The 55,982-nt window shown below is 63.4% G+C and carries 50 protein-coding genes and 1 pseudogene (1 of these 51 running past the window's edge); 8 read left to right on the forward strand and 43 right to left on the reverse strand.

Features of this window, described 5'->3' with window-relative positions:
- From ACLIRY_RS22645 to ACLIRY_RS22665, 5 genes are all read right to left on the reverse strand, one after another.
- Positions 1-568 (reverse strand): hypothetical protein (locus ACLIRY_RS22645; RefSeq protein WP_413207699.1); only part of this gene is annotated, 568 nt, incomplete at its 3' end.
- Between the two features lie 59 nt (positions 569-627).
- On the reverse strand, positions 628-1,107 hold the full coding sequence (locus ACLIRY_RS22650) for a hypothetical protein (protein WP_413207700.1): 480 nt from the start codon (positions 1,105-1,107) through the stop codon (positions 628-630).
- A 32-nt stretch (positions 1,108-1,139) separates the two neighbouring features.
- Positions 1,140-1,559 (reverse strand): thermonuclease family protein, encoded by a 420-nt coding sequence (locus ACLIRY_RS22655; RefSeq protein WP_413207701.1) that lies wholly within the window; start codon positions 1,557-1,559, stop codon positions 1,140-1,142.
- A complete protein-coding gene (locus ACLIRY_RS22660; RefSeq protein WP_413207702.1) occupies positions 1,556-1,795 on the reverse strand; it encodes a helix-turn-helix domain-containing protein in 240 nt (79 codons plus the stop codon). The genes ACLIRY_RS22655 and ACLIRY_RS22660 overlap by 4 nt, the downstream gene beginning before the upstream one ends.
- Positions 1,792-2,739, reverse strand: coding sequence for a helix-turn-helix domain-containing protein (locus tag ACLIRY_RS22665; protein ID WP_413207703.1), 948 nt, complete (start codon positions 2,737-2,739; stop codon positions 1,792-1,794). Before ACLIRY_RS22665 ends, ACLIRY_RS22660 begins: the two co-directional genes overlap by 4 nt.
- A 533-nt stretch (positions 2,740-3,272) precedes the next feature.
- On the opposite strand from ACLIRY_RS22665, the gene ACLIRY_RS22670 reads away from it, so the two are divergent.
- The gene (locus ACLIRY_RS22670; protein ID WP_413207704.1) at positions 3,273-4,472 is read left to right on the forward strand and encodes a tyrosine-type recombinase/integrase; all 1,200 of its coding nucleotides are present in this window, start codon (positions 3,273-3,275) and stop codon (positions 4,470-4,472) included.
- A 242-nt stretch (positions 4,473-4,714) separates the two neighbouring features.
- Here ACLIRY_RS22670 and ACLIRY_RS22675 read toward each other — a convergent pair whose 3' ends face one another.
- The 5 genes from ACLIRY_RS22675 to ACLIRY_RS22695 form a co-directional block, all read right to left on the reverse strand.
- On the reverse strand, positions 4,715-5,563 hold the full coding sequence (locus ACLIRY_RS22675) for a hypothetical protein (RefSeq protein WP_413207705.1): 849 nt from the start codon (positions 5,561-5,563) through the stop codon (positions 4,715-4,717).
- Between the two features lie 513 nt (positions 5,564-6,076).
- A complete protein-coding gene (locus ACLIRY_RS22680) occupies positions 6,077-6,268 on the reverse strand; it encodes a hypothetical protein (RefSeq protein ID WP_413207706.1) in 192 nt (63 codons plus the stop codon).
- Positions 6,269-6,300: 32 nt separating this feature from the next.
- On the reverse strand, positions 6,301-7,389 hold the full coding sequence (locus tag ACLIRY_RS22685; protein ID WP_413207707.1) for a ThiF family adenylyltransferase: 1,089 nt from the start codon (positions 7,387-7,389) through the stop codon (positions 6,301-6,303).
- 13 nt (positions 7,390-7,402) lie between these two features.
- Complete coding sequence (locus ACLIRY_RS22690; protein WP_413207708.1) at positions 7,403-8,233, reverse strand: Mov34/MPN/PAD-1 family protein; 831 nt, start codon at positions 8,231-8,233, stop codon at positions 7,403-7,405.
- Between the two features lie 88 nt (positions 8,234-8,321).
- The gene (locus ACLIRY_RS22695; RefSeq protein ID WP_413207709.1) at positions 8,322-8,615 is read right to left on the reverse strand and encodes a hypothetical protein; all 294 of its coding nucleotides are present in this window, start codon (positions 8,613-8,615) and stop codon (positions 8,322-8,324) included.
- 504 nt (positions 8,616-9,119) lie between these two features.
- Here ACLIRY_RS22695 and ACLIRY_RS22700 point away from each other — a divergent pair.
- A complete protein-coding gene (locus ACLIRY_RS22700; RefSeq protein WP_413207710.1) occupies positions 9,120-15,338 on the forward strand; it encodes a CHAT domain-containing protein in 6,219 nt (2,072 codons plus the stop codon).
- On the opposite strand, the gene ACLIRY_RS22705 is transcribed toward ACLIRY_RS22700, so the two are convergent.
- From ACLIRY_RS22705 to ACLIRY_RS22765, 13 genes are all read right to left on the reverse strand, one after another.
- A complete protein-coding gene (locus ACLIRY_RS22705; RefSeq protein WP_413207711.1) occupies positions 15,250-15,663 on the reverse strand; it encodes a DUF736 domain-containing protein in 414 nt (137 codons plus the stop codon). The two genes, ACLIRY_RS22700 and ACLIRY_RS22705, sit on opposite strands and share 89 nt — an antisense overlap.
- Positions 15,660-15,986, reverse strand: a complete 327-nt coding sequence (locus tag ACLIRY_RS22710) for a DUF2274 domain-containing protein (RefSeq protein ID WP_413207712.1) — start codon at positions 15,984-15,986, stop codon at positions 15,660-15,662. Before ACLIRY_RS22710 ends, ACLIRY_RS22705 begins: the two co-directional genes overlap by 4 nt.
- Positions 15,987-15,997: 11 nt before the next feature.
- The gene (locus ACLIRY_RS22715) at positions 15,998-17,167 is read right to left on the reverse strand and encodes a TrbI/VirB10 family protein (protein ID WP_413207713.1); all 1,170 of its coding nucleotides are present in this window, start codon (positions 17,165-17,167) and stop codon (positions 15,998-16,000) included.
- The gene (gene trbG, locus ACLIRY_RS22720; RefSeq protein WP_413207714.1) at positions 17,164-18,138 is read right to left on the reverse strand and encodes a P-type conjugative transfer protein TrbG; all 975 of its coding nucleotides are present in this window, start codon (positions 18,136-18,138) and stop codon (positions 17,164-17,166) included. Before trbG ends, ACLIRY_RS22715 begins: the two co-directional genes overlap by 4 nt.
- On the reverse strand, positions 18,135-18,866 hold the full coding sequence (trbF, locus tag ACLIRY_RS22725; protein ID WP_413207715.1) for a conjugal transfer protein TrbF: 732 nt from the start codon (positions 18,864-18,866) through the stop codon (positions 18,135-18,137). The genes trbG and trbF overlap by 4 nt, the downstream gene beginning before the upstream one ends.
- A 3-nt stretch (positions 18,867-18,869) precedes the next feature.
- Complete coding sequence (gene trbL / locus ACLIRY_RS22730) at positions 18,870-20,210, reverse strand: P-type conjugative transfer protein TrbL (RefSeq protein ID WP_413207716.1); 1,341 nt, start codon at positions 20,208-20,210, stop codon at positions 18,870-18,872.
- A gap of 13 nt (positions 20,211-20,223) precedes the next feature.
- Positions 20,224-20,937, reverse strand: a complete 714-nt coding sequence (trbJ, locus tag ACLIRY_RS22735) for a P-type conjugative transfer protein TrbJ (RefSeq protein WP_413207717.1) — start codon at positions 20,935-20,937, stop codon at positions 20,224-20,226.
- Positions 20,934-23,372 (reverse strand): conjugal transfer protein TrbE, encoded by a 2,439-nt coding sequence (gene trbE / locus ACLIRY_RS22740; protein WP_413207718.1) that lies wholly within the window; start codon positions 23,370-23,372, stop codon positions 20,934-20,936. The genes trbJ and trbE overlap by 4 nt, the downstream gene beginning before the upstream one ends.
- The gene (locus ACLIRY_RS22745; RefSeq protein ID WP_413207719.1) at positions 23,366-23,632 is read right to left on the reverse strand and encodes a VirB3 family type IV secretion system protein; all 267 of its coding nucleotides are present in this window, start codon (positions 23,630-23,632) and stop codon (positions 23,366-23,368) included. Before ACLIRY_RS22745 ends, trbE begins: the two co-directional genes overlap by 7 nt.
- Positions 23,632-23,940: a TrbC/VirB2 family protein gene (locus ACLIRY_RS22750; protein WP_413207720.1), complete on the reverse strand. Its 309-nt coding sequence runs from the start codon at positions 23,938-23,940 to the stop codon at positions 23,632-23,634. The genes ACLIRY_RS22745 and ACLIRY_RS22750 overlap by 1 nt, the downstream gene beginning before the upstream one ends.
- 15 nt (positions 23,941-23,955) lie before the next feature.
- The gene (trbB, locus tag ACLIRY_RS22755; RefSeq protein WP_413207721.1) at positions 23,956-24,918 is read right to left on the reverse strand and encodes a P-type conjugative transfer ATPase TrbB; all 963 of its coding nucleotides are present in this window, start codon (positions 24,916-24,918) and stop codon (positions 23,956-23,958) included.
- The gene (locus ACLIRY_RS22760; RefSeq protein ID WP_413207722.1) at positions 24,915-25,313 is read right to left on the reverse strand and encodes a CopG family transcriptional regulator; all 399 of its coding nucleotides are present in this window, start codon (positions 25,311-25,313) and stop codon (positions 24,915-24,917) included. Before ACLIRY_RS22760 ends, trbB begins: the two co-directional genes overlap by 4 nt.
- A 105-nt stretch (positions 25,314-25,418) precedes the next feature.
- Positions 25,419-27,446: a conjugal transfer protein TraG gene (locus ACLIRY_RS22765; protein WP_413207723.1), complete on the reverse strand. Its 2,028-nt coding sequence runs from the start codon at positions 27,444-27,446 to the stop codon at positions 25,419-25,421.
- 181 nt (positions 27,447-27,627) lie between these two features.
- Between ACLIRY_RS22765 and ACLIRY_RS22770 the strand changes: the two genes are divergently transcribed.
- Positions 27,628-28,884 (forward strand): MFS transporter, encoded by a 1,257-nt coding sequence (locus ACLIRY_RS22770; RefSeq protein ID WP_413207724.1) that lies wholly within the window; start codon positions 27,628-27,630, stop codon positions 28,882-28,884.
- Here ACLIRY_RS22770 and ACLIRY_RS22775 read toward each other — a convergent pair.
- From ACLIRY_RS22775 to ACLIRY_RS22785, 3 genes are all read right to left on the reverse strand, one after another.
- The gene (locus tag ACLIRY_RS22775; protein ID WP_413207725.1) at positions 28,881-30,275 is read right to left on the reverse strand and encodes an ATP-binding protein; all 1,395 of its coding nucleotides are present in this window, start codon (positions 30,273-30,275) and stop codon (positions 28,881-28,883) included. The genes ACLIRY_RS22770 and ACLIRY_RS22775 overlap by 4 nt on opposite strands.
- The gene (locus ACLIRY_RS22780) at positions 30,272-30,943 is read right to left on the reverse strand and encodes a response regulator transcription factor (RefSeq protein ID WP_413207726.1); all 672 of its coding nucleotides are present in this window, start codon (positions 30,941-30,943) and stop codon (positions 30,272-30,274) included. Before ACLIRY_RS22780 ends, ACLIRY_RS22775 begins: the two co-directional genes overlap by 4 nt.
- Positions 30,944-31,140: 197 nt before the next feature.
- Positions 31,141-31,512 carry a PepSY domain-containing protein gene (locus tag ACLIRY_RS22785; protein WP_413207727.1) on the reverse strand — a complete coding sequence of 124 codons (372 nt, stop codon included), beginning with the start codon at positions 31,510-31,512 and terminating at the stop codon, positions 31,141-31,143.
- Between the two features lie 261 nt (positions 31,513-31,773).
- On the opposite strand from ACLIRY_RS22785, the gene ACLIRY_RS22790 reads away from it, so the two are divergent.
- Both ACLIRY_RS22790 and ACLIRY_RS22795 read left to right on the forward strand, forming a co-directional pair.
- Complete coding sequence (locus ACLIRY_RS22790; RefSeq protein WP_413207728.1) at positions 31,774-32,409, forward strand: hypothetical protein; 636 nt, start codon at positions 31,774-31,776, stop codon at positions 32,407-32,409.
- A gap of 8 nt (positions 32,410-32,417) precedes the next feature.
- A complete protein-coding gene (locus tag ACLIRY_RS22795; RefSeq protein ID WP_413207729.1) occupies positions 32,418-33,212 on the forward strand; it encodes a hypothetical protein in 795 nt (264 codons plus the stop codon).
- A gap of 117 nt (positions 33,213-33,329) precedes the next feature.
- Here the strand turns inward: ACLIRY_RS22795 and rlxS are convergent, their stop codons facing one another.
- The 7 genes and pseudogenes from rlxS to ACLIRY_RS22830 form a co-directional block, all read right to left on the reverse strand.
- Complete coding sequence (gene rlxS / locus ACLIRY_RS22800) at positions 33,330-35,309, reverse strand: relaxase/mobilization nuclease RlxS (protein ID WP_413207730.1); 1,980 nt, start codon at positions 35,307-35,309, stop codon at positions 33,330-33,332.
- Positions 35,310-35,585: 276 nt separating this feature from the next.
- Entirely contained in the window at positions 35,586-36,188 is a 603-nt protein-coding gene (locus tag ACLIRY_RS22805; RefSeq protein WP_413207731.1) for a lytic transglycosylase domain-containing protein, read from the reverse strand.
- On the reverse strand, positions 36,176-36,673 hold the full coding sequence (locus tag ACLIRY_RS22810) for a S26 family signal peptidase (RefSeq protein WP_413207732.1): 498 nt from the start codon (positions 36,671-36,673) through the stop codon (positions 36,176-36,178). Before ACLIRY_RS22810 ends, ACLIRY_RS22805 begins: the two co-directional genes overlap by 13 nt.
- Positions 36,670-36,909: a helix-turn-helix transcriptional regulator gene (locus tag ACLIRY_RS22815; protein ID WP_413207733.1), complete on the reverse strand. Its 240-nt coding sequence runs from the start codon at positions 36,907-36,909 to the stop codon at positions 36,670-36,672. Before ACLIRY_RS22815 ends, ACLIRY_RS22810 begins: the two co-directional genes overlap by 4 nt.
- Positions 36,910-37,077: 168 nt before the next feature.
- Complete coding sequence (locus ACLIRY_RS22820; RefSeq protein ID WP_413207734.1) at positions 37,078-37,383, reverse strand: hypothetical protein; 306 nt, start codon at positions 37,381-37,383, stop codon at positions 37,078-37,080.
- A gap of 215 nt (positions 37,384-37,598) precedes the next feature.
- Entirely contained in the window at positions 37,599-37,937 is a 339-nt protein-coding gene (locus ACLIRY_RS22825) for a DUF736 domain-containing protein (protein ID WP_413207735.1), read from the reverse strand.
- Between the two features lie 1,164 nt (positions 37,938-39,101).
- A pseudogene (locus tag ACLIRY_RS22830) lies at positions 39,102-39,256 on the reverse strand (IS481 family transposase); the annotation flags it as partial.
- A gap of 213 nt (positions 39,257-39,469) precedes the next feature.
- On the opposite strand from ACLIRY_RS22830, the gene ACLIRY_RS22835 reads away from it, so the two are divergent.
- The 3 genes from ACLIRY_RS22835 to ACLIRY_RS22845 are packed head-to-tail and all read left to right on the forward strand — an operon-like array spanning position 39,470 to position 42,447.
- On the forward strand, positions 39,470-40,432 hold the full coding sequence (locus tag ACLIRY_RS22835; RefSeq protein ID WP_413207736.1) for an ABC-three component system protein: 963 nt from the start codon (positions 39,470-39,472) through the stop codon (positions 40,430-40,432).
- A complete protein-coding gene (locus tag ACLIRY_RS22840) occupies positions 40,419-40,667 on the forward strand; it encodes an ABC-three component system middle component 8 (protein ID WP_413207737.1) in 249 nt (82 codons plus the stop codon). The genes ACLIRY_RS22835 and ACLIRY_RS22840 overlap by 14 nt, the downstream gene beginning before the upstream one ends.
- Positions 40,654-42,447, forward strand: a complete 1,794-nt coding sequence (locus ACLIRY_RS22845) for a DUF2326 domain-containing protein (RefSeq protein ID WP_413207738.1) — start codon at positions 40,654-40,656, stop codon at positions 42,445-42,447. Before ACLIRY_RS22840 ends, ACLIRY_RS22845 begins: the two co-directional genes overlap by 14 nt.
- A gap of 219 nt (positions 42,448-42,666) precedes the next feature.
- On the opposite strand, the gene ACLIRY_RS22850 is transcribed toward ACLIRY_RS22845, so the two are convergent.
- The 10 genes from ACLIRY_RS22850 to ACLIRY_RS22895 form a co-directional block, all read right to left on the reverse strand.
- Complete coding sequence (locus tag ACLIRY_RS22850; RefSeq protein WP_413207739.1) at positions 42,667-43,332, reverse strand: UPF0149 family protein; 666 nt, start codon at positions 43,330-43,332, stop codon at positions 42,667-42,669.
- Entirely contained in the window at positions 43,329-44,882 is a 1,554-nt protein-coding gene (gene tnpC, locus ACLIRY_RS22855; RefSeq protein WP_413207754.1) for an IS66 family transposase, read from the reverse strand. Before tnpC ends, ACLIRY_RS22850 begins: the two co-directional genes overlap by 4 nt.
- A gap of 73 nt (positions 44,883-44,955) precedes the next feature.
- Positions 44,956-45,303, reverse strand: coding sequence for an IS66 family insertion sequence element accessory protein TnpB (tnpB, locus tag ACLIRY_RS22860; RefSeq protein WP_413207740.1), 348 nt, complete (start codon positions 45,301-45,303; stop codon positions 44,956-44,958).
- Positions 45,300-45,683, reverse strand: coding sequence for an IS66-like element accessory protein TnpA (gene tnpA / locus ACLIRY_RS22865; RefSeq protein ID WP_413207741.1), 384 nt, complete (start codon positions 45,681-45,683; stop codon positions 45,300-45,302). Before tnpA ends, tnpB begins: the two co-directional genes overlap by 4 nt.
- 625 nt (positions 45,684-46,308) lie before the next feature.
- Positions 46,309-47,232: a DUF2493 domain-containing protein gene (locus ACLIRY_RS22870; RefSeq protein ID WP_413207742.1), complete on the reverse strand. Its 924-nt coding sequence runs from the start codon at positions 47,230-47,232 to the stop codon at positions 46,309-46,311.
- A 148-nt stretch (positions 47,233-47,380) separates the two neighbouring features.
- Positions 47,381-48,466, reverse strand: a complete 1,086-nt coding sequence (locus ACLIRY_RS22875; RefSeq protein WP_413207743.1) for a toprim domain-containing protein — start codon at positions 48,464-48,466, stop codon at positions 47,381-47,383.
- A gap of 3 nt (positions 48,467-48,469) precedes the next feature.
- Positions 48,470-52,738, reverse strand: a complete 4,269-nt coding sequence (locus ACLIRY_RS22880) for a strawberry notch-like NTP hydrolase domain-containing protein (RefSeq protein WP_413207744.1) — start codon at positions 52,736-52,738, stop codon at positions 48,470-48,472.
- A gap of 111 nt (positions 52,739-52,849) precedes the next feature.
- Entirely contained in the window at positions 52,850-53,473 is a 624-nt protein-coding gene (locus tag ACLIRY_RS22885; protein WP_413207745.1) for an antitoxin of toxin-antitoxin stability system, read from the reverse strand.
- 70 nt (positions 53,474-53,543) lie between these two features.
- On the reverse strand, positions 53,544-55,529 hold the full coding sequence (locus tag ACLIRY_RS22890) for a ParB/RepB/Spo0J family partition protein (RefSeq protein ID WP_413207746.1): 1,986 nt from the start codon (positions 55,527-55,529) through the stop codon (positions 53,544-53,546).
- 78 nt (positions 55,530-55,607) lie between these two features.
- On the reverse strand, positions 55,608-55,982 hold the 3' portion of the coding sequence (locus ACLIRY_RS22895; RefSeq protein ID WP_413207747.1) for a thermonuclease family protein. It continues 132 nt past the right edge of the window; the window shows 375 of its 507 coding nt (coding positions 133-507); its start codon lies off the right edge, out of view — the gene reads right to left on this strand; it ends in the stop codon at positions 55,608-55,610.

Genomic DNA, 55,982 nt, shown 5'->3' on the forward strand with positions numbered 1-55,982 from the left:
AATGCAGCATGTGCAAAGTGAGCCAATCACCATCCACCGCATCAATCACCGCAAACAACGTCGCATCTTCCGTGATCGCTCCAGAAGAGTCCTGGACTTGGAGCTTTCCCCGACTTTCCTTTTCATCAGGATCACCTTCGATAAACACCAGATCTCCAACCAACATAACCCGAACGACTTGGTCAAGGACAGGTGCATCCAACTCCAGAAAGCCATGGTGGTCGCCGAGCATGGCGTAACACGGAGGATCCGTCATACCCACGATATGCGGCACGCCCTGATCCTGTTGGGGAAGAATAGCCGTGACGCACCATCGCATCCGATCATCCGAAGAGGTCGGAGCCAACCGTTCCGCCAGGAACCTGTCTCCCACGAACAGGATTGTCTCCATCTCCCTGTCCCGGCTCATCACGGAGGCTGGCAGACGCAGGATCATCCGGTCCCCTTCGATCTTATCGATATAGGCGAAGATCGCCGTGTCCTCGGTAATCGGGTCGGCTCCAGCCGGAGAAATCCCGATCACAGCAGAACCTGCAAGGATTACGGCTCCAATGACTCGTTTCAGCATCCCATTCCTCCAATCGGTCCCAATACGGTGCGGTGACCGTCTTTTCCCCTGGCGCCCCGTCATTTCGGGTCATCCATGACGATGTCGCCGGTCAGGCTGACCCAGGTCACCGTATCGACAGAGATCTCATCGACCGGCAAGCCCACACGGCCCAGGACGTCGTTCAGGGACGCAATACAACCACCCTCGGGAAGGTCCGAGACCGGCACAGCCTTCCCCTCCAAGCCGATAATCTCGGTTGCGCAGACCGCCCGACGGGTGTTTCCGGGTTCGAGAGGCAGGACGGAGGCCCGGATCTCGTCACCGACGAACACGATTCCTTTCCCATCACGGCTCATGGCCGAATGGAGCATGTGCAGGGTGAGTTGATCTCCGTCCACGGCGTCGATCACCGCAAACATGGTCGTTCCCTGGGTGATTACGCCTTCGGTTGTCCCGACGGCCCCCACCACCTCGTATCCCGACGGCTTCAGATCACAGGCCGCAGGCAGGAAAAGGCAGGCGGCGACCACCACGACACAGCCGACAGGCTTCTGCATCGTCGTTCTCCATTCCCTGGTTTGTTGGTGGATCATCGGCACACCCTGGCCCGAGGCACCCGGGCATAGGCGCCGCCGCTGTAGCGCGGCCAATCCCGGGCACAGCCGCGCCGGACCAGGTCCTCGGCCAAATCCCGGTCCCCGGCGAAGCACCGAGCCACGGCCCGGCCATACTGATCCGTATCAATGACCCGACAGGCGACAGGACCATCCCCGAGGAGGGCGCGGAGCGCCTCCCGGGCGGCGGGGCCTTCCCTTGTGGAAAGCTCCGGAGCATCGACCCCCCAGATGCGGATCCGGGTAGCGATACCCTGAATGCGAAAGGTGTCTCCATCGGAAACCCGGCCCGGGAGACCGGCCAGGATATCCCCGGGCGCCGGAGAGGCCGGGTCGGAGGCACTCACGCCAAGGGATGCCACTCCGGCAACGACCCAGGCCAGAAGATCCATCATCTCCCCCCTCCCCCATCCTCGGAATGGGGCGAATTTGCCCCAAGAGGCACATTCAGGAGACCGGCCCATTTGAACAGGAGCATGGCCTGGGGATCGTCCTCGCCGTTCTCCCACCGCCGAAAGGTGCGAAGGTGAACACCGAGGCGCTCGGCCATGGTCGCCTGTGTGATCTTGAGGTCTTTCCGGCGCTGCAGGAGGGCGGCCATTGTGGTGAGATAGGCGATTCTCCAGGTCATGCGCCCCTGCCCCCGGCCAGAACCCGAAGGCTGTGCCCCACGGTCTCCCCGAGGTTTCCGCGCGCCAGCATGGACCGGAGATAGCCCGCCCTGCGCGTCACCCCCTGTCGTTCAGCACTCACGACCGCTGCGGCGAGGGCCGGAAAGCCATGGCGAGCGAGACCCTCGCCCCAAATCCCCCTTGGCAAACCCATTTCTTGGGCCAGATAGGACACGGCCCGGGCCACTTGGTTCAGCGCCTGGGGCGGAGGATCCCCGTACAGAAGGGCATTGAGATCCTCGCCCCGGAGACTTTCCTGAAGGCGGGGCGAAGCGGTCACCATCAGGAGCAAAAGATCGCGATCACGGCCCTCGCCCTGTACAGAAGTTTTTTTAAACTTAGGATTTCCTGTAAGGGATTCCAGGCGGAAGGATCTGTCCCCCTGGGAGGACGCATCTGTCCACCCATCGGTCCCCTCCACCACAAGCTCCTCGGCACGGCGCCGGGTCTCCCGGAGTTCCTCTTCGGCGAAGGTCACCGCCTCACGGAGGTCGTGCAGACGCGCCGCGACGGGCGCCAGGTCGATCCCGGCCTGATGCGCGCGGCGGTTGGCGGCGTTGTAGCGCCGGATGATCCAGTGATTGTCTTCGAGAAGAGTAAGGAGGCGGCGGACGGCCCGCTCGGTGACCCCGAGCATCACGGCCAAGCGGGCATTCCCCGGCTTCACCAGGAGCTTGCCCCTTTTCCACCTGTCATCCCCGTAGACATGCTCGCAGAGCAGGGCAAGCAAATGGACAGCCGCCGGGGAGAGGGCGGGTTGCAAAACCTTCACGCCCTTCAGGACCAGGCCGGTCACGGATGCGGTCGTTACCCCATGGGCGGTAGCTCCCCTCGCCCGCCGCTCAAGATCGGGGAACGTATCGGAGCGCCTTGCGCGCCCCGATTGGCATGGTTTTGTGTTCATACATCTTTCCGGCCTTCCCGCGCCGGGCACCTTTGACTTGACAATAGGGTGCCGTCGCGTAAAATGGGCTCACCAACGTCTAATTGGATGAGCGCGTTTCACGCGTGAGACCCCGTAGTTCCCGCTACGGGGTTTCGTTTATTTTGGGGCTAGGAAGTTATGCCGCCTCCTCTCTGTGAGGCGCGGTCCCTGAGTTTCCACTTGCAGGCGAATCCCACTTTCCTGTATATATTGCGAATTCACAGGAAAGCGGGGAAGTGGTTGCGGGGAGAGGATTTGAACCTCTGACCTTCAGGTTATGAGCCTCAATAATCGCGATACGCCCATTTATGATAACGTCCAACCAAACAGCCTTTATTCACTTATTTTCAATAATTTATATTATTTTTCCTCCCCTCAAAGATCCTCCATGTTACCTTGAATTTACCCTCTACTGTTACCTATATGCTACCTAGGTTCAACGGAAAAGCGACGCCCCGAAATACCGGAAATCCGCCCTGAAGACCGCTCCACATAACGAGGAGATCCAATCAATGTCCAAGCTGACAAAGCGATTTGTGGATCAGATAACTCCCAGCGAGAAAGAGACAACCCACTGGGATAGCGAACTCCACGGTTTTGGACTGCGGGTCTGGCCCACCGGTCGCAAGGTCTACATCGCCACGACCCGGGTGAAGGGGCGTCTACGCAAGGTGACAATTGGTCGCCATGGTTCGGTGACGGCGGAGCAGGCCCGGATCAAGGCGCACCAGATCATTTCGGAGGCCAAGGCCGGGAATGATCCCGTGAAGGTTCTGGACCAGGCACGCAAATCACCAACCATGAAGGGGCTGGGCGAACGCTTCCTCCAGGATCATGTCGCCGTGCGCTGCAAACCAAGCACCCAATACGAGTACAAGCGAGCAGTGGACCTGTTCATCAACCCCAAACTCGGCACCCGGAGGGTCGGCGACATCGAGCGTCAAGATATCGCCGAGTTTCACCACAATCTCCGGGACATCCCTTATCAGGCCAACAGGACCCTGGGCGTCCTATCCAAAATGTTCAACCTCGCCGAGGTTTGGGGGCTGCGCCCCGACCACAGCAATCCATGCCTTCATGTGAAAAAGTATCCCGAGCAAAAACGGGAGCGTTTCCTTTCCCCCGAGGAGTACGCCTCTCTCGGAAAAGCCCTTCGGGAGGTCGAAGCCAATGGGTCGGAAACGAAATCCTCCGTGACCGCCATCCGGCTGCTGATACTCACCGGCTGTCGGCTGAGTGAAATCACAACGCTACAATGGGACTATGTGGACCTCGATGCCCGCGAACTCCGACTACCCGATTCAAAAACCGGAGCGAAGGTCGTCCATTTTGGGGAAGCCGTCGCGAATGTGTTCAAGGACTTGGAGAAGATCGAGGGAAATCCCTGGGTCATCACAGGACGGAAAGACGGGGCCAGACTGACGGACCTCCAACATCCATGGCGACGCATCCGTGAGCATGCCGGGCTCACCGATGTTCGGATCCACGACCTGAGACATTCCTACGCCAGTGGCGCCCTTGCGCTCGGAGAGGGGTTGCCCATGATTGGCAAGCTTTTGGGACACACGCAGGTTCAAACCACCGCCCGCTATGCCCATTTGGCGAAGGATCCTTTGAGAGCCGCCGCCAGCAAGGTTTCGGATTTCATCGGTATCGCCATGAATGAGGAAAAGCGAAATGCCCCATCTCCCTCGAAGGAGTGGCGGGGATGACCACTGTCCCTACAATGTTTTGATCCGACACATCTCCCGCCGGGCACGCTTGTGCTGTTTGGCGTGCCGGTAGCAGCCTTGCTGAATCTGGATGGTTTTGTCCACCCGGACAGAACTATGGCGGAGGGAAACATCCCATTCCTTGACCAGATCCACCAACTTTTCCCGGGCTCGCGACAATCGTTCACCTCTCCGCTCCCTATTGGAAGCTTAGATGAGGTGTACTCCAATGTGGAGCCGGGTCAGTCCGCGATGTAGTCGTATCTTCGGGCCGACCACGAGTCCCCCATCCGCTTCAACTGACCGACGATGCTTTGCAGATCCTCGGGAGTTAGCAACGTCGGTTCATTCTCAAGAAAGGCGTCGGGAACATCGAGACACATCGCCGCCACGATCCCGTATACTTCCCTACCGCCAAGCGCGGTGCTTATGGGTGCGGGTGGAGGGTTGTCCGGAATCAGCAGAGACCCTTTTCGGTGGTTCTCCCGTCCCCAAGAAGAAGGATAGACCCATATCGAATCGCCATTCGGCTCGCGGCTGATGAGATAGAAAAAGCCAGTGTCATCCCATACATCAATTTTGATCATGTATTCCTTGCTGCGGTTCAGTTTGTAAAGGCCGGGATCTTGGTCCGGCTGGCGTCGGAGGGCAGCACCAAAGTTGATCGTGTCCCCCGTCGATGGACTTCCAACGATATCAACTTCCTTCTCGCCGTTCTCAAGGGGGCTATAGAACCGCTTGTATTTCGCCCTCGCTCTGAGATATTCGATTCCAGCCTTAGGCTGACACAGGTCAAGGACCATCTGTATGGCGCGATCCTCGTTACTTTCAACACGAATTTCTTCTGTGAACCCATATTCCCTCTTTAAATACTCAACGACACGGACAGAGACCTTCGTATTTAATTTATTACTTTTAATTAAACTAAATATGTATTTGAACTTTTCTTCATTATTGTCGGAGAGAATTTCCGCGAATTCTTTTAGACGCCATTCTCCCTTGGCTTTTTTCCCCCTATAAATGTCACTGTCGAGGGCTGCGGAAATTTTGCTCCGCGCGAAAGGCATCGAGGGGTTGTTCGGTCTCACCATGCTATCCCTCCGGATGTTCTGGGGCTTGGAACACGGTCGCCGTTGCCCGCCATGCCTCTCCTCTGCTTACCGTAATCGAAGGAGCATGGCGGGTCTAGAGGATCAGGCCAGGACCAGAGCGCGGCCCGGTGCGTGAAACTGCCCGCGGCGACGTCCCGACACGATGATCGTCGCCGATCCCCGAGCCGCGTGATCGACTTGGGCGATCCCGCTGTCGTCGGTGCGGACCTCCTTGGTCACACTCGACCAGGAAAGCCACCAAAGCCGAGCGTGACGTCAACGCCTTTTCGAGGCGTTCCGTCGGATGAGATGACTTGAATACTGCTGCTGTAGGTCATGATGGTCGCTCCCATATTAGACCGTGCCATTGGAAGTTCCGAAGTCGTCGATCCCGCGATTGTCGGTCGGGGAACGGTATCTTCGGATTTGGTTGGGAAGGGGCGAAGGTCATAGGCCGTCACCTCCGCCCCCCCCCTATCATCATTCTCGATGCCCCCGCGGCTGCGACCGCAGTCAAGAACCGCGTCGGCGTGACTTCCGGACCGTGCCTTCGCCCCTGTTGTCGGGTCGATTGGGACAGCCGTCGTCACCCAGGCTCATCGAAGGCTCGATATGAGCCACATATCGGCGGTTTCGTGCGTCCCAGATAAGGGCCTTGCCCGAGCCGCCATTGAAAATGCCGTAGAGCTTGCGCTTTATCAGCATGTCCAACTCGAGGATTGATCGCCAATTCGGCATCATGCCCCCCTGTAAACGAAAGGAGGCACCGCCAAGGGTGCGGAAGCCAACGGGGCCTGCCCGTCAAGGTGCGGGGAAACAGGAATCGTGTTGGTGTAATCGGTGCGCTTCCACGGCAGGACGGCGACCATGCCGAAGTGGCCTCCCCAGTTTTGCTCCACTGTCGCGCAGTCAGGGCAATCCGCCTTATGCGCCTCCGTCTGAAAGAGGGTGTTGAAGGAGATGATGTCCTTACCCTCGATCTGGGCGAAGAGATCTTCGTCGCCGAGCCGGTAGGTCGGATCGAGTTGGGTTTGGATGAAATTGCGCTTCTCCGCCAGCAACCGGCGATAGAAGGCGCCGTGCGGGTTGTCGGGGATTACCTTATGGATCGCGCCGATCACCAGGTGACCGAGGATGGCATCAATGAATGACGCGGCCATCGGCAGCCCGGCCGACCTTCCCGCGCCCGTCTTGGTGGTTCCGCTTCGATGGTCGACCAAGTGATTGGCATCCCAATACTCATAGCGCTCTCTGGTAATGCATCGATAGCAAGGGAGGGGATGTTCCCGATCAAAAAAGATAATTTCCCCCGCCATGCCACCCCGGTAGATTCCCACCCAAAAGACGGTGACATCGTACCACAGGGCGATCCGGCTTCCCCGCGCCTGAACGGGGTGGTGGTCGCTAGCCATGATGAAGAGGACGCGGTTCCCGGCCGCTTTTTCTCCCCTGATGAGCTCATCGATGTCGTCATCGGAGATGGCGAGGAAATCACCGCCGGTCACCACTTCGAGGGCGGGGACGGCCGAATTGTCGCGTTCGAATTCACAGGCCTCCAGGCGACGCTTCAGCGCCTCGGTCTTGGGCAGGCCGATGTCGTCGCAGGTGAAGTTCTGGGCCGCGAGGTTCTTCGCCTCCACGGTGTCGAGGTCAAACAAATAGAGGCGCTTGATCCCAAGGCGGACAAAGCCTTCGATCATCTGACCGGACGCCCCGGTCCCGACGACCACCAGGGTCGTGGATGTCATCTCGTTGAAATCTACATTACCGCTGACACGAACATACCGATCGTTCAGCTCTTCGATCACGGAAGTATCGATCGTCATGGGACTCTCCTTTCTAATCGAGAACGGTCAGGTCAACCGCGCTCACCACCACCTCGCCATCGCCACCCGAGTGGCACACGACAATGAAGGGGATCAGCTCGAAACAACCGGTGTCGGGAACAGTCATCACCAGCGGCATCAAGTAAGCACGGAGATGGGGATTTCCGGGCGACGTCAGGTTTGACCAGGCCGCGCGCTGATCCTGGCCCGACAGTCGGCGGAAGCTCGGCGGGTGCGAGTGGACGATTCCGACAAAGTGGTCGTCGCGACCGTAGAGCTCCCGGTTGAGGAAGGCGGTGTTCGGATTGTAAGCGACCCCGGTCGTCGCCGCACCGGCATCGAAGACATAGTCCGTGATCGTATAGTCGCCCGTACTGCTCAGCAGCATGCCGCCCCTCTCCGCCGGATACTGCCCGATGGTGTTTCGGATGGCGTCATAGGCATACCGAGAGATCCGCATCGTGGCGATCTGTTCGAGCGGCGGAGGCGTTTTGGGCGCTCGCCCCCGCTTTTCTTCCCATGGATCGACCTGCCGCCGACCCATTTTATGGAGAGACTCAGGGGGGCCATTATCCCGTGGTGGTGTCCAGCGCGCCTTCCGCTTCGGCGCGGGTTTCGGCTTAGTCTCGGTGTCTCCCGGCCGCCAGAACCGCTCCTGGAGCATGTCTGGATCGCGACGGGGCATGACGATCGTGCCCGCGTTCTCGTAGGCTGCTGCGACCTTTTCAGGGGACATGACGGGGGGACGGTCGGTCGATTCCGGCGGGATGACCGCGACATCGTCTGTCCCGATACCTGCCTTCGCGTCGTCCACGTCCGATGAAATCAACTGTTTGTCGTGCATGTTTGCTCTCCTCGGGCACAAGTCTCCCCATTGCGAGAGGCGGGGTGGCCTCTCGCCGAAGGACGCGCCGGAATGTGGGGCTATGTGGTTAGCGGCTGATCTGCTGGCTGATCGAGACGCCGGTCCGAATGTAGACGTCGGTCTTGTCAGCCCAACCTCGAGCTAGGCGCTGCGCCTCGGCGAACGAGGACGGCTTAAAGGCCTCCTTGAAGCAGATGTAAGGCGGAGCTCCGTCCTTGGCCGGCCACCGGTGAATGACGTCCAGGGACGTGTCGCGACCGCCGTAGGAGGGCTGGCTTTCGATGTAGACTTTGACCTTCCCGGGGGATCCGAGATCCTTAACGTATCGGAAGGTGTAGCCGTTGTAATTTTCGATCGACATGGGTAATCTCCTTGGCTTGGAAAGTCTTCCTCGCGGAACGCGGGAGGGTCGCCACCCTCCCGCACCCCATGGCTCCATCAGCGATGGTAAGGATCGTTCTCAACTCCGTGATACGGATCATTTTCCACAGCATGATAGGGATCCGGTTCGATTCCGAGATAGAAATCGGGTTCAATTCGGCCGTTTGTCTTCGAGTTCATTTGACTCTCCTTTACGTTCCTTTTGGGTTCCGCTTGACCGCGTCAATCGCGCTGTCAAGAAGGAGTTTGCCCTTGCTGCGAGAAGGTCTCTAGTCCGCTAAACCCCGACAAACCGTCGTTATTCCCCGTAATTGCAAAAAGACACCAAAGGCTCGCTGCGGCTCGGTCGAACGGAAAAAGCGCTGGGACCCCAAAATATGCGAGACCTGGGCGCAATCGACGATTGCTTGCCAAGGCTCCTCAAGCTCTACTGGCCTGTTCTCGCGTTTAAATCGTGGGTGTGGTCATGGGGGGGGAGGGCGACATGAAACAATCCGCGTTGGACCAAGCCGAGGACCTGTTGGCACGTGGCGGGCGGGAGGAGGCCATCAATCTCCTTCGGGCCGCTGCGGAGGGGGCCTCCGACCCCTTCCCAATTCACCTGCGGCTCGGTCAGGTGTTTTTCGTCGCCGGAATGTACCCGGAGGCGCTGGCCGAGTTCGACCGCGCCGCCGAGGGGCCTCGGCCGAACGCCGACGTTCACCGCAAGATCGGAGAGGTCCGCCTACAGCTGGGAGACGCGGCCGGAGCCGAGGCGTCCTATCGGCAGGCCATTTCCCTGGATCCATCGGACAAAAACGCAACCGATGCCCTCGCGCATCTCCTGTGGGAGTGTGGCCGTGTCGACGACGCCAAGGCGGCCCGCCGCCCTTATCTGGAGGTCGTATCGGCACGGATCGCCAAGACCCAACCAGCGTCGTGGGCCACGATGCAGAATGCCCAGAGCGCGCTCTTCTCGGCGACCGATGGGGCGGAAACCCTCGAAATCATGCGCTCCTGGGTCGACCGTTGGCCTGGTAACGTCTTTGTTCACGCGGCCTTGATTGTGGCATTGCGCACTCGAGGGGCAGGTCAAAAGGCTTTGCGAGAGGCCTACGAAAACCTGCGGCCCTTGCTCCAGAATCCCACACCGGAAATCCTGGCCGCAGCGACGAGAATTGCTACTGAACTGATGAATGGGAAGCTGGAGAAGGAAGGCGAGGAAATTCTTCTTGGCCTCATCGACGCATTTCCCGAAGACATCGGACTCCACTTACAGCTCGCCTTGAAGAAGGAGCGCGTTGGAGACAAAGAGGGAGCGCGGTCCTTCAGCCGACGGCACGCCGAGCTTCTCACGGCAAAGACGTTTGAAGCCCCAAGCCTGTTCAGGCCGGATGTCATGAATATGGTGAACAGTTGGTTGCGCGCCGACGAACCGGAGGCGGCTGTAGCCGCGGGGCGGCGCATTCTGGATCGTTTCCCGGGGAATTCCGGGGCTCAGCTATGTTATGCCGCCGCCTTGGCTGGCGCCAAGGACGCGGAGGGGCTCCGCACTCTCGTTGCTTCGGTGCTCGAAACCATGAGCCAGCAAGCGGTGACAGCTCACGGCCCCGACTATCGCTTAATAGCCGATGCCCTCGCGACGGCCTGTTCGCAGGACGAAGCCATCGCCTTTTTGGAGAAGGTTGGCGAGGTTGCGCCGGACGTGGCCGAGACCTTCAATAAGTTGGCTCACCTTCACGGCGATGGAAACCCGCGGCGCAAGGACGCCTTTCGGCGGGCCGCCCGCGCCTTCGCCAAGGCGATCGAGATGCCACGACCCTGGGCCACGGGGGCGGAGCGCGCGATCCAGTCATGGCTTTCGGCTGGGGATTGGGAACAGGGCTTGGCACTTGCCTTGGCGCTCGTCGCCGAACATCCGGACAGGCCGAACGTGCACCTTTGGGCCTTGCGATGCCTTGCCGCCATTCCCGAAGCGACGGATTTGCAAGACGCGTGGCGACGCTACCAACCTCGTTTGAGCGCTTTGACGATACCGTTTTCCGGGTCAATTCCCGACCTAATGCAAAAAATGAGGCAACTGCGACTCAATCGGGAGGCTTACGAATACTTGAGAATTATCGAGCCGTTGATTGTTCCTACCCCCGATTTTTATGCGCAAGGTGCCACGCTGTGCCAGCAGCTCGGTGAATCCGACGGCGAAACGGAGTTCTACGAAAAGAAAATAGATCTCCTGAAGAAAATGGTAAAATCCAACAATGGTCAACCGAGTTCGCAAGATGTGGAGATTGTTTCAGATCTTTTGTCCAGGAACAGAGAAAAGGAAGCGGTGGCCGTGGCGGTGGAAGCGTGGGAAAGGAATCCCGAGGCGCTGGATGCCCTCTTGCCCGTTTTCCGGGTCCTTCAGGTTGTTGTGGACGAGAAGCTGTTTGAGAGAGCTTGGTCCCAGTTCTCATCCAAGCTGACATCATTGAAGGCCAGTGACTACCAGTCAGCGAAGAAAATATTAAAGCTTTTACTGGATACGTCTCCTTGTCGCGTTGACCGATTGAGAGAAATAATTTCCTATCTTATCACCGTAGCTCCAAATGATGACGAGGTCTATAGTTACGCTAGCACTATGTGCAATAAAATTGGCGACTCAAAAGGAGAGCGCGAAAATGCGAAGCAGGAGGCTGATATCATTCAGGCATCCTGGAATCCGGGCATGGAAGGCTGGCTAAGCAAGGCAAAAAAATTAACAAGGGCATTGATGATAGCTGGTGAAATGCCCGCCGCGAAGCGGATTGTCGCGGATGTGCTGAAATATCACAAAGATAACATTCAAGCTTGCTTATTCGCGATGGATTTTTATTCAAATGAAATGAACGTCGATGTTGCCGATGAAATTTGGGATGTGCTTAAAGACCATCTTGAGACCAACAATAATTGGTCGATTCCAGCGCTTCATAGGGCGGCGAAATTTTTCCAAGAAATGAATCAATTCGAAAGAGCTCTGTTGTTGACTGATAAACAGTTGGATTTACGTAAAGATGGAGCAGAATTGTACAAAAATAGGGGTATTTGCTTAAAGGAGCTCGGGAGGAATGACGAGGCCAACGATAGCTTCCGAATGGAGGCAGAATGTGTAACGTCACTGTTAAAAGGTGATTATTATGATAAAAGGAAATGGGCACGTGAAGTTTTTATGTTGTGGAATAAACTGGGGGAATCTAAACGAGCCTTTGATGAGTTGAGGGCATTCCGGGACTCTCATCGACAAAATGTATCGGTGAACTGCATGTACATTTTGGCTTTATTGGAGCGGCCAAATCCTGTGGAATTGGATGAGGCCCTGGAGGGACTTTTATCCTGTGAACGGGGAACGGATGCGAAGGGTCTGGACGAGGTTATCGCCTTATCTTCAACCTTGGTCTCGCTCATTCCCCAGTCTGAAAACGTTAGCCGCCTTATTGAGTGGTTGGAAAGCGAGCTCGGTGACGAACCGCAAGTAATGCAGATCAAGGCGGGCGTCTCGCGTCAGCGCGGGAACTCCGATGAAGCGGCCCGCCTGTTACGGAAACGGGCGGAAATTCTCACTGACATGGCCGTCTCGAGTCAGTGGCGGAGGCCGTATATCCGAACGCTTATTCAGGCTTGGCTCGAGGCGGAAGATAGCCAGTCCGCCTACCGGGAGGCGCGACGCTACATTGATTGCCATCCGGGTCAACCTGAGTCTTACAACATGCTCCTCCAGCTCCTTGCCGATACGGAAGGCGACCGGGAGTATCTCCAACTCCTGAATGATCTTTGGGACAAGTGGCCGGGAAATCGGCTGATCGGGTCCCGACTTATAAAATATCATGTCTCAAGAGGTAATAATGAGCGAGCAGCTGTTTATCAGGCTTCCATAGCCCCCCCTAATTCCCAACATCCATCCTTTTTGATAACGGATACGAAGAATCTCCCAGAGAACGAAGCGCATGATAAACTGCGCGGTTATTTTGATGAATATAAGAATAGGCCGGATCTTCTCAGGAAAGTATATGAATGTCAAAACGCGGTTCGGGATGGACTGGGCGCGCGGCGCACCGCCGAGCGATTGGTTGAAATCTATCAAGAAGCGGTAAATCTGGACGGCTCGAATTTCGAGACACGATATATGCTCGGAATGTACCAACAGGTTCTGGGCGAGAACGACCGGGCACTGGAAAATTTACGTCGAGCGGTTGAGTTGAAGCCCGATGATGTTAAGGCGCTTGGTCGCCTTTTCGGACAAGTGACGGGCTTTGGTGGTGGCGACGAGAACGCGATTGCCCTGTTGGATAACGCGGCCAGGGAACACCAACACCTCCGTGCCGCCGAATCTCTTTGCCACCTGTATGCCCATGCGCTTCATCGGTTGGGCAACAAGTCCGGTGGGACAGCGCTCCTTGTGCCGGCGCTCATGCTTCTGAGCCGCTTCCCTCGGGGAAACCTGCACAACAGCCGCCACCAAATGGCGACAATGGCGCTCGACCTCTTCGACCGCTTGAATGATCCGGAGGAACGGCAAGCACTCGCCAAGGCGGTCGCCGAGCCGGTGTTCCTTCCATGGATGGCGATGATCGACCCCGAGGAGGCGAGGGAGCAAGCGAGGGAATGGCTGGATGCCTATGAGAGCGGTCGATCTCCCGCGCTTCATCTCTCTCTCGCGGTCGACTACCTCAAGCGAGCGTTATCTCTGACGGCCGAAGACAGTGTCATTCGCCAGACCTATACCTCCGAATTGGCGCGGTTGCTCTTCCGCATGGTTCAGGTCGACCCCACCCCGGATGTGGTCGCGGGCGTCATTACCCTCTGCCGGGACATGATCGACCGGGGAGAGGAAAGTTACCTGCGGGAGGCCATGCTAGAATCCGGCGCGGCCATCCGCGGACTGTTTCAGCGAGACCGCTGGGAAGACGTCGTCGCCCTGGCCAATGTCGTGGGCGAGATTGGCGACCGATTGCGAAACCTCCTGCCATCCTGGGGTCAGCGGGAGACGTGGCTGTCAACGACACAGGAAAATTTCTCGAACGCCGCTTATGCCCTGTATCGACTCGGTCGACCGGAAGAGGCGGTGGCTGCGCATGAGCGGGGCCTCGCGACATTGATGCGCGATGAATTGGCTCTTCGGGATCTGGAACTTGACCACCTTAGGCGCGCCGTCGCGGAGCGGCGGCGGGAAGAAGATGGGCCTCGGCTGGAGGACGCGCTCGCGACGTTCGAGACGGCCCGGCTGGAATGGGCGCGCTGTTGGGAAGAGCGGTTGGGCAATCGCGTTGGCGATGGCGAGGCCAATCGGACATCCCTGGGCGCTATGCGCGACGTCCGCGACCAGTTGGCGCGGTCGGTGGAAGAGTTGCGTCAATGCCCGGGCTTGCATGGATTCCTCGCCCCGCCGGGATACGGGGAGATCAGGTCCGCTGCCATGGAAGGCCCCCTGGTCTATATTCTGTATTCGTCAAAAGGTGGAGTCGTCTTCATCGTCGGAAAATCACTGAAGACCATTGCCCTCCCGTCTCTCACGACGTCGGCCGTGTCAGCGAAAATCAACACCTACCTCTTCCATTACCGCCGGTATCGCGCGGCCTTGGCCGCCGCTGAAACAGACCCTGCCCCGTCCGCCGAGCACGAGACGCGACGAACGCTCGTGCGTTGGCTGCGGGAAATGGACCAGTGCCTGGCGTGGCTGTGGGACACCGCCATAGGACGGTTGGTTCGGGAGTTGAAAAGTCTGGACGCGCGGCAGGCGACCATAGTGGGCGGAGGCCAATTGCGCGTCTTACCCTTGGCTGCGGCCCATACCTCATCAAGATTCGCGCGCTTCGTCTTCTTTCTCCGCCACGGGAAGCACCCTCCTCCCCTGGCGAGCCCGCGACGGTCCTATGCCATTGAATCCGTATGCTTCGGCACGGCGGCGAGCGCCTTTGCCCTAGAGACCGCCCGACGAGCGCGGGCGTCGACGCGATCTTCCGAGCGTTTGATAGGATTTCGTTGGCTGTCCACGGGTTACGCGGGGTTCGACCGCGAAATGAAAGCCGCACTTCAATGTTATCCCCCTCCGCACCACGAAGTGGCTGCGCCGGATCCCCGTCACCCGGACAGCAAAGCGGATTTTCTCTCGCTCCTCGATGGTGGATCGGCGTCGGTCTTGCAGTTTTCCGGCCATGGGAAAAGTGATTTGGACGACCCGTTGAACAAAGCAGGCCTTCTTGTCGGATTAAATGGTGGCGCGGAAGATTGGCTGACAGTCAAGGAAATCCTGCTTCACCCCATTGCGCTGCGCGCTTGCGTGCTCTCTGCCTGCGAGAGCGGTTTGGAATCGAAAAGGGACATCCCACACGAAGCAATTGGTTTACCTGCGGCCCTCGTTCATAGCGGTGTCGCCGCCGTTGTCGCCCCCCTGTGGACCGTGAGTAATCGGGCCACCTCGGAAATTGTTAGCCGGTTCCACCAGAACTGGCCATCATCGGATAGTCCAGCCCGAGCGCTAAGGGAGGCCCAGTTGTGGCTTCGGAGCGCATCTTGGCGAGACTCGGGTGAGCGTGATGGCCCTAATTTCGTATCGAGGACGATGGCTCGCGCCGGGGATATTCGCGATATGGACGGACCCTTTCCGGTGCCGGTGGCCCCTAGGGAACACTCCGGCCCAGGCCCATTTGACGATGTTCCAACGGATCACCCGTTCTTTTGGGCGGCCTTCGTTTGTACGGGCGCGTAGAGTGCGGTTGCACGGGCGTCTGAAGTAGGGTTAATCGCGCCCTCCCCCCATCCCTCGAAGGGAACAAGGCGGCTGTGATGGGTTCGTGAAACCCCGGATCGTCGAGGCGCACCCGCAAGTAGTCCCGAGGCTCGGCGTCACGTGTCCGGGCCTCCCAAGCGTCCCCGACCTGAATGTTTCCCATCAAGACGCGGAACGCGGGTGCGTTTTGGTGGTCACGAGCATCATTGGGAAGCAGAGAAACCTTGGCATTCAGGGACAGGGTTCGGATAACACCCGTCCAACCACCATCCCTGGTCGCTGTAAATTGACCGATGATGCTCATGTCCGATCATCCCCTTCGAAAGGGGGCGGACCAACGGACGGTTGGGTTTCATCCATCCGTGGTTTTCGTCCCCTTCGCCTGGGTTGCTCCCCCTCATCGAAGCCGGGCAGATCCTCCTTGCGAGCCTTGGCGAAGGCGCGATCGCTGTCCAGAAAGGCCTCCAGCATGAACGGGATCAGGTCGGCGACGGGTTCCGCTTCCCCATAGGTGGCCTTGTACAGGGCGGCATAGTCCCGCAGGGCCAGTCCCAGGTCGGCGTTGACGGAGATGGTGATCTTCATCGGCGTGCGGTCGGGGAGTTTTCCCAGTTTCAGGTTGGCCATGGTCGGTCTCCTCATCCCTGGTAGGGGCGCAGCACCAAATCCCGCTGGACAATGACGCGCAGCGGCCAGCCGGGGCGGATGGTGATGGTGGGTTGGATGTTCAGATTCTTCTCGGTGATCCGCTGCCCGGCGCGGTTCACGTTGGACTGGCTGGATTCCCTGACGGCGCGGAGAAGGTCACTTTCACCCTCGCCAAAGGTCAGTTCGGAGCCCACGCCCAGCAGGGTGGCCAGGGCGATGCCCTTCACCAGCCGCCAGGTGTGGTAATCGACCTCGTCCTCCAGCCCGGCGTAGCCCGCCGCGTCGGTGGCGGGGAGGTTGTCGACCTCGATGGAAGAGCCGTCGGGCATGACGATCCGCCGCCAGGCCAGCAGCGCCCGGGACTGGCCGAAGGCCACGACGCTGTCATAGGTGCCGATCAGCCGGGATCCCTGGGGGATCAACAGGAACCGGCCGGTCACCGTGTCGTGGACGTTCTCGGTCACCTGGGCGACGACAAGACCCGGCAGGTCGGAATTGATGCCGGTGATCAGGCTGGCGGCGATGACGCTGCCCGCCATCACCTGATAGGGGGACGCCGGGGTCTGGAGGGGATGGGGATTATAGATGCCGCCCCCGTCCCGCTGGCTCAGGAAGTCGAGCTTGCGCTGCTGGTTGTTCTGGTCGCGCTCGGGATCGAGGGTCAGTTGGGTGCTCTCCGACACGGGGAAGGCCGATAGGTCCGGTGAACCACCCTGCCCTAGCATGGCCTTCGCTGACTGAGGCGCCCTCTGCTCGATGCGGAAGAAGACGCCCGCTTCCCGGGCCTGGATGGCCTGGCGCGCCAGGCGCTGTTCCGCTTCCGAGGGGCCTTCACCCCGGGGTATCAACCCCTGGGCCTTTTGCTGAGCCAAGATCGGACGACCCAGATCGCCGGGTAAAGGCGGCCCCAGGTCGGGCGCCTCCGGCTTTATCTCCGAGTAATCCCCCGGCAAGGCGGCGAGACCATCCGGCGTTGGCGCCCTGCCCGTCTGGAGGAGGTCCACGGAGGATTGTCCCTGTCGAAAGGACGGCGCCTGCAGGGCCAAGAGCGCCAGCCCCAGCACCCCCGCCGCAGCGATGGCGGTGCCGCCGATCACCACGCCCTTGCGGAAGCGCGTCACCCGGGGCTTGGGGCCACCGCACAGGTCGAGCTTGGTCATCGGCCCGCCTCCCGGCCATCGATGCGGGTGATCCGCACCACCTGCTGGGGGTCGGTGCCCAGACGCAATTCGGCCGCGGCGAAGAGGCGGTCGACGATGTAGTACGACCCCCGCATGCGGTAGTTCACCAGAGCCGCCTCCCCGTCCGTGCCCACCACGAAGAGGGGCGGCGCCTCGCCCTGATCGATACGGCGGGGGAAGGCGATGTAGACCTTGTGGCCGTCGTCGAAGACCCGGGTCGGCTTCCAGGGTGGGCTGTCGCCGGAAATCGCGTAGCGGAAGTGGAGGCTGTCCACGGCCACGTTGGGAGCAATCGGCGCGGCGGCCTCGGCGGCGGCATTGCGGCGGTTCAGGGCCAGGAGTTGGTCCCGGGGATAGGTCCAGGACAGGGCAGCCATGGCGGTGGTCTCGGTGCTGCGCAGTTGCAGATGATAGGCCCGCCGGTCGGTGGTGATCACCAGATTGGTGGTCAGATCCGGGGCGAAGGGTTTTACGAGTACATGGGTGCGCTCGGAACTCCCCGATCCACTGACGGTGTCGCCGATCACCCAGCGTACCGTGTCGCCGGCGGAGACGGCGGTCAGGGTTTCCCCGGGCTGGAGGGCGATGTCCGTTACCCGCTCCGGCGCGGCGTAGAGCTGATAAAGCGCGCCCTCGGCATAGGGATAGACCTGCATGGCGTTGATGTAGCCGTGTTTGGTCGGTTCCCGGGTGGCGGCCTTGTTGGCGTCGTCCACCCGTTCTTCCGGCGGGCGGGTGTCCTCGGCGCTCTTCCCCGGTAGCGGCTGGAGCTGTCCCGGCAGGGGCAGAACCTTGGGCACCTCGACCACGGTCACGGGGCGCGGTGGTTCCACTTCCACCTGGGCCGGGCGAAACTCTTCGCTGTCATAGGAAATCACCGGCGGTGGTGTCCGGGTGGCGCAGGCGGCCAGGACCAGGGCCGACGCGGAGAGGATCAGGGGGGCTTTCATGGCGTGCTCTCCTTTGTGGGGTCGGGAGCCGGACCGGGCGCGGTCGTATCGAGGTCCCGCGACCAGTCGATGGCGGTGACGAAGAGGCCCAGGGGATTGGCCCGCAACTGCTCCACCGAGCGCGGTGTCCGCAGGGTGATGGAGAGGATGGCGGTCCAGCGCTCCGTGCCCGTCAGGCTTCCCCGCTCGAACACCCGTTCGGTCCAGGCCACCTGGAAGGACTGGTCGGAGGCCCGCACCACGCTGGTCACCTGGACGGAGACACTGCGGGTGCCGATCTGGCCGAAGGGGTCGTTGGCCTTGGCGTAGTCGTTGAGAAACAGGGCCGCCCGCCCCGTGACGAAGTCGTAGGCGGACAGCCAGTCGCGGCGCACCAGCACGGGGTCGGTGGAGATGGAGCGCACCTTGGTGATGAAGCGGGCCAGGTGCCAAGCGATCTGGGCGTAGACGGGCTGGTAGTCCTGGACGGCCGGGGCGATGGCCCGGGCCTCGCCGAAGCGGTCCACTTCCACCACATAGGGCGTGACGCGACTTTGCAGGGACTGCCAGAGCAGCCCGCCGGAGAGCCCCACCGACAGGGCCAGACAACCGAAGGCCATGAGGCGCCAGTTGCGGGCCTGGACCCGGGCCGTGCCGATGCGCTCGTCCCAGAGTTGAGCGGCTTTCTGATAGCGGGTGACGGGCTCCGGCGTGGTGCCGTAGCGCTGGATGGGTCGTTTGAACAGCATGGCTCAATCGTCCTTGTCCTGGAGGGAGGGGCTGGCGCCACCGCCGGAGCGGTCGCCGTCCTTGACCGCCTGGGCCACCGCATGGCCATGGGCTCGGGTCCGCTGTTCCGTGCGCAGACGGCGCGCCCAATCGGGAGGGCCATTGGGACTGGCGGTCGATCCGGAGGACGCCTCTTCCGCCATAGCGGCTGTCGGTTTGCCGCCGGTGGCGGTCCAGGCGGTCTTGCGACCCCGGTCGACTTGTTGCTTGAGAGAAGAGGACGCCCGTTCGGCGGCGGCGCGGGCGCCTCGGGCGGCGGCACCACCCGCGCCTCGGGCCATGCCGCCCAATCCTCCGGCGACACCGGCCAAGCCGGAGCCGGAGGTCGCCCGTCCCAGGCCATAGGTGGAAGAGGCCGCCGATCCCATGGCCGTCCCGGCGCGGATCGCGGCCATGCCGCCGCCAGCGGCGAGACGGGCTCCGGCCACGGCGGCGCCTCCTCCCAGGATCACGGCCCCCGCGGCGGCACCGGTGGCGCCTAAGGCAGCGCCCGCGCCCAGTTGGGGCGCGCCGGAAACCAGTCCCGATGCAATGCCCGGTCCGAAAATTCCCAATCCAAGAAGCGACAAGGCGCCGAGCACCTGGGACATGGCCGCCGCCAGATCCGGCTCCTGCCCTTGCAGCCCTTCCGTGAAGGTGGCGAACAGCGTGGAGCCGATGCCGATGATCACGGCCAGCACCATCACCTTGATGCCGGAGGCCACGACATTGCCCAGCACCCGCTCGGCCAGAAACGCGGTCTTGTTCCACAGGGCGAAGGGCACCAGGACGAAACCCGCGAGCGTCGTCAGCTTGAACTCCAGGACGGTGATGAAGAGCTGGATGGAGAGGATGAAAAAGGCGATCAGCACCAGGAACCAGGAGAGCAGCAGCACGAAGATGGTCAGGGCATTGCCGAAGATCTCCGGGAAGCCCACCAGGCGGCTGACCTGCTCCAGCAAGGGCCAGGCGGCCTCGAAACCGATGGCGGCGATGCGACCCGGGTGAAGCAGGTCCTCGGCGGCCAGCAGACCGGGCACGGCCTCGATCCCCAGACCCGTGAAGGACTGGTAGAGGGTTTCCGCCAGATCCTGGAAATTGTTCAGCAGGTAGGCAAAGACGCCAACGTAGAGCACCTTGCGCAGCAGTTTCCCCAGGACGTTGTCCTCGCCCCCCAGCGCCCAGAAGAGACCGGCCAGGGTGATGTCGATGCCGATCAGAATGGTGGTGAGGAAGGCCACGTCCCCGGACAGGAAGCCAAAACCGCTGTCGATATAGCGGCTGAAGGTGGCCATGAAGCCGTCGATGATGCCCAGGTCCCCCATGTGCCGCGCCCCCTCATTGGCCGGAATAGGCGGTGCCGGAGCCGAGGAAGCGGCGGGTGGTTTCGCGCGCCGCTTCCTCGGCCTGGGCCTTGCGGGCGGTGTCTTCCGCCTGGGCACGGCCCTGGGCGGCAAGCAGACTTTGGATCTGCATCTGCTGTTTGGCCGACAGGGCGATCAGCTGATTGGCGGCCTGCTGGGCCTGGAGCGCGCCCGTGGCCCCCTGGCTGTGGTTGACCAGATCGGCGAGCAGGCCCTCGTCGGCCCGGACATTGGCGACGATCTGGGACTGCACCCGCATGGTCCGCTGGTAGGCGCCCATGGCGCTTTGCCAACGCGCCCGCGCGGCCTCGGCCATCTCCAGGGTGGTGGCGTCGGTACCGTAGCCGTCGGGGTATTGGGCCGACCACTGGCTGTCCAACTGGTCGAGGTCGAAGCTCAGGCCCTGGGCCTGGGTCATCAGGCCATCGATGCGGGTCAACGCGCCCTGGATCTGGCCCAGGGAGGAAAAATCCAGGCTCTGGAGATTGCGGGCCATGTTCTGGAGCATGGTCACCTGGTTCTGGATCTGCTTCACCTGATTGGTGATCTGCTCCACGGCGCGGGCGGCCTGGAGCAGGTTCTGGGTGTAGTTGGTGGCGTCGAAGACCGGCCAGGCCGCTTCGGTCGGCGCGGGTTCCGACAGGAACAGGGGCGCGGCCACCAGGACCGCGAGGAGCGGGAGTCTCATGGGCTCTCTCCAGTCTGGGGGAAGGAATCGAGGAGATCGGCGGCCCAAGCGAGGCCCTTGGCCTCCAGGAAGGTTTTCGTGAAGCCATCCGGCCCCTGTTCCGTGAGGAGCCTGTCGATCAAAGCCTGGGAGGCGGGATCGGACGCGCCGCAGAGGGCCAGGGCCGCCGGCCCGAGGCCCAGGTCGAACAGCCGGTTGCCCCGGCGGGATTGCAGATAGTAGTGGCGCTTGGGGGTGGCCTGGGCGATCAGGTCGATTTGCCGGTCGTTAAGCCCGAAGTGGGCATAGGCGGTCCGGGACTGGGGTTCCACGGCGCGGTCGTTCGGAAGAAAGATGCGCTGGGGGCAGCTTTCGATGATCGCCGGGGCGATGGCGCTGTCGGCGACATCGGCCAGGGACTGGGTGGCGAAGACCACCGCCACGTTCTTCTTGCGCAGCACCTTGAGCCATTCCCGGATGCGCGCGGCGAAGAGCGGATTGTCGAGATAGACCCAGGCCTCGTCCAGGATCAGCAGGGTCGGCTTTCCGTCGAAGCGGGCTTCCAGGCGATGGAACAGATAGGTGAGCACCGGGGGTACCACGGCGGGCTGGTGCATCACCTCCTCGGTCTCGAAGCATTGGACGTCGGCCCGGGCCAGACGGTCCTCGGCGGCGTCGAGCAAGTGACCGAAGGGGCCGTCCAGGGTGTAGGGCTGGAGCGCCGCCTTCAGGGCGTTGGATTGCAGCAGCACGGAGAGACCGGTGAGCGTCCGTTCCTCGGGTGGAGCCGAAGCCAAATTGCCCAGGGCGGACCAGAGGGCCTCGTTCACCTCGGGAGTGACGGGGACGCCTTCGTGGAGGAGCAGGCCGCCGATCCAATCGGCCGCCCAGCTTCGGATGGCCGGTTTGTCGATATCCCGCAGGGGCTGGAAGGCCAAGCCGCCCTCGGCGCCCAGGACATGGTGCTCTCCGCCCATGGCGAGAACGGCGGCCCGGGCCGACTGGCCCTTGTCGAAGAGGATCACCTGGGATCCGGCGTAGCGCCGGAACTGCAGGGCCATTAGGGCGAGCAGCACGGACTTCCCGGCTCCCGTGGGACCGACGATCAGCATGTGCCCCACATCGCCCACATGGGTGGAGAGGCGGAAGGGCGTGGAGCCGGAGGTGTCGGCATGGAGAAGCGGGGGACCGTCCAGATGCCGGTTCCAACTGGGTCCGGCCCAAACCGAGGACAGCGGCATCAAATGCGCGAGGTTCAGGGTATGGACCAGGGGTTGGCGCACATTGGCGTAGACATGTCCGGGCAGGCTGCCCAACCAGGCCTCAACGGCGTTGACGCTCTCGCGGATACAGGTGAACCCCAGGCCACCCAGGATCCGCTCCACGGTGCGGGCCTGATCTTCGACGGTCTGGCGATCCGCGTCGAACAGGGTGATGGTGGTGGTCAGATGGCCAAAACCCACATGATCGCCGCCCAGGGCCTGGAGAGCCGCGTCGGCGTCCAGGGCCTTGTTGTCGGCGTCGCTGTCCACCAGGGGCGCGGGTTCGTTGGTCAGAACCTCGCGGAGCAACACGGCGATGGATTTGCGCTTGGCGAACCATTGGCGGCGTAGGCGGGTCAGCGCCCGGGTGGCCGCCGTCTTGTCCAGGGGCAGGAAGCGGGTCACCCAGCGGTAGGCAAAATCCTGATGGTTGAGGGCGTCCAGCAGCCCGGGCCGGGTGGTATTGGGAAAGCCGAGCACCGTGATGGTGCGCAGATGCGTCTCCCCCAGCATGGGCTCGAGACCGCCGGTCAGGGGCGTGTCCACCAGAACGCCGTCCAGGCACATGGGGATGTCCGGCGACTTTACCGGGTGCCGTTTGGTGGACACCGTTCCATGCAGGAAGGTCAGGGTGGCGCCATCGTCCAGGGGATGGATCTCGGGCAGCAGGTCGGACAACAGGTCCAGGACCCGGTCCGTTTCCTCCCGGAACCGCTCCAGCTCCCGCCGCCAGTCCCGGGCGTTTCCCTCTCCCTTCCGGTCGCGCTCGAGCAGGACCGTTTCGGTGCGGGCCTGGGCGTCCGGCGGCGGCAGGTAGGTCAGTGTCAGATGGGTGCGGCTTTCGAAGTGCCTCCCTTGCCTGCCGTCTTCAAAGGCCGCGCGCCGTTCCTCGTCGACCAGCCAGGAGGCGGCATCGGGACAGGTGGATGTGGGATAATCCTGGGCCTCCCGGCGCTCGGCGTCGAAGAACAGCACCCGGCCGGAGCCCAGACGCTTCAGGGCATTGTTCGCCCGGGCGCAGAGGGCGACCAGTTCGGCTTCCGTTGCGCTGTCCAGGTCGGGGCCGCGAAAGGCGAAGGTCCGCTGGAAACTGCCATCCTTGTTGAGGACCACCCCGGGCGCCACCAGGGCGGCCCAGGGCAGCAGGTCGGCGAGGCGGTCGGCCCGCCCGCGATATTCGGAGAGGCTCAGCATCGCCACCATCCCTTCTGCCGGAGGTGGCGGACCAGGACGGGCAGGAAGTCGGGATCCCGCTTGGCGGCCAGGACGGCCAGGGTATGCCCGGCGACGAACAGGCCCAGCCCGGCGATCCATTGCTGGAGCCCCAGGCCGATGGCGGCCGACAGCGTGCCGTTGAGGATGGCCACCGAACGGGGCGCTCCGCCCAGCAGGATCGGCTCGGCCAAGGAGCGGTGGACGGGGATCTCGAAGCCGTCGATGTGTCCCCCGGCCATCACACCAGCGCTCCGCCGCCGAAGGAGAAGAAGGACAGGAAGAAGCTGGACGCGGCGAAGGCGATGGAGAGGCCGAAGACGATCTGGATCAACCGACGGAACCCGCCGGAGCTTTCCCCGAAAGCCAGGGCCAGACCGGTGACGATGATGATGATCACCGCGATGATCTTCGCCACCGGACCCTGCACCGATTCCAGGATCCGCTGGAGCGGCGCCTCCCAGGGCATGCCCGACCCCGCGGCATGGGCTGGGGCGGCGAGGATCGCGGAGAGAACAACCGACGACGCGAGAACCAGGGCTTTGCGCATGACGAAAACTCCTTTTCAACGCTGGGACGGTGGTGCCGGGGACAGGTCGGTCATCCGGTAATCCCCGTCACCGTCCAGGCCGGAAACCTCGGCGATGGTCTCCACCCGCCGCGCGGAGCCGCGCCCGGATAGGAAGACCACCAGATCGATGGCTTCGGCGATGAGACGGCGGGGCACAACGGTGACGCTCTCCTGGACCAGTTGCTCCAGGCGGTAGAGGGCCGAACGGGCCGAATTGGCGTGCAGGGTGGCGATGCCGCCGGGGTGCCCAGTGTTCCAGGCCTTGAGCATCTCCAGAGCCTCGGCGCCCCGGACCTCGCCGACGATGATCCGGTCGGGCCGGAGCCGCAGGGTGGAGCGCACCAGATCGGCCAGGGACACCACCCCGGGCCGGGTGCGCAGGGCGACGCAGTCCTTGGCGGCGCATTGGAGTTCGCGGGTGTCTTCAATGAGGATCACCCGTTCGTTCCGGGCGGCGACGACAGCGAGAAGGGCATTGGCCAGTGTCGTCTTGCCCGAGGAGGTGCCGCCGACGATCAGGATGTTCTTCCGGTCGCGCACGGCCTGGGCGAGAACATCCACCTGGACCTTGAGGATCAGGCCATCTCGCAGGTAGTCGGCCAGCAGGTGGATGCGCGACGCCGGTTTGCGGATGGCGAAACAGGGACCTGTCGCCACGGGCGGCAACAGCCCCTCGAAGCGCTCTCCGGAGGGGAGTTCGGCGCCGACGATGGGATTGTCGGCGTGGACTTCCGCCCGGACGTGGGAGGCGACGAGGCGGATGATCCGTTCGGTCTCGGAAGGGTGGATGCGCACGTCGGCGCTCCCCCTCCCCTCGCCCAGGCGGTCGATCCACAGGGAGCCGTCCGGATTGACCATCACCTCGATGACGGCGGGATCGGCCAGGGCCTGGGCGATCACCGGCCCCATGGCGGTGCGCAACATGGCCCGGCGGCGCTCTTCGGAGGTATCGGTCATCGGTCCTCTCCCTGGGACTGGTCGAGCGACCGCTTCCCGCCCGCGATCTGGCGGCCGACCTGCTCGATGAATTGCTGGAAGCGATCACGCGCCACCGCCTGGGCGGCCCGGTCGGGCACGGGGGCATGGGCGTTGAAGGTGAGGTAGAGCTTGACGAAGAAGGCGAGGCTTTCGGTCAGCACGTCCAGATCTCGCCGGACGAGCCCCAGATCCCGGGTCACCCGGTCGAAGCGGATGCGGAAGGCCTCGTCGATCCCGGAGGCGCCGCGATGGCGGATGTACTGGCGCAGGGCATCGGCGATGATCGCGGACTTGGAGACCCCTGGCTTGGCCGCGAGGGCCTCCAACTGGGCGCTGATCTCGTCGTCGAGATAGATGTTGTGGCGCGGTTTCATGGATCCTCACCCCGGCGAAAGAAGGCTCGGGACAGGATCGGACAGGTCGTCGGAATCTCTTACAGCGCCACTCTACGACGACGCACGCTCATGTGCGGAGCGGCATCAGAAGCCGTCCAAAAGGTCCCGCTCGGGTCCCATGGCTTCATTGACGCCATAGACCCGGGAGGGCGGGTCGGCACGGTCCATCATCGCCTTGTCGGCGGCGATGTCGGGGTCGTCGTCCAGGAGGTTCGGCAGATCCGCTTGCATGGGCTCGGGCGGCTTCGCGGCCTCCTCCCCCAGGCCCGGTTGGAGCTGCTTACGGTGGCCGCCCTCGTCCGTGGAGCCGTTTTCCTCCCGACCGTCGTCGGGCATCAGACGACTGTCCACGGGGCGCACCTGTCCGCTCCAATCGTCGGGACGGGGCGCGGGACAATCCAGATAGGCTTCGTCCGACAGAGAGGGGGCCGCCAGCACCCGCTCCGTGAAATTGCCGTCCTCGTAGTAGCGCAGCTTCCTGGCCCGGATCGGCGCGAGGCCGGAAACCAGCACCAGTTCCTCCTCCGGCGGAAGTTGCATCACCTCCCCCGGCGTCAGCAGGGGACGGGCGGTCTCCTGGCGGCTGACCATGACGTGAGAAAGCCAGGGCGCCAGCCGATGGCCCGCGTAGTTCCGCATGGCCCGCAGTTCCGTCGCCGTACCCAGGGCATCGGAGATCCGCTTGGCCGTGCGCTCGTCATTGGAGGAAAAGGCGATCCGCACATGGCAGTTGTCGAGGATGGCGTTGTTCTCCCCGTAGGCCTTGGAGATCTGGTTGAGGCTCTGGGCGATCAGGTAGGCCCGGATGCCGTATCCGGCCATGAAGGCCAGGGCCGTCTCGAAGAAATCCAACCGCCCCAGGGCGGGGAACTCGTCGAGCATCATCAGCAGCTGGTGCTTTCGCGTTTTCCCTGGGTCACCCTCCAGTCGTTCGGTGAGGCGCCGCCCGATCTGGTTCAGCACCAGCCGTACCAGGGGTTTTGTCCGCGAAATATCCGAGGGTGGGATGACCAGATAGAGGGACACCGGATGTTTGGCGTCCATGAGGTCGGCGATGCGCCAGTCGCAGGCCGAGGTGGTGCGGGCGACCACCGGATCACGGTAGAGCCCGAGGAAGGACATGGCGGTGGAGAGCACCCCGGACCGCTCGTTCTCCGACTTGTTCAGCACCTCGCGCGCCGCCGAGGCCACCACCGGATGGACCCGGGGGTCCTCGGGCGTACCCAGGTGGTTGGTGGCCATCATCCGCCGCAGGGTGGCCGTGAAGGTCCGCTGGGGATCGGAGAGGAAGGCGGCCACCCGGGCCAGGGTCTTCTCCTCCTCGGCGTACAGCACATGGAGGATCGCGCCCACCAGCAGGGCATGGCTGGTCTTCTCCCAGTGGTTCCGGCGCTCCAGGGCGCCCTCGGGATCGACCAGGATATCGGCGATGTTCTGGACGTCGCGAACCTCGTCCGGCCCCTTGCGTACCTCCAGCAGGGGATTGTAGCGGGCGGAGCGTGGGTCGGTGGGATTGAACAACAGGCAGTGGGAGAAGCGCGCCCGCCACCCGGCGGTGAGCTGCCAGTTCTCGCCCTTGATGTCGTGGATCACCGCCGATCCGGTCCAGGAGAGCAGCGTCGGCACCACCAGCCCCACGCCCTTGCCCGAGCGCGTCGGCGCGAAGGCCATCACATGCTCCGGCCCGTCGTGGCGCAGGTATTTATCCTCATGCCGCCCGAGGAACACCCCCGCCGCGCGGAACAGCCCGGCCTTGCGGATCTCCCGCCGGAGCGCCCAGCGCGAGGACCCGTAAGTGGTGACGAGACGGCTCTGCCGCGCCCGCCAGAGGGACCCGACCACCGCCGCGGCGCAGCCCATGAACCCGCTGGCCCCGGCGAGCATCCCCGCCCTGTCGAAGACCTCGGGCGCGTAGGCTTCGTAGAAATACCACCACTCGAAGAGCTTCCAGGGCTCGTAGACCGGCCAGCCCAGGAGAGTGAACCAGGGCACGCCCAACCGGGCCTGATAGCCCAGCATGTCGGCGCACCACTGCGTGGCGGACCAGACACCCAGGAGGACGATGGCGAAGACGACCAGGATCTGGCCGACGAGGAGTTTGGTGGGGGTCATGGGGATCGCTCCGTTGCTTGAGGCGGACGGAACGAGGGTGGCGTGGATGGGCGGGAACGCTTATGGGCTTTATGTGCGCGCAATTACGCTGTCGGAAAGAGCGGACCAATCTCCGTTCCATAGAGATTTATGATTGAAGCCACCGCGCATGCCCCTGTCCTCACCGTCTCTACTTGACACAATGGGACAGAACGCGCACCAAACGTTTTACAACCCCAGGGCAAAGGTGACATTCGTGGCAAACGGAGCAAGGACGGGCGGACACTCGTCTCCCCGTATCCCCAGCGGTGTCTGGATTCTGGGACTTGTCAGTCTGTTAATGGACATCTCGTCGGAGATGATCCACGCTCTCCTGCCCCTATTCATGGTCACCACCCTGGGGGCAAGCGCCAGTCTGGTGGGGCTGATCGAAGGCTTGGCCGAAGCCACGGCCCTTTGCGTGAAAGTCTTTTCCGGCCCCTTCAGCGACTATCTTGGCCGCCGAAAAGGTCTCGCCCTGCTCGGCTATGGCCTGGGAGCGGTCTCCAAACCCCTGTTCGCCTTGGCTCCGGGGATCGGCGTGGTGCTCTCCGCCCGGCTGATTGATCGCGTCGGAAAGGGCCTCCGCGGCGCCCCCCGCGACGCTCTGGTGGCCGACCTGACACCTCCCCCCATCCGAGGCGCGGCCTATGGATTGCGCCAATCCCTGGACACCGTCGGCGCATTCACCGGGCCCCTCTTGGCGGTGGGGTTGATGGTGCTGTGGTCCGACGATTTTCGCGCGGTCTTCTGGGTCGCGGTCATCCCAGGCATGCTCGCCGTCGCGTTGCTCGGCCTGGGCCTACGGGAGCCGAAAGCCACGCGGGCAACCAAGCGACATAATCCCATCACCCGGGCGGCTTTACGACGCCTCGACAGTCGCTATTGGAGCGTGGTGACCTTGGGCGCTGTTTTCACACTGGCCCGCTTCAGCGAAGCCTTCCTGGTCCTGCGCGCCCAAGGAACCGGGATCCCGCTCGCTCTGGTGCCCTTGGTCATGGTGGCCATGAACATCGTCTATTCCCTATCCGCTTATCCCTTTGGAAAGCTGTCAGATCGGATCGGCCTCCGTCAACTGCTTGGGTGGGGTTTGGTCGTCCTGGTCGCGGCCAATGGCGTACTGGCCTGGAACGGTCATTGGGCCACGGTGTTGGTTGGCGTCGCCCTGTGGGGACTGCACATGGGCATGACCCAAGGATTGCTGTCGGCCATGGTGGCCGAAGCGGCTCCCTCCGAATTACGCGGTACAGCCTTCGGCCTCTTCAATCTGGTGAGTGGTCTCGCCCTATTGCTGGCCAGTGTCGTCGCGGGGCTTCTATGGGATCACTTCGGTCCATCGGCCACCTTCCTCGGCGGTTTGGGGTTCTGTGTCCTCACCTTGATCGGGCTCCTTTCCCGGCGCGCCACCCCTTCGACTTAGAGTGCCTTCGAGATATCGTCATCCGGCGGGGGCAACGTCATTTGAACCAGAAGTCCCGGCTCGGCATCCAAAAGCTCAAGCCGCCCCCCATGCAAATCCACGATGGCCGCCACCAGACTCAGCCCCAACCCCGTCCCCGGCGTGGAACGACTACGATCCAGACGGACGAAGCGTTCCAATACGCGTCCGCGGTCTCCCTTCGGAATTCCCAGGCCGTTGTCCCGAACGGACAGAACCGGCCCCGCCCCCGTCGCCCCCCGGTCCACCGACAGGATCACCCGCGTCGGGACGGGGCAATGGCGGAGGGCATTGTCCACGAGATTGACAACCGCCTGAATCAGAAGCTCCCGATCGCCGCGCGCCGGAGTCACGCCATCCGCCACCTCCAGCAGCAAGATATGCCCGGCATCCTCGGCGGAGGCTTGCAGGATCTCGTGCACCTGAGAGGCCAAGGCCCCAAGGTCGATGGCTTCCATTTTCCGATCAATCGAACCGGATTGCAGACGGGCCAGGCGGAGGATCGCGTCGAAGATGTGCGTCACCCCGTCCAAATCCGAAAGGGCCGTTCCAATCTCCCTTCGAATCTCTTCCGGTAAATCCGAATCCAGGACACGGGATTCCAAACGCATGCGTAAACGCGATAACGGCGCGCGCAGATCGTGGGCGACATCCGTCGAGACCTGACGAACCGCGCCCATGCTCGCTTCCAACCGATCCAAGGTCGCATCCACCTGTTCGCCAATCCGCCCCAGGTCGTCTCTGGCCGTGTCGCGGATTCTCGCCCCGAGGTGACCGGTGCGAATTTGATCGAGCACCCCCTCCATATGGGTCAGCCTGCCCTCGTTCTTGCGGGCGACAACGACGGCCAAGGCGATGGTCAACAACAGGGCTCCCCCCAAACCCCAGGCCGTGGTCTGCAACAGGACTTCGCCACTGTCCACGACCCAGGCCTCGTCCCGGGCGGCCAGAACCCAGCCCAGGGGGGTGCGGACCCCATAGGCATAATAGGCATCGGGATCATCGCCCCCGTTGGCCGACGCGGAGAGGATATCGCGCCCCACGACCAACAGACGAGGCCCCTCGAAGGGCGCCTTGACCCTCAGATTACCGATGGTTTCATGCGTCGCGCCGTCGATGAATGAAACCAATGTCGTGCCGTCGCGCCAGACGCGGGATTGGACTTCGACCTGTTCGACCAGATCTTGCCGATCTCCGCCCAGCGCGGTGCGGCTCAACCCTTCCGCCATGGCCTTCACATCGGTTCGCAGACGCTGTTCCAACTCCCGGGACTGCAAGGCATAGGTCACGCCGCCCGAGGTAATCGCCCCGATAACGAAGACCGCCGAGACGCCCAAGGCGAAGCGCATGGACCAGGAGCGGCGCCGTGTCATGGTTGAAGCACATACCCCACGCCATGCAGCGTGACCAGAAGGGCCTTGGCGAAGGGCTTGTCGATCTTGTTACGCAGACGACTGATATGGGTCTCCACGACACTGGTCTTGGGATCGAAACTCAGCCCCCAAACGGCTTCCAGCAAGATGGTCCGGGTTTGGACCCGGCCGGGTCGCTCCATGAAATACTTCAGCAACAGGAATTCCCGCGGTTGCAGTTCGATGCTCCGCCCCTCCCGTGTCACCTCGCGCCGGAGCAGGTCCAGCTTGAGGTCACCCACCCGAAGTTCGGTAACCTCGTCCTTCAGGGCCGGGCGGCGGGCGATGGTATCAATGCGGGCGAGCAGTTCGACGAAAGCGAAAGGTTTGACCATATAGTCGTCGGCCCCGGCCCTCAGCCCCTCGACCCTGTCGTCGACGGCGCCCATCGCGGTCAGCAAGATGACCGGAGTCTTGATCCGCGCGGCCCGGATAGCCTTCAGGATAGACAGTCCATCCAGCCCCGGCAGCATCCGATCCAAGATGATCAGGTCGAAGGGTTGCACCGTTGCCTGGGTCAGGGCTTCGCGCCCATCGGTGACGTGGTCGACGACATGGCCTTCGCCGCTCAATCCTTTCAGGATGTAGCTGGCCGTTTCCACGTCGTCCTCGGCGAGAAGAATATTCATGGGCGCATCTTACCAGACAAGAACAGGACAATCCGCCCGATCCTAGATCAAACCGCCTTAAATCGGATCCGATTTAAGGCGGTTTGATCTAGGATCATATAGATAGAGCATCGCGTGGACCGGAAAACCGGAACCACTTTTCCGTTCGATGCTCTAGGCGGACCGGGCGGACATGGCTTGTCGCCACCTGTCCGGGATCAATCGTCGTCCCGCTCTCCATCCTCGTGGTCGTCGAGAGGGGTCCCATCCGGGTGGTCTCCCACCATCAGGGCGGTCATGCCCGACGCCAGGACATCACCGGACTTCGCGTCCACTTTCACCGTCCACGGCTCGCCATCCGCGCCCACGACGGTGGCCTCGTAAACGCCCCGGCCATCCTCGTCATTGAAAGCCACGGCGGCCAAGTCGCCGGCGTGAACCTTGAGGGCGGATTGTCCGGCCTGTTCAAGGGACAGGGTGGCGGATTGGAACATCTGGGCCTCCGCCCGATCCATCGGTTCGGCCTGGGCGATCAGGGGAACGGCGAAAGCCACGGTGGCGACAGTGGCGAACAGGGGTTTGGTCAACATGGGAAAGTTCCTTTTCACTTGGTTCAGGCGTCGCTGCCTGTCCCCAAGGATTTAACGCCCCGATCCGACGTTCCATTTTCCAGCTTCTTACAATTTCGTAAGACCGAAATCCCACTTTCCGGGTTCCCCGTTTCTCGCTCGGAAAACGACCGATCTTACAAATCCGTAAGATCCCGGAGATTTCCCTCGGGATCGCGCCTGTCATTGATCATGGGAACGAGCCCACCGGGCGCTCGTGGATTGATTCAATGAGGCTCCTTCATGCGAAACTTTCTTCTCTCCGCCGTTTTGATCACCGTTCCCGTGGCCGGGTTCACGCTGGTGGACCTGGCCCTCCCCCCGTCGTCCGCCGCCCCCGCGGATCAGGTCCATGCCAGTCCAGGTCTTGGAGACCTGTCGGACTACGAGGCGATTGTCGCCGACACCCAAAAGATCGCGGCGACCGGAGACCTTTCCGCCGCCGAGACCCGCATCACCGACCTGGAAACCCTGTGGGACGACAACGCCGGGCGCCTGCGCAAGGCCGCCCCCAACGCCTGGGGCGCCGTCGACGAGGCGGCGGACGCGGCCTTTTCCGCCCTGCGCGCCGATACACCCGACGCGGCCCAGGTTGAAAAGGCCCTGACCGCCCTGATGACGACCTTGAAGGCACCCACGCCTCTGGTGGCCAGCGGTCCCGTTCGCACCGTCGCGGGCATTCCCGTGACCGACGAAGCCGGGCGTCCCCTGCCCTGCGAGACGATGCTGTCCGACCTTCGGGACGGCATTGGAAAAGCCACCCCTCCAAACGCCGTGGCCGATCTCCAGGCCAAGGCCCTGGAACGCTGCAACGCCGATGACGACGCCCGGGCCGACGCCTTCTCCGCGCAAGCCCTCTCCCTGCTGGTGAAAGGATGACCCCTTCCATGACCGCCACCACCGCCACCGCTTCCCTCGGAAGGTCCCCTGCCCGGGACGCCGACGTCAACCGCGTTCCCGAACCAACCATTGGCTTCTGGATCATCAAACTGACCGCGGTCACCATGGGCGAAACCGCCGCCGATTTCCTGGCGGTGAATCTGGGACTCGGTCTGACGGCGACCTCCCTGTTGATGGCCCTTGTCCTAATCGCCGCCATGGTCTGGCAGTTCAGGCAAAAACGCTATGTGCCCGCCACCTATTGGGGCGCCGTGGTCCTGATCTCCGTGGTCGGAACCCTGATCACCGACAATCTGACCGACAATCTGGGGGTTCCCCTTCTCACGTCGACCATCGGATTTACCCTGGCCCTGGGAGCAACCTTCACGGCCTGGTACGTGTCGGAACGAACCCTGTCGATCCACGAAGTCTTCACGGGTCGCCGCGAGGTGTTTTATTGGTTGGCGATCCTGTTCACCTTCGCCTTGGGTACCGCTGTCGGCGACCTGATTTCCGAGGACTTCGGCATCGGCTTCGGTGGGACGGGCATCCTGTTCGGTCTGATCATTGCTTCCCTGGCCCTGGGATACTTCGTTCTGGGCCTGGATGAACTCTGGGCCTTCTGGCTCTGCTATATCTTCACCCGCCCCCTTGGCGCCTCCTTCGGAGATCTGTTGGCCCAACCCCATGACTACGGCGGGCTGGGCCTGGGAACCGTTACGACCAGCGCCGGCTTCCTCGCCGTGATCGCCGGAACGGTGGCGCTGATGAGCGCCCAGCGGGCAATCGCAAACAAGATGTGAACCGATCCGATGCACGCGGCGGCCTCTCACAATGACCGCCGCGTGACTCTTGGCCCCTATCACGAAGGACAAAGCTTTTTTCTACAAATCAAGCCAAGTTTCCGCTCATATTTTTGATCACCCCACCCCCATCCCCCGTTGCCGCCCGATGGTCCAGGAGATTCCACCGTCGCCCCGCATGATGCCCGAGACCTGCTTCCCGATGTGGCGGTCGAGAACAGGTCTCCAGGGGACCAGGGTGAACTCGCGGGACTTTTCGATCAGGGCATATTTCCCACTGGCGAGATCCACGACGCGCCGGAGCGATCCCTCCACGCGCTCTCCCTGGTGGTGTTCCACATAGGTCCGGCCCAGTTCCTTGGAGAGTTGTCCGGCGACGCGGGCGAGTTCCCGCCTCCTCAGTCTGGCGAGCATGGCGCGGTGATAGGTGACTTGGCCCTGATCCTCCGTCGCCAGACCCTCCGCGATCAGCCAACGGCGGCGTTGCTCCCGCGCCTCCCGGACCTCCCGTCCGAACCCGGTGTCGCGGAGTGGCGTCGGTTGGTCGGAGATCAAATCCCGATCCAGCCAGGTCGCGCCATCGGCGCCCACCTGCCGATCCAGGGAAAGACGGGAGAGCGTTTCGACGACGACCGGCGTGGCCCGGGCGCGGGTCCGTTCGTAGACCACCACCCGGTCGAGGTGATCGGGCGCGATGGTCCAGCTTCCGTCCGGCTCCCGGATCACGCCATCCGTGGCCCGGCGGATGGCTTCCAGGCGACGCTCATGGGTTCGCGCGAAATCCTCCGTCGCCCGGGGGTCGTGGGACAGGTGCAGGTCGATGCTGTAGCGGCCACCGTTGGCGGCGGCGACCTCGGCGATGGTGCGATCCGCCTTGCGCGGTTGGAGGCTCGCCGGGCTCACGCGGACGATGCTCCCTTCCGGTGTCGGTTCGACCATCTCACCTTGGCCGATATCGATGTAAAGGGTGCGCCCATCAACGGCATCGATGATGAGGTAATGACGGTCGTTGATCTCGTCGGAGAGGCCCCGGGCCATCACCCGCCCGATGATGGGCTGGGTCGTGGCATCCATCGGATCATAAATCGCATAGTCGGCGGCGGACCGGGCGTGGTCCTTGCCGGTCATCTCCCGGTGTAGGGTTTTAATGATGTCGCCGCGTTCGCCCATGCGGCGGAGGGTCTCCTCCAGATCCGTGTCCAGACACCAGACGCCACGCCGCACTTCCTCCGCCAGCCCCAACCGCTCCAGTTTCTTCAGACGGCCCGCCCGCAGGGTCTGGCGGAAGGCGTCTCGGTCGGAGGCGGAGACCATCCGGTCGTCATCCATCTCGCGGAGGAGACGGCGGTCCAGACTGGTCAGCCGTTCCTGCTCGACCTCCTGGCGGAGCCGGTCCTCGATCTCCCGGTCCGTGCGCGGGCCAAGATCCAGGCTCACCAGATCCGCGGCCCGTTCGCGCATGCCCGTGGTGATGTAATCGCGCGCGATGATGAGATCCTTGCCCCGGTCATCCTTGCCTCGGACGATGATATGGCTGTGGGGGTGGCCGGTGTTAAAATGGTCCACGGCCACCCAGTCGAGATTGGTACCGAGGTCCTCCTCCACCTGGGCCATCAGGCGACGGGTGAGCGGCTTCAGGTCGTCATAGGCGGCCCCGTCCTCGGGCGAGAGGATGAAGCGGAACTGGTGGCGGTCGCCCTCGGCGCGGTCGAGGAAGGCCTTGCCGCCCACCCGGTCCCGCTCGGCGCCGTAGAGCTGGCCGCGTTCCCCCTCCCGGGTCACGCCGTCCCGTTGGATATAGCGCAAGTGGGCCCGCGCGCCCTTCATGCCCTTGCCCGCCAATTTGATGACGCGGGATTTGATGATGACCCGGCGGCGACGGAATGCGGCATGGCGGTCCCGGCTGGCGAGGACACGACCGGCGCCCGCCCCCCGCCCGATGCGCGCTCCGGAGAAGCGGGATTTGCCCGCCTTCCCCGTACCGGTCCGCGCGAGGTTCGAGACGGCCAGAATGCGATGGAGATATTTGCGTCCCGCCTTCGATCCACCGGAGCGGATTTTCCCGAGTTTCGGCTGGAAGTCGTCGTCATCCGACATGGGTCGTCTCCCGATGAATGGTGCCATGCGAATTCAAGGAAACCAGGACCTTGGAGAAGGCTTGGTGCTCGGGGGGATCCCATGGCACCATCCGTGCCTCTCCGAAAAAGGATGTGCGGACAAGGGCCTAACCGCCGCCAGAGGCGAAGGTGGTGCCCCAGCTTTATCTTGCCCTCCCCTTTTGCCCCCTTTCCTCCTGCGCCCTCCTCCTTTCTCCGGCGACCAAACATCCCAAGGGTGAATCCGACAAGAGACCGCCCCGAAAGGAAAACCCACTCATTTCCGGTCTCCTTTTCGGGTCGAGAGTGGCACGAAAAGAAGGTTGTTTTCGGCGACTTTTTCGTCGTCTGCTCTGTCTTTTTTCGCCGCGGAAAGCGGGAAAAAGAGGCCACCGGATTGGCCGTTCGGCGCCTCCTTTTGATCGCCCGACAGCCTGTCCTGGATGCGTTTCAGGTAGGCTTTCGTCTCCTGTGGCAGGGTCCGTTCGCCCCGCAGATGGGCGGCGTATCGGGTGGGACCGGCGTTGTAGGCGGCGAACACTCCGGGGAAGCCGAAGCGGTCCCGAAGGTCGGCGAGATAGGCCGTTCCCGCCAGGATATTGGCGCGGGGATCGAACGGGTCGGCGCCCAGGTCCAGGCGCTCCGACAGGCTCGCCCAGGTGCCCGGCATGAGCTGCATCAGGCCCCTCGCGCCCCGGGGAGAGACCGCGCGGGGGTCCCCGCCGCTCTCGGCATCGATAACCGCGCGGATCCAGGGTTGGGGGATGTCGAAGCGCGCGGAGGCCTCCGAAACGGCGGCCCGCCAGGGGTCCGGCTCGGCGGCTTGGACGGGCGCGGCGACCACGAAAAGGGCAACGATCAGGGAGATCAGCTTGTCCATAGCGGGGCGAGCCTCCCGATCACGAGGGTACGTGGGACCGGGCCGAAATAGCGGCTGTCGAAGGAGTCCGGCGGGGGCAGGAGCAGGAAAATCTCCTCCGCGCCCAGGCTTCGGCAGCCGCTCCAGCGGGGCATGGGGCGCCCAACGCGGTCCCGGACGAGGGGGCGGGCGACCTCCTGTCCGTTGATGAAGAGCGCGCTTTCCCGGGCACAAATGGCGTCTCCGGCACTGGCCGCGACCCGCTTCACCAAGGGCACGCCCAGGGGCAGATAGCCGCGTTCAGCGGCCAGCACCGCGACATCCTCCGGCGGTCGAACGAGCACCCAATCGCCCCGCTCCACCGGCCCCGCGACGACCCGATAGAGGCCGATGGGCGCGCTCGCCGAGGCGTTCCAGACCAGCCAGGGCCGGGGCGTTGGGAGAGCGGACAAAGCGAGGAGCGCAACGCCTCCGACGGCCAGTCCCAGGGCGACGGGGCGGCTCATGACGGCTCTCCGTCGTCCGCCGTGGAACCCTTGCCGCGCCCCTCGGACCAGGCGTCCAGGTCGGCGATGTGGTAACGGACGTAGCGGCCATGTTTGCGGAAGCGGGGGCCGTTGCCGGTCAGGCGCATCTTCTCCAGGGTGCGGGCGGAGAGGCCCAGATAGAAGGCGGCCTGTTGGGTCGAGAGGAAGGGCGAGCCCTTGCGCGCCTCGGCCGCGCGCGTGCCGTGATCGGTCATCCCAAGGTCCTTTCGGTGTCCATCAAAGCGCCGGAGAGCGGTCCGCCAAAGGCGGTGTGTCCGGCGCGGATGGGCAAAGGATGGCGGGCCAGGGCGCGCGTGCTCAGGATCGGAAATGGGGGGTGTCGAAAACGATCCCCCCCTTCGCCGGAGGAAGAAAAGCGGGGCTCACGGCCCCGCGTCGGCGGCCTTGGACAGTTGCGCCAGGGCCGCTTCCAGCGTCGCGATCTGGTGTTGGGCGGCGATCCGTTCGCGCTTGGGCAGACCGGCACGCAGTTCCTGGGTGACCAGCCAGAGGGTCTCGCGGAGGTCATCCTCCGTGTAGGGGAACCCCTGGATCGTGATGGACTGGGACATGGCGATATCCTCCCGAATGTGACCGTTCCCACCGTCGAGAACGGTCTCGCCGGTCATCCGGGCCGGGGCGGTCCAGGACGGCGGAGCCGCCGCGCAGCGGGCGCGGGAGGGACCCAAAATCGGAGGGCCGCGGAGCGGATTGGAGATTTTGGGAGGGACCCGCGATCCTTGACGGCCCCGTCAGGCCGGGTGGCACGATGGGACTGTCGAGACGAACAGCCCGTCGGTGCGACCGCACCGACACCGCTTCTTTTCGGGACGGATCGTCTGGATGGAGGACACGGAAAAGGCCCCACCGGATTGCTCCAGCGGGGCCTTTCGGAGTGGGAGGCTCACCGTTCGCGGGGCTCCCAGAGGGCGAGGTGGGTGGTGCCGTCTTCCTGGGGCGTCTCCAGCTTGACGAGGCGGGCGCGGACCCAGTTGGGACCGAATTCGGGGGCGGCGATCTTCAGGTTCAGGTAGGTCTCGCCGCTGGTCTTGGCGACCTGGCTCCATCCGGCGCCGACTTCATAACGCTGTCCATTACCGGCATAGACGCGATAGTCGGGGGCGTTCTCGGATTGCCGGGAGACGGGGTGGATGATCAGATTGGCGGTGACGTTGAGGGTCTTGAGAATGCCGGAGAAGTCGCCGCTGTCCTGCTTGGTGAACGTGCCGAGGGTGATGGCCATGGGGGTGATCCTTCGCTGTTCCTCGCGGGGACCATCCCCGCGATGTCTCCAGCGGGAAGACCGCATAGGCGGGCCGGTTCACCCGGAGCGCAGCGGAGGGCCGGAACACCGTGGAGGACCCGCCCGGCGGGGAAATGTGCAGCGCAAGCGGCCGCGAGGAGCCGACCGGAGGGAGGCGGGGACATATCTCCGGACGGGCGGGTTGAACGGACCGGCGCGGGATTTACGCGTGAAAGAGACATGCCGGGATGGACACCGCTCGGAGGAAAAGCCGATGAAGGATCCCCTGGCCATTTCGCCGCGAGAGCCACCATGCGGGAGGATTTGGCGGGACCGGGATTTCCGAAGCCGGAGTGGGTTCCAGGCGCGTTATTCCCGTCTAGTTAGACGGACCCCGGAGCGCCCTACCCTACCGCCAATCCCGGTGCGGTGATGGGAACGGTGGAGGTGCTGGCGGGATCATTCGTTCAAAAGCGAGTCGCGCATACCCGGCTTCCGGATCGATACCACCGATGTGTCTCAACCCACCAATGGTCCGAGGAAAGCAGGAACCAACGATGGAGACACCTCTCTTTCCCGCTCAGGATACCGTGTTCCGCGCCTTCTCCGAATGCGTCATCAGAGCGCGCCCAACTAACGCCCCATCGTTGATCCAACCGATCCGTGCCGACGTATTTTCCCTGTTGCGTCAGGGACGGAAACCCGAAAGAGCGAGACCACGAAGTGGGCTCGATTCACGACGGCCCGGCACGCGGGGATACCCCACGTGGACGCCCGAAACCTGTTCTTTGCGGAGCTGGATTGTCCCCTTTGCGCCCAGGTTACGTCATTCAGCGCATTCATCTGCGACCCTGGAGCCGACATTCTCCCACGCGCCGCCCGCAACTAAAAGTGAGATTTATTGCATTGCCAACAACCAAGATTTGCCGCCTATTTTGTACGGTGGATCGTCAAAGGGGAGGTTGGTGGGTGGACCCGAAGATAGTCACATTGGGGTGCACCCCGGATTCCTGCTTCGCGGCCAATGCAAATTGTTGTTTTGGTGAACTCCGTAGTTATAAGTACATCATAGCAGAGCGCCAAGCATACCGCCAAGCATACCGCATTCGCTGCGGCGGGACGCACGCTCAGACCTTGCGCCCGGGCGTGATGGATAGCGGGGCGCGCACCCTCGATCGTACCGCGCTTGCGCCACTTGGCGACGGTCTTCGGATTCAGCCATATTGCTCAGCAAGGGACCGGGTACTATCTTTCGACGCTTGGAGCTCGGCTCGAACACGCGGCGTCGTGCGGGCGCTGCCGTGAAGTATTCCTGCCATAGTGCATCCTCCCCCTGACGGGTCAAGATTGCACCATCACACTCCGGGACCGCACAGATTCCGGCGCTCCGATCAGCGCAACGGCCTCCTTGCCAACGGCGATCTGCGCCACTACGATCCTTGCTCCCTGCTGGCGAGCCCATATGTTACCTGCAAAATGACGCAGTTTTGACGGTCTCCGGTCATCGACATCAAACCCTATGGACGCCCGGTATGAAATTCGCCTATGAGGACCTGAGCGAAGATCAGTTCGAGACGCTGATCGTGCTGCTGTGCCAGCGGTTGCTCGGCCTGTCGGTGAAGGGCTTCGCCAAGGGACCGGATGGTGGCCGAGACGCGAAATTCGTCGGCACGGCGGAACTACACCCAAGCAAAGCCGCACCCTGGAGCGGAACGATCATCATCCAGGCCAAGCACACCAACGGCTATAATCGGCATTTCGGTGAAGCGGACTTCCACAGCCCGAATTCGAACGACACGGTGATCGGCAAGGAAGTGCCGCGGATCGCAAAGCTCCGCAAGGGAAGCCAACTCGATCACTACATGCTGTTCGCCAACCGCCGTTTGGCCGGGAATGCCGATCAGAACATCACCAGCCACATTGCGAAGGAATGCGGTCTTCCGGAAGACTCTATCTACCTTTGCGGAGTCGAGCAGCTTGAACTTTATTTGAGGCAATTCCCAGAAGTCGCCGCACTGGCCGACCTTGATCCGGTCGACTCTCCGCTCATCGTGTCACCCGACGAGTTGGCAATCGTCGTCCAGGCGATTGCCAGCCACGAGGCTGATCTGTCGTCGGTCCTCGATACGCCGCCCGGCGAGCGGACCTCTTACGAACAGAAGAGCGTCCTCAACAACATGACTCCCGAATATGCGAGGGAACTCCGCAAACGTTATTTGAAGGATACCGCGCAGATACGGGCGTTCCTGGCCGCACCTGAAAATCTGGAAATTCTCAAATCGTATGAAGCGACAACCGAGGAGTTCCAGATGAAGATCATCTCGAAACGCAAGGGATTCCAGAATTTTGACGCGGTGATGGAATATTTGCTCGACCTTCTGTTCCAGCGTGACCCCATTCTGCGCCAACGTCAGCACAAGCGCCTGACCCGCGCTATCCTGTTTTATATGTACTGGAACTGCGACATCGGGGAGGTTGCCGATGCTGAAGCCTAGCAAGCATGCTCATCCTGACCGCACCGTCGTCAACGTGGCGTTGCTGCTGCTCACCCGACTGCGCGCCCATCGTCTGTGCGAGTATGGCGCTCTGCGCACCTATGTGCGCAAAGCCGTGGTCGGAGGTGATGTGCTGTTCTTGCCATCGCTCAACTTCCTCTATCTGCTTGGGCTGATCGAATATCATCCCAAGACCGACGCCATCGAATATGTAGGCCAGAATGAAGCCCTCTAAGCTTTATTCCAACCGGCCGGCGATGTTTGCACCGGTCGAGTTCAAACCCGAACTCAACGTCGTCCTCGCGGAAATCCGACGACCGGAGAATCGTGACCTTGACACCCATAACCTGGGGAAGACGACGCTTGGCCGCCTGATCGATTTCGGCTTCCTCGCCGGCCGGGACGCCAAGTTCTTTCTGTTCAAGCATCTCGACCGTTTTGGGGAATTTGTCTTCTTCCTTGAGATCGAATTGCTCGACGGAACCTACGTCACGGTTCGCCGCAGTGTCGCTGAAGCATCGAAGATCTCCTTCAAGAAGCACAGAGCCCGGCATCAAGATTTCTCGACACTGCCCGACCTCGAATGGGATCATGTCGATGTCCCCTTCGACCGCGCCAAGGACTTACTCGACAGCTTGCTCGACTGGCGGGCGCTGAAACCTTGGCATTACCGGAAAGGATTGGGGTATTTTCTCCGATCCCAAGAAGATTTCCGCGATGTCTTCCAGCTTCGGCGGTTTGCGAACGCGCACGCCGATTGGAAACCCTTCCTTGCCCATATCCTTGGTTTCGACGCCGATCTGATCACCCGGCATTACGACAAGGAAGACAAGCTCAAGGAGGCCGAGCAGAAGGCGGCCACGGTCCGCCAGGAACTGGGTGGTGAGATCGAAGACGCCGGCAAGATCGACGGGCTTCTCCTGCTCAAACGCCAAGAGGTTCAGAAAAAGCAGCAGCTCCTCGACGCATTCGATTTTCGGAGTCAGGACAAAGCGGACACCAAGCAGCTCGTCGACCAGATCGATGAGCGGATCGCCGTCCTCAACCAGCGTCGCTACTCGCTGACCCAGAACCGTAAGAAGGTGATCGCTTCGCTTGATGAGGACCAGATCCTCTTCGATCCGGAGGCAGCGAGCGAATTGTTCCGCGAAGCGGGCGTGCTCTTCGCGGGCCAGATCAAGCGCGATTTCCAGCAGTTGATCGCTTTCAACAAGGCGATCACCGACGAGCGGCGCGGCTATTTGATCGAGGAACGCGCCGAGATCGAGGCGGAACTCAAGACGGTCAATGCGGAGTTGAACACACTCGGCAAACGCCGATCCGACATGCTGGCCTTCCTCAGCAGCACCGACTCATTCGCCAAATACAAGCATCTGTCCAACGAACTGGTGACCCTGCGGGCCGACATCGAGGGGCTCGAACGACAGCGTGAATTCGTCCACCGTCTTCAGCAGCTTCGGAGCGACATCCGCAGCTTGACCGAGGAAAAGACACACCTGGAGGCGCTGATCGAGGCCGATGTCGAGGCCAGGAATGCGGATGAGGACAGCCTGTTCTCACGCGTCCGCCTGTTTTTCAACGAGATCGTCGAAGAGGTTATCGATCAGAAGGCCCTGCTCAGTGTCGTGGTCAATCAACAAGGCCACCTGGACTTCCGCGCGGAGTTGCTTGATGACACGGGCATTGCCACCAGTGCCGACCGTGGGTTCAGCTATAAGAAACTCCTGTGCATCGCCTTCGACCTCGCGGTGTTGCGCGCCCATCTGGACGATGCGTTTCCGTGCTTCGCCTTTCATGATGGCGTACTCGAATCCTTGGACGATCGAAAGAAAGTGAATCTGCTTGGAGTGATCCGGCGCTACTCCACGCTCGGGCTGCAATCGATCATCACCCTCATCGATTCGGACCTGCCGCCACTCGACGATGATGTCCCGATCTTTGATCCGTCCGAGATCGTCCTCCTCCTTCACGACGAGGGTAACGATGGCCGCCTCTTCAGAATGAGGCCTTGGTAGAGATCCTCATCACAGGACAACGCCATCGCCGATAAGTCCGCAGGTCAAGCGTTATCGGCGCCGAACGGGATGGTCCTCCCGATGCCCGGCGATGCTGCGCGTTGGCCGAGCGCCGCAAACTCTCCCGCTCGGACAGCGTCAAGCCGCCGTCGCCTCCTTCCTGTCGCCCAACGGCGCTGACGTAAGCGTGGCCTGAGGACTACCTTGATTTGGGGTATTTCAGTTCATACAGCATTTTTTGAATTTCTTGCCGGATCCACAGGGGCATGGATCATTTCGGCCTACTTTTCTGGCTGAAGTCTTTGAAAATGGGGAAGGGGCGTCTTTCCAATCCAGGCGGGCATGATGCAGGATTTGGACATGGAGAGGGATCAAATCCGCCGCCGCGTCCTCCAGTTCGGCATCGAAATCCTTGGGTACTTCCGCTTCGCCTGGGATGGTGAATTGCGCCAACCGTCCAAGAATAAACAAGGCCCGTTGGACATCCTCATTGTCTCCGTGAGCCATGGCGAAATCTTTCCAGGCGGTCGGTCGTAGACGCGTGGCTTGCCAGAATCCTTCAATCCATGTTTCCCAGAGCACGACGTTGTCGATATCCACGTCGTATATGGGCTGATAGCGGTTCCGGTTGAGTTGGCTGATGATGGTGTTGTAATGCTTCATCAGGATGCCGGTGACTTTTTCGGCTTGCTCCAGGTCATCGTAAACCGGTTCTTCCTCCCCCCAGATCAAGGGGAGCCATTCGCTGAGTAGGATCATCTCGGGACAGACGATGATCCCCGCGAGGTAGCCGTCCAATTCACTCAGAAGCATCGCGTCTTCATGGACCGCTTCACTCAGCAGGAAATCATCGAGCAGTTGGAGATCTTTCGTCAGTCCGGTCATTGGAAAATCTTTCCCCAAGGCAGGAGATCGTCGATCCGATTGATGGGATGATCGGCGATGAGGTCCAGGACGGTGGTGAGGTAGGCCCTGGGCTCGATGCCATTGAGTTTGGCGGTTTCGATCAGGGAATAGAGGGCCGCGGCCCGATGTCCGCCCGCGTCGGATCCAGCAAAGAGCCAGTTTTTCCGGCCCAGGGTCAGGGGCCGGATGGCCCGTTCGGCGGCGTTGTTGCTGATCTCGCATCGGCCATCCTCGGCATGGCGGATCAGGGCCTCCCAGCGGTTCAAGGCATAGCGCATGGCCTCGGCCAGCTTTCCCTTACCGGGCAGGCGACGCAGGGAGGTTTCAAAGAAGACGCGCAGGTCTTCGAGCAGCGGCAGGCTTTTCTCCTGGCGGGTGGCGCGGCGGATATCCGGCGGCTTGCCCATGACGGCGCGCTCCACGTCGAACAGCTTACCGATCCGCTCCAGGCCATCACGGGCAAGGGGCGAGGAGGTGGCCGCGTGGACGTCGTGGATCTTGCGCCGGACATGGGCCCAACAGGCCACCTCCCGGACAGGGGCGTTCCCCTCCGCGTCTGGTTCATACAGTTTGTTGAAGCCAGGGTAGCCGTCGGCGTGAAGGCATCCCCGGAAATCCTTCAGTTCGCCCTGGGGGTGTTCGCCTTTTCTGTCGGGTGTGTAGCGGTAGAGCACCGCCGGAGGCGCCGGGCCGCCATGGGGGCGTTCATCCCGGAGATACACCCATTGCCGGGCCTGGCGCGTCTTGCCGGTGCCCGGCGCGAGAACCGGGATGGGAGTATCATCGGCATGGATATGATCCCCGGCCAGGACATGGCGACCAATGGCGTCGACCAGGGGCGCCATCAGGCTCGCGCTTTGGCCCACCCAGCCCGCCAGCAGGGAACGTTCCAGGGTGAGGCCTTCCCGGGCATGGATCTGGCTTTGGCGGTACAGGGGAAGGTGATCACAATATTTCGAGACGAGCACCTGGGCCAGCAAGCCCGGCGAGGGCAGCCCCCGGTATACCGGCAGGGAGGGCATGGGCGCCTGGACCATGCTTTCGCAGGTCCGGCAGGACAGGGCTGGACGCACGTGGCGGATCACCCGGAAATGACCGGGGACGTAATCCAGGATCTCGGTGACGTCCTCGCTCACTTGGCGCATGGCGCCGCCGCACTGGGCGCAGGTTCCATCGGGTTCGTGGCGGATCTCCTCCCGGGGCAGATCCTCGGGCAGCACGCGGCGCGGGCGCCGGGTCTTGGCGGGGACCGTCTCCCCGTCGGTTTCCGGCGCCGTGGAGCCTGCCTCCTCCTCGGGAGAGGCATCGGCGGCTTCTGCCTCCAGATCCTCCAGGGCCAGTTCCAACTGCTCGATGTCGCGGGTAATCTTCTCGGAAGACCGCCCAAAAGCCATCCGCTTCAGCCGGGCGAGCTGGATTTTCAGTCGCTCCACTTCCAGGGTGCGATCCTTCAATTCCGCCGCTTGGGCGGCGATGATGGCGCGCAAGCTGGCGATGTCATCGGGAAGATCGGAGGGGCTTTCGAGCATGGCCGAAGTATACCGCATCACCCGGGGAAAAGCCCGGAATTCCGCCGATTCTTCAACAAGATTCCCGACGACATCACCCCACCGTTTCGGGCCGCCAGGTGCGGTGGGGCATGCGCCAGTCGATCCCCTCGAGCAGCATTGAAAGCTGGGCCGACGTGAGCGAAACCACGCCGCCCTCGGCCCGGGGCCAGACGAACCGGCCCCGCTCCAGGCGTTTGCTGAACAGGCAAAAGCCCTGTCCGTCCCAGGCCAGGATCTTGAGCAGATCGCCCCGTCGCCCCCGGAAGACAAACAGATGGCCCGCGAAGGGATCCTTCCCCAGATCCGTCTGGACCAGCGCGGACAACCCCTGCATGCCCTTGCGCATGTCCACATGGCCACTCGCCAGATAAACCCGCATGCCCGGCGGCACGGAGATCATCGACCGGCCACCACGGAAAGCAGGTCCCGCAATCGATCCAACGGAATGTCCTCCGGAACGATCACCTTGGATCCGTTGGACAAGTGGATTTCGATCACGGAAGGGGACCGCGTTTCAATGGAGGGCCACGACGATGGAGCCTCCGGCGCCGGGGGCTCCAAGACGCGGACAGGAACCAGTGTCGGATCGGAAGCGGCTTTCTTCCCGGCGGGACCAAGGGCGCGATACCACCGACCGAGGACACTGGGATGAATCCCATGGCGTTGGGCGACAACCGAGACCGACAGCCCACTCACCACAACTTCCTCGACCAGCCGACGCTTCACCTCCCCTGTCCAACGACGACGCCCTGTAGGCGTCAAACTGCATTCGTGGGCCATAAGCGCATACCCTCCCGTGCAAAGGCACAGTAAGCAAGGGCGTGCTTAGCCAAACAAGGTAGCCGTCAAGCGACGCTTACGCGCTGACTGCAGGAAGCCGCGTTCATCCGCCGCCTCGACCGGTTGTCGCGTCAGGTTCAGCAGTTGGAACGCAACCTCGGCCCCATATGGAATGTGACTGCGAGGTCCATATTGGGAAATTGGTCCTGCGAGTACAGGTTGGCCGGATTGGTAATCACCCACCAACGGCCATCACTTGCATGCATATCCCAGACGTCGTGGCGATGACCAAGGATCGCTTCGGCGTACACCTTTTGCAGGAAGGAGACCTCTGCGCCGGGTGATTGCGAGGTAGTACGTGACGACGTCCGCCTTTTCCTCGTCAGTAGCGGGCAGCATGAGGAGGGATTCCTTGTTCAGCTATTGGCTGCGCGCCAAATCATCCGAGATTGGCTTGCGATTTTCAACACCATGGAGGCCAGGCCCCCAGCCTTACGCCTCCTCTACCGAATCACCTCACCAATAGCATCGTCAGCCTTCCTGCCTTCGCGCTCGATAGCTGTCATTCCGCTCCCGGCCCACATCAAACGTTATCCAGTGAGCCAATATCAAGCAGCCCCCCCCCTCACCCCACCGCCCAGACAGGAATCCCCATGCCCCGAGCCTTGTCGGCGAGGTTGCGGGAGATCCCCGATCCGGGGAAAGCAACCACTCCGATGGGCATTTCCTCCAGCATGCGGTCGTTGCGCTTGAAGGGGGCGGCGGTCTTGTGGCGGGTCCAATCGGGCTTGAAGGCGATCTGCGGAACACCGCGATTGTCGGCCCAGAGGGCGGCGATGCGCTCGGCGCCCTTGGGGGAGCCGCCGTGGATCAGCACCATCTCCGGATGGCGGGCGCGGGTCCTGTCCAGGGCCTCCCAGATGCGGGCGTGGTCGTTGCATTCGACGCCGCCGGTGAAGGCGACACGGGGGCCCGGCGGGGTCAGGGGTTCGATCTCGGCGCGGCGTTTGGCGGCGATGTAGTCGCGGCTGTCGATCATCGCCGCCGTGAGGGTCCGGCGGTTGGTCCGGGAGCCCACGCGGGGCAACCAGACGGAGCCGGTGAGCGCGCTATGGTGCTCGGCGGCGGTCTCGCGGAAGGCCTCGAAGGCGTTGCGGCGCTCGATGAGGGAAAGGCCCTGGGCGGTCAGACGCTCCAGTTCGACGGATTTCACCTCGCTGCCGTCCTGGTCGCCCTGGGCGCGCCGCTGGGCCTGCTCGTTGTCGTCGAGCAGGCGGTCCAGGCTGGAAATCTTGCGGTGGAAGACGTTGACGACGTTCCAGAGCAGGTCGTCGAGGTCGTCCTCCAGCCGCGTGTCGGTCAGCAGGGCGGCGAGGTTTTCCATGGCCGCGCCGATCCCAGCGGCGGCCTGTTCGGCGTCCGGCAGGGGACGGGGATCGGGCTCGTCGGCCAGGGGACGGTGGCCGTAGAGCTGGAGTTCCTCCAGCAGATGGGCGGTGGGCGAGGCGCCGTGGGGCGGTTCGGGGAGGTCGGTGAAGGGGGTGGTCATGGGGGCTCTCCCGGTTTTCCGGAGGCCGCACCACTCGCGGCCTTGTCGGGGATCGCCCGCCGGGGGCGCAAGGCCGGGCCGCACCCAAAAGGGCCGAAACGCAGTGGAGGACGGCGGAGCCGTTGCGGCCCGGCCTGCCTCCGGCAGATCACCCTCGTGACAAGGCCGGGGCGCGGCCCCTCTCGGACCACGGAGAGGCCGTGGCTTTCCCTGCTCCCCCCTCCCCGCCTCCGGTGTCGACCCCGCATGGATGGAGACAGGCGGCGGTCTCCTCCTCGGCCAGTTGCTCGGCGAGCCAGGAGCGGAGCCGATCCGGCCCCAGGGTCAGGAGATCGGCGTTGAAATCCTTTGCCCGGGGGACCAGGGGGCGGCAGTCGATCCCGACGGCGCGAGCACGCTCCCGCAGACGGTCCCAGGCCAAGGATCCCGCTCTGTCCCGGTCGATGGCCACATAGAGGCGGCGCAGGGAGCGCGGCCAGATCAGGGCGGCGAGGTGGGCGGACGACAGGGCGGCGGCCACCGGCAACCCAGGCATCCCGAGTTTGAGCGACAGGGCCGTTTCGAGCCCCTCCGCCGCCACGAGGACATGGGTCACGGGCCCGAAGCGCACCGCCTGTCCCAGGAGAAAGCCCATGGCCCGGCGGGGGTGCTCGATGGCCGCCTTGCCGCCATCCGGGTCGAGGAACGTCCTGTGGAGCCCCGTGATCCGGCCCCCAAGATCGGTGACGGCGGCGATCAGGGCCGGACCGCTCTCCCGGCCCGAGGGACCGCGCCGGTAGCACCGGGGGTGGAACCGCAGGGCATCCAAGGGGTCGGGCAAGAGAATGCCGCGCCGGGCCAGATAGCGCTCCGCCAGGGTGCCCCGGATGGGGACGGAGGCCGCGAAGAGGCGACAGGCCGCCTCGGAGGAGCCTTGGCGGGCGGGGGGAAGCCGCTCTGGCTCTGACCAGGGTTGGCCGAGGAAGTGGCGGGCTTCGTCCAGGGTGGCCCGGAAGGCGAGACCCCGGTTCATGGCGATCAGGTCCAGGAGATCGCCATGTTCCGAGGTCGCCGCATCCGTCCATTGCCCAGCCCGGTCCCCAATCAGGCGGACATAGAGACTGCCACCCGGCGTATTGTGGACATCGCCGACGATCCAATAGCGGCCCTGGCGTCGTCCGTTGGAGAGGTAATGGCGGCAGACGGCCTCGGCTCGGGCGCCGAGGCCGCGCGCCAGATCGCTCGCGCGGGACATGGGTCATCCCCGGTCGGTCAGGTCGATGACCGGCCAGCGGTCCACCACGCTTTCGAGGATGGACCGCCCCGCTTCGCCCACGGGGACGAAGAGCCGCATCTTGCAGGAGATGATCTCGCCGAACAGGCCCCGGGCCTTCAGGGCCTCGACCATGCCCGAAGTGAAGCCGGACAGTTCGACGCGGTTGTCGTTCATCACCCGCACCCGGCGCAGGGACAGACCGTCGGCGAGGTGTACCGTCACCTTGCCCTCAAGCAACAGATCCCAGGCTTCCCCGGTGGACAGCGTCGGCGCGTCGATGCCCAGGTTTCGGCAAAGGGCGTCCGCTTCCACCGCCGTGAGCACACGACCGATCACCCGCTCGCCCTCATCGCTCTGAAGCCGATAGACCCGGGCATTGGTGTCCGGCAGACGGCGCCAGATGGGGAGGAGGAGCCCCGTCACCAGATGGAAGGTGGAGGTGGTGAACTCGGGAATATCGGCCAGTTCTCCCTCCCAGGCGGCGCGGAATTCGTCAAGATCCGCGTCCTTCCAATGGCTGGAAGCGAAGGCCTCGACGGAGAGGGTGTCGCGCTGCATGGGCCGGATCAGGCGAACGCGGCGTTCCACGCTGCCATCTTCGTGGACCAGACTGGGCGCCGAGGTTCGGATCGCCGCCCGGCCCGAGCGGCTGTTGACCATGGGGTGCCCCCGATCCACGGAAAGGGCCTCCACCGTGGACATCGGCCTGTTGCGATCCTTGCGGTCGATGGTGAACAACCGGGTTTCGGCGCCGCTGTCGTGGGTCCAGACCACCCGGCGGTCGGTGACGATCAGACTCTCGGCATGGATCGTCTCCAGGCCCTGGTCCTGGATGCCGGCGGCGATGGCGGCCTCCACCCGGGTCGACAGGATCTCCTCGAAGGCCGTGAACAGGGTGTTCTGCAAGGCGATGGGCAGGGCCAGCAGGCGGTTCAGGAAAGTGGTGATCGGCGGCAAATCGTCCTTGATGGTGCCTTCGTAGGTGAGGGAAAGGCCCGTCGCCTCCTCGAAGCGGGTCAGCGAGCAGCCCGCGATCTCGCCCCGGACCAGCAGGGCATAGAACTGGCGGAGGGCGGCGCGGGCCTGCTCGCCCTCCAGATTGTCCTCGGCCCGAAAGAGCCCCTGCCCGCCCGTCTGCCGTTGGCCCCGGGTGATGGCGCCCAGGGTGTCCAGCCGCCGGGCGATGGTGGAGAGGAAGCGCTTCTCCGCTTTCACCGTGGTGGCGATGGGCCGGAACAGGGGCGGCTGGGCCTGATTGGTGCGGTTCGACCGGCCCAGGCCCTGGATGGCGGTATCGGCCTTCCACCCGGCCTCCAGCAGGTAGTGGACGCGAAGGCGCTGGTTTTTTGCGCCCCGGTCGGCGTGGTAGGACCGTCCGGTCCCGCCCGCGTCGGAGAAGACCAGGATGCGCTTGTCGTCGTCCATGAAGGCCTGGGTCTCGGACAGGTTCGCCGACGGGGGGCGGGTTTCGACGCAAAGACGATCTTGCTTCCGGACGACCCGGCGGGAGCGCCCCGTGACCTCGGCAACGGCCTCCGTGCCGAAATGCTGGACGATGCGGTCCAGGGCGCCGGGGACGGGATCGAGCAGGGCCAGCCGCTCGACCAGGGCGTCCCGGGCGGCGACGGCCTCGCGGCAGAGGACCGGGTTTCCCTCGGTGTCGAAGGCCGGGCGGGAATGCAGGTTCCCCTCCTCGTCGGAATAGGGCTCGTAGAGCTGGGTGGGGAAGGCGTGGTCCAGATAGGCGCCGACGATCTCCCGGGGCGAGAGATCGATGGTCAAGTCGGCCCACTCCTCGGCGGGGATGTCCGACAGTTTTCGCTCCATCACCGCCTCGCCGGTGGAAACCAGTTGGATCACCGCGGCGTGGCCAGCGACTAGGTCCGCCTCGACGCTCCGGATCAGGGTCTGGCATTTCATGCTGGTGAGCAGGTGGGAGAAGAAACGCTGCTTGGCGCTCTCGAAGGCGGACCGGGCGGCGGACTTGGCCTGACCGTTCAGGGTGCCGCTGGTGCTGGTGATGTTGGAAGCCTCCAGGGCGGCGTCCAGGTTCTGGTGGATCACCTGGAAGGCCTCGGCATAGGCGTCATAGATGGCGATCTGTTGCGGGGTGAGGATGTGCTCGACGATCTCCACCTCGACGCCTTCGTAGGACAGGGAGCGGGCCATGGTCAGCCCCAGGGCCTTGAGGTCGCGGGCCAGGACCTCCATGGCGGCGACGCCCCCCGCTTCCACCGCCTGGACGAACTCGGCGCGGTTGGCGAAGGGGAAGTCGGCGCCACCCCAGAGGCCCAGGCGCTCGGCATAGGCCAGATTGCGGACGTCCGTGGCCCCGGTGGCGGAGACGTAGACGATCCGGGCATCGGGCAAGGCCCGTTGCAGGCGCAGCCCGGCGCGACCCTGCTGGGAGGGCGCGATATCGCCGCGCCCTCCCCGACCACCGGCGGCATTGGCCAGGGCATGGGCTTCATCGAAGACGATCACCCCGTCGAAATCGGCGCCAAGCCAATCGCGGACTTGCGTCAACCGAGAGGCCTTTCCCTCCCGCTCGGCGGAGCGCAGGGTGGCATAGGTACAGAAGAGGATCCCTTCGGCGAGGCGGATGGGCGTGCCCTGTTTGAAGCGGGAGAGGGGTTGGACGAACAGGCGTTCCATGCCCAGAGCCGCCCAATCCCGCTGGGCGTCCTCGATCAACTTGTCGGATTTGGAAATCCAGAGCGCCTTGCGGCGGCCCTTGATCCAGTTGTCGAGGATAATCGCCGCCACCTGACGGCCCTTGCCGCAACCGGTGCCGTCCCCCAGGAACCAGCCCCTTCGGAATTGGAGAGCTCCTTCCGTGTCCTCGGAAGCGGCATGGAGGGTGTCGAGGGGTTCGTCGGCCAGCCAGTGCCCCGCCAGAGGACGGGCATGGGCTTCGCCCGCGAGGATCACGCTTTCGAGCTGGGCATCGGAGAGAACACCCTCCGTCACCAGACGCGCGGGCAGATGGGGCCGATAGGTGGGATGGGGCGGCGCGACGGAGGCCATGGCGGCGGATTGCACCAGGGGCGTGGGATGGGGCCGGGCACCGGGGATGCGGATCGACTGGAGGGCATAGGGTTCGTAGAGGGCATCGGTGAGGTCGGCACCCTCGCTGGATTCCCAGGAGACAGGCTCGTAGGCAAGTTCCACGGCTTCGGGAGCGGAAGAAGGTGCAATGGGCCGGGCCTTCGGAGAGGAAGATGTTACGACGGTCTTTAGCCGAGTAACGGCGACAGTCCCCACGGACACCGGACCGGCAACGGTCCCACGCGACGGCAGATGGGTGAGCACTTGAGTGAGCAGGTCGATGACGGTTCCCGCGGTGGGACAGGCCTCCACGTCACTCGCTTCGGCACCCTTGTCGATGACCGTGAGTCGGGTCTCGAAGGTGGTTCCGTGCTTGGCGTAGATGGACCCATCAACCACGCAGGTGAACCGCGTCCCAGGGAAACGCTCCACAGGGAAATCGTGCCCGGTGATCGCCACCAGACGTCCCCCCTCGGGAAGCCGGGCCAGGGCCGAGCGCAGATGCTGGACATCGGCTCCGGCCACCCGCCCCGCCACATGCAGCGCCGCCGAAAAGGGTGGGTTCATGAGCACCACCGAAGGCCGGACCTCCTCGGCCAAACGGTCGTCAATGGTGGCGGCATCGTGGGTGGAGACGGGTGCGTCGGGGAACAGGAGACGCAAGAGAGCCGCGCGGGTGTCGGCGGCTTCGTTGAGCACCAGGCGGGCGCCGGACAGCTCGGCGAACAGGGCGAGCATGCCCGTCCCCGCCGAGGGCTCCAGCACCACATCCTCGGACCCGATGCCCGCGGCCTGGGCGGCGACGAAGGCCAGGGGGAGCGGCGTGGAGAACTGCTGGAAAGCCTGACTTTCCCCCGTGCGTCGGGTCTGGGTCGGGATCAGGTCGGCCAAGCGGGTGAACATGGCGAGCAGGGCCTCCGGACCGGGCGCGCGGTCCCGCATGGCCCGGCCATACTTGCGAAGGAAGAGCACCTGGGCGACCTCGCAGGCCTCGTAGGCGTCCTTCCAGGACCAGGCGCCCTCGGCGTCCGTCCCCTGGAAGGCGCCAGAGAGCGCGTCACGCAGGATGGAATGTGAAAGGGGTTTGCCGCCTTCCAGGGCGGCGAGAATGGGAGACGCGGCGGCCAGGATGCGGGTGGCCCGGTCCTCGGGCGCGCGGAGGGACACGGCGGCGGGGGCCACCGAGGGGAAGTCGACGGTCATGGTGGATGACTCCGGGAGAGCGGATCGGATCGAACCGGCCGGAGGCTCTCTCTCCCCATCCCGGTTCATCCGTCCCGGAACACCCTCTTCCTCTTCCAGAGCCCACACCCGTCACCCGAACCGCTCCCCCGTTTCGGTGAAGGTGTAGCCGTTGGCGAGGATAGCTTCGTCCACCACTTCGTCGGATGTCAGGAAGGCGTATTCCGCCTCCAACCGGCCATGGAGCCAATGGGCCAGGTCCCGGAGGGCCTCGGTCGCGTCGTCTTCGGCGCCGACGGTCAAAACCGCGTCTTCCCGCTCGACCGCGATGCGCATATGGGAAGACCCGCGCGCCTCAATGGTGGCCTCGAGCGCGTAGAAGTTCCGGCGCTGGATAGCGGCGAGCCGTCGGACGATATCCTGGAGATCCTGGTCCTTGGGCGCGTAGGCCGTGATCTTGGCGACGCTACCCCGGAGATACTGGTAGTGCCCCTCGAAGGCGGCGCCATCCCCCTGGCTCCCAAAGCCCCGGAACCAGATGCAGGGATCGCGCCGGGTGCCCCCGCCCATCAGAGGCACGGGGCGGCTGTTCAAGGTGATACCGATCAGGTCGCAGATCCGGCGGAAGTCGTCATAAACGGCATCCCACCAATCGTAATCGAAACCGCCATCGTGGTACCAAGCCCGGGCCACTTCCCGGGCGGTATCGGAGAGTTCGTCGAGGGTGAAGACCCGTGTTTGGATGGTCCTGGGCATGGGCATGCTCCCGGAACGGAAAAGGCCCGGCACGAGGCCGGGCCTTGGGTGGAAGGGAAAGGCGGACCGCCTATTCGGCGGCGTCGGTGAGGAAGGCCGGAAGGGCGGCACTCTCCGGTTCAGCGGTGGCCTCCGGTTCGAGCCCCCGGGTGCGCAGGGGTTCGGGGAGCCAGCCCGTATCGACCAGGAGCCGTTCCGCCTGTTCGGCCATGTCCGATTTCTTGAGGTGGTCGATCAGTTGGGCAGCGGCTTCGCCCTTGGCCTCGGTCACCGCCTCCAGGATCCGCGCCTTGGGCACGCGGCCCAGGTAGCTGTCCACGGTGGGGCGCCATCCGGCGGCGGTCATGTCCAGGGACAGGGCACAGGCCAGTTGGTCGGCATGACGCCGTCGCCCCCGCACCTTGTTCCAGGGTTCGTGCACCGCGTTCACGGTCAGGGCGGCGCAATGGGCGAAGAGCGCCATGCGACTGTCGTGGTCGATGCCACAGAGGAATTCCCAGAGCATCTCCGGTTCGGGTGGAAGCTGGCGCTCCCAATTGGCGTGGCGCGCCTCGATGGCCCGGACCGAGGGACTGTCGCTCAGGCCCGATCCCTGGACGGAGAAGCCGGTGCTCTTCCAGGCAATCTCCAGGCAGCTTTCCGTGGCGTACCGATAGAAGGCCTGGTGGGCCATGGCATGGAGCACGGCGATCAGGGCCATGGCCGGGTCCTCGGCCAGGGCGTCCCGCAGGGCCAGGGTGCGATGGGCCGTCAGTTCCATGATCAACCGCTCGGAGAGGGGTTTGATGCCGTCCTCCTCGGGTTCATCCGTTGACGCCTCCACCTGACCGGTGATCTCGGACCCGGTCATCGGATGATCCGCTTCGCCCCCGGTTTCCGATTTCGCCGTCTCCTCGTCCTCGGGACGGACGTAACCGCGCTCGATCCGGAGCCCGCCATCGGGATCAATCCCCAGGAAGACACCCGCCCGGGCGATGTCCTCGGGCGCATAGAGGACCGGCTGGTCCTCGATGGATTCCAACTCCGCCTGGATTTCCCCGATGCGGCGGTCGATGTCATCGGGGAGGGGCTCGCCGCTCTCGGCGTAGCGGGCCTCGATCTCGTCCCGCTCGACGCGGAGGGCATCCCGCCGGGACAGGCTTTCCGTGGAGAGCGGTTTCACCTCCCCCGTCAACCGGCGGTGCCCGGCGGCGAAGCCATAGGGCAGATCGGGCACGGCCCGCACCCACTTCCACCCCTCGACCTTCACGGTTTCCGCCTCGGCGGTGAGCTTGTCGGAGACCAATCGTTCCAGCAGCACCGGATCCTGGAACCAGCCGTCCTCCCGTTGGTCGAACAGGTCCCGCAAGACTACGCCCCCGGCGGCCTCGTAGGCGTCCATGCCGATGAACAGCGCCCGCTTGTCCGAGGCGCGGATGGCGTTTCCGGTGAGCAGCCGGCGCAGGGTATAGGGTTCCTGGTTATAGCTTCCCCGAACCGTCTCCCAGGCCTCTTCCTGGCGGACGTGGTCGTCCACCAGGGTAAAGGCCATCAACTGTTCCAGGGACATCTGGTCCTCGGCGTAGAGGTCCAGCAGCTTGGGGGAGACGGACGCCAGTTTCAGCCGCTGGCGCACCACCGTCGGCGTGACGAAAAAGCGGGCGGCGATCTCCTCCTCGCCCAGCCCCTGGTCCACCAAGGCCTGGAAGGCCCGGAACTGGTCGAGGGGATGCAGGGCCACCCGCTGGGTGTTTTCCGCGAGGCTGTCTTCCTCCACCAGCCCCTCCTCCCGGACGATACAGGGAATGGGGGCTGTCCTGGTCAAGCGCCGCTGTTTGACCAGCAGTTCCAGGGCCCGGTAGCGGCGGCCCCCGGCCTGGACCTCGAAAAAGCCCTCCCGATCGGGGATCGGGCGGACACTCAGGCCCTGCAGGAGGGTGCGCCGGGCAATGTCCTCGGCCAGGGTTTCGATGGACACACCCGCCCGCACCCGGCGGACGTTGCGCTCGCTGGGCACCAGCTTGTCGAAGGGAATGTCCCGGGCCCGGGAGAGGGTGATTTTGGGGCTCCGTGCCATGTCGGTTCTCCGTGACGGGGCGGGGAAAGCCTCTCTCTCCCCTTCTTCCGCGTCACGGGGTCCGTCCCCCCTCTTCCTCTAGCCGTGGGCCTCCCGCCAGACGGCCGGAGGATCGAAGGTTCCGGTCCAGATGCCCTTGCGCAGGAATTTCGCCATCCGGGCATCGCTGGTGTAGTTGTAGAGCCGGTTGGCGTTCGGATCCGCCACGGCCCACCCCTCACGGGCGACCCAGGTGGCCAGATCGTCGGCGCCGCTGTAGCAGACGGAAATAAACCGACCATAGGTATCCCGGGTGTCTCCCTGCCAGACGTCGCAATTGACGGTCCTCCCCTCCAAGAAGGCGGTCAGGGCAGCCACCGCCTCCTGGCCGCAGGGCCACGTTGTTCCGTCCTTTCTCGTGCAAATCTGATCCTTTTCGACGGCGTCGACGCCATAGAGGCGGTGGCGCTCCCC

Origin of the sequence: Rhodospirillum sp. A1_3_36 (assembly GCF_047263945.1) — a bacterium.
GTDB lineage: Bacteria > Pseudomonadota > Alphaproteobacteria > Rhodospirillales > Rhodospirillaceae > Rhodospirillum.

What these genes read in the sequence shown, in the direction of transcription:
- trbE (WP_413207718.1), bottom strand. Translation starts at nt 23,372, where the DNA reads ATGCTGAGCCTCTCCGAATATCGCGGGCGGGCCGACCGCCTCGCCGAC.
- ACLIRY_RS22890 (WP_413207746.1), bottom strand. Translation starts at nt 55,529, where the DNA reads ATGGCACGGAGCCCCAAAATCACCCTCTCCCGGGCCCGGGACATTCCC.
- ACLIRY_RS22850 (WP_413207739.1), bottom strand. Translation starts at nt 43,332, where the DNA reads ATGACCGGACTGACGAAAGATCTCCAACTGCTCGATGATTTCCTGCTG.
- ACLIRY_RS22695 (WP_413207709.1), bottom strand. Translation starts at nt 8,615, where the DNA reads ATGTCGATCGAAAATTACAACGGCTACACCTTCCGATACGTTAAGGAT.
- ACLIRY_RS22790 (WP_413207728.1), top strand. Translation starts at nt 31,774, where the DNA reads ATGCGAAACTTTCTTCTCTCCGCCGTTTTGATCACCGTTCCCGTGGCC.
- ACLIRY_RS22650 (WP_413207700.1), bottom strand. Translation starts at nt 1,107, where the DNA reads ATGCAGAAGCCTGTCGGCTGTGTCGTGGTGGTCGCCGCCTGCCTTTTC.
- ACLIRY_RS22690 (WP_413207708.1), bottom strand. Translation starts at nt 8,233, where the DNA reads ATGCACGACAAACAGTTGATTTCATCGGACGTGGACGACGCGAAGGCA.
- trbL (WP_413207716.1), bottom strand. Translation starts at nt 20,210, where the DNA reads ATGGGGGACCTGGGCATCATCGACGGCTTCATGGCCACCTTCAGCCGC.
- ACLIRY_RS22875 (WP_413207743.1), bottom strand. Translation starts at nt 48,466, where the DNA reads ATGTCCCGCGCGAGCGATCTGGCGCGCGGCCTCGGCGCCCGAGCCGAG.
- ACLIRY_RS22835 (WP_413207736.1), top strand. Translation starts at nt 39,470, where the DNA reads ATGAAATTCGCCTATGAGGACCTGAGCGAAGATCAGTTCGAGACGCTG.
- ACLIRY_RS22810 (WP_413207732.1), bottom strand. Translation starts at nt 36,673, where the DNA reads ATGAGCCGCCCCGTCGCCCTGGGACTGGCCGTCGGAGGCGTTGCGCTC.
- ACLIRY_RS22750 (WP_413207720.1), bottom strand. Translation starts at nt 23,940, where the DNA reads ATGCGCAAAGCCCTGGTTCTCGCGTCGTCGGTTGTTCTCTCCGCGATC.
- tnpA (WP_413207741.1), bottom strand. Translation starts at nt 45,683, where the DNA reads ATGGCCCACGAATGCAGTTTGACGCCTACAGGGCGTCGTCGTTGGACA.
- ACLIRY_RS22825 (WP_413207735.1), bottom strand. Translation starts at nt 37,937, where the DNA reads ATGGCCATCACCCTCGGCACGTTCACCAAGCAGGACAGCGGCGACTTC.
- rlxS (WP_413207730.1), bottom strand. Translation starts at nt 35,309, where the DNA reads ATGTCGGATGACGACGACTTCCAGCCGAAACTCGGGAAAATCCGCTCC.
- trbJ (WP_413207717.1), bottom strand. Translation starts at nt 20,937, where the DNA reads ATGAGACTCCCGCTCCTCGCGGTCCTGGTGGCCGCGCCCCTGTTCCTG.
- ACLIRY_RS22660 (WP_413207702.1), bottom strand. Translation starts at nt 1,795, where the DNA reads ATGACCTGGAGAATCGCCTATCTCACCACAATGGCCGCCCTCCTGCAG.
- ACLIRY_RS22775 (WP_413207725.1), bottom strand. Translation starts at nt 30,275, where the DNA reads ATGACACGGCGCCGCTCCTGGTCCATGCGCTTCGCCTTGGGCGTCTCG.
- ACLIRY_RS22670 (WP_413207704.1), top strand. Translation starts at nt 3,273, where the DNA reads ATGTCCAAGCTGACAAAGCGATTTGTGGATCAGATAACTCCCAGCGAG.
- trbF (WP_413207715.1), bottom strand. Translation starts at nt 18,866, where the DNA reads ATGCTGTTCAAACGACCCATCCAGCGCTACGGCACCACGCCGGAGCCC.
- ACLIRY_RS22870 (WP_413207742.1), bottom strand. Translation starts at nt 47,232, where the DNA reads ATGACCACCCCCTTCACCGACCTCCCCGAACCGCCCCACGGCGCCTCG.
- ACLIRY_RS22675 (WP_413207705.1), bottom strand. Translation starts at nt 5,563, where the DNA reads ATGGTGAGACCGAACAACCCCTCGATGCCTTTCGCGCGGAGCAAAATT.
- ACLIRY_RS22795 (WP_413207729.1), top strand. Translation starts at nt 32,418, where the DNA reads ATGACCGCCACCACCGCCACCGCTTCCCTCGGAAGGTCCCCTGCCCGG.
- ACLIRY_RS22770 (WP_413207724.1), top strand. Translation starts at nt 27,628, where the DNA reads ATGGGACAGAACGCGCACCAAACGTTTTACAACCCCAGGGCAAAGGTG.
- ACLIRY_RS22710 (WP_413207712.1), bottom strand. Translation starts at nt 15,986, where the DNA reads ATGGCCAACCTGAAACTGGGAAAACTCCCCGACCGCACGCCGATGAAG.
- ACLIRY_RS22880 (WP_413207744.1), bottom strand. Translation starts at nt 52,738, where the DNA reads ATGACCGTCGACTTCCCCTCGGTGGCCCCCGCCGCCGTGTCCCTCCGC.
- ACLIRY_RS22840 (WP_413207737.1), top strand. Translation starts at nt 40,419, where the DNA reads ATGCTGAAGCCTAGCAAGCATGCTCATCCTGACCGCACCGTCGTCAAC.
- ACLIRY_RS22815 (WP_413207733.1), bottom strand. Translation starts at nt 36,909, where the DNA reads ATGACCGATCACGGCACGCGCGCGGCCGAGGCGCGCAAGGGCTCGCCC.
- ACLIRY_RS22885 (WP_413207745.1), bottom strand. Translation starts at nt 53,473, where the DNA reads ATGCCCAGGACCATCCAAACACGGGTCTTCACCCTCGACGAACTCTCC.
- ACLIRY_RS22785 (WP_413207727.1), bottom strand. Translation starts at nt 31,512, where the DNA reads ATGTTGACCAAACCCCTGTTCGCCACTGTCGCCACCGTGGCTTTCGCC.
- ACLIRY_RS22715 (WP_413207713.1), bottom strand. Translation starts at nt 17,167, where the DNA reads ATGACCAAGCTCGACCTGTGCGGTGGCCCCAAGCCCCGGGTGACGCGC.
- ACLIRY_RS22745 (WP_413207719.1), bottom strand. Translation starts at nt 23,632, where the DNA reads ATGGCCGGGGGACACATCGACGGCTTCGAGATCCCCGTCCACCGCTCC.
- ACLIRY_RS22665 (WP_413207703.1), bottom strand. Translation starts at nt 2,739, where the DNA reads ATGAACACAAAACCATGCCAATCGGGGCGCGCAAGGCGCTCCGATACG.
- ACLIRY_RS22680 (WP_413207706.1), bottom strand. Translation starts at nt 6,268, where the DNA reads ATGCTGATAAAGCGCAAGCTCTACGGCATTTTCAATGGCGGCTCGGGC.
- ACLIRY_RS22655 (WP_413207701.1), bottom strand. Translation starts at nt 1,559, where the DNA reads ATGATGGATCTTCTGGCCTGGGTCGTTGCCGGAGTGGCATCCCTTGGC.
- tnpC (WP_413207754.1), bottom strand. Translation starts at nt 44,882, where the DNA reads ATGCTCGAAAGCCCCTCCGATCTTCCCGATGACATCGCCAGCTTGCGC.
- trbB (WP_413207721.1), bottom strand. Translation starts at nt 24,918, where the DNA reads ATGACCGATACCTCCGAAGAGCGCCGCCGGGCCATGTTGCGCACCGCC.
- ACLIRY_RS22700 (WP_413207710.1), top strand. Translation starts at nt 9,120, where the DNA reads ATGAAACAATCCGCGTTGGACCAAGCCGAGGACCTGTTGGCACGTGGC.
- ACLIRY_RS22685 (WP_413207707.1), bottom strand. Translation starts at nt 7,389, where the DNA reads ATGACGATCGATACTTCCGTGATCGAAGAGCTGAACGATCGGTATGTT.
- ACLIRY_RS22780 (WP_413207726.1), bottom strand. Translation starts at nt 30,943, where the DNA reads ATGAATATTCTTCTCGCCGAGGACGACGTGGAAACGGCCAGCTACATC.
- ACLIRY_RS22760 (WP_413207722.1), bottom strand. Translation starts at nt 25,313, where the DNA reads ATGAAACCGCGCCACAACATCTATCTCGACGACGAGATCAGCGCCCAG.
- ACLIRY_RS22805 (WP_413207731.1), bottom strand. Translation starts at nt 36,188, where the DNA reads ATGGACAAGCTGATCTCCCTGATCGTTGCCCTTTTCGTGGTCGCCGCG.
- ACLIRY_RS22765 (WP_413207723.1), bottom strand. Translation starts at nt 27,446, where the DNA reads ATGACCCCCACCAAACTCCTCGTCGGCCAGATCCTGGTCGTCTTCGCC.
- ACLIRY_RS22845 (WP_413207738.1), top strand. Translation starts at nt 40,654, where the DNA reads ATGAAGCCCTCTAAGCTTTATTCCAACCGGCCGGCGATGTTTGCACCG.
- tnpB (WP_413207740.1), bottom strand. Translation starts at nt 45,303, where the DNA reads ATGATCTCCGTGCCGCCGGGCATGCGGGTTTATCTGGCGAGTGGCCAT.
- ACLIRY_RS22705 (WP_413207711.1), bottom strand. Translation starts at nt 15,663, where the DNA reads ATGAGCATCATCGGTCAATTTACAGCGACCAGGGATGGTGGTTGGACG.
- trbG (WP_413207714.1), bottom strand. Translation starts at nt 18,138, where the DNA reads ATGAAAGCCCCCCTGATCCTCTCCGCGTCGGCCCTGGTCCTGGCCGCC.